Consider the following 57671-nt stretch of genomic DNA (forward strand, 5'->3'; position numbering starts at 1 on the left):
GTCCTGCCACCCGTGTCACGGCGGGCTGGCTGATAACGGATGCAATCCCTTGGATCTGGCGGCTGTTGACGGCAGAGTCGGTCAGGTTGTAGAGCGCCAGCATTTCCTGCAGCGCCTCGACTCCAGAGTCGACAATCGATAAGTAGTTGAGCGACAGATGCGAAATCAGACGCCACTGAACGGCACGGCCTAATGGACTGCGCTGCGTGGCGCCCGGTTTGCGTAACAGCCGAACCCGCTTGACTACCGAGTGTCCGGGAATAGTGAAATCAGAATGTGCCGACGATTGGCTACCACCGAATGGAATCTGCTCGGGCAAGTCGCGATTGCTACACAGCAGCTCCAGGCTCAGTACCTCCGCCGCCGGGCGCACTGGCTGGAAGGCCAGATCTACCAGATGAATTTCCGTGTCACTTCCCTTGTCGCCCTGGTATGGCGAATCCCGTCGGCTGGTATGCCAGTAAAAGCGTGGAGTATTGTCTTGTGCCGCATGGCGGATAGCATAGAAGGGTGGCACTTCCTCGCTGCGTTCTCCTTCAGCTGACTTCTCCACCCGTTGTACCCGGCGAATCTGTACCACCTCGTAAGCGTGAGGCTTACGTCCGTCCGGTATTACCGCATAAGATGATTTCTGATGGGTGACGCGAATGGGCTCGGCCGCGTGTCGGAACAGATTCACCACAGGTGAGCAGCCCAGCTTCAGGTGTTGCACGCCAAGTTGGGTCAGCAGGCGGTTGTAGCGCTCGCCGTCCGGATACTTGTCCAGCATCACCCGCAACACCAACCGCTCGCCATCCAGCCGAGCTGCTGCTTTGTCAAGTTGGCCGAAGTCAATAAACAGGAATTTATCTGGATAGCAGAAGTACTCGGTCAGCAGCCGGTAGCCCACGAAAGAACGCTCATCGTATTCAAGCATGCCCTCCGCGCGACCAAAGCCCACTGGCGTGATACTGGATGCGGGTAACTGGCGCGTGCGTGCAGGATCTTCGCTACCATCGCCCACCTGCACCTTCTGTACGTCGGACAGTAGCAGTTCGTACAACAGGTGCATTTGCGCTTCGCCGTCCAGGAAAAAGCGTAGCGACTCTAGTCCGATGGAGTTCACTGGTAAACCGCTCTGCGTTTGCAGTTCCAGTGTCAGTACCGCCGCTGCATCCGGCGCCAGCTGGCGCAGATAGGCCGAACTGCTGGTCAGTTCCAGCCGGGCTTCGCTCAACGCTAGCGGATAAAGATCCACGGGATAAGCACTGCGAAACTTGCACGTTACACCGTTAATAGCCGGTGCCTGCACCATTTGACCGCGTTCCACACGATAGCGGCGTGCAATCTCCGGCCGGGCTGGGTCACACTCCAGCTGGACAATGGTGGCGGCGGGAATGGGCTGCAGATAATGTGGATACAGCACATTCAGAAAGCTTTCCGCCACTTCCGGATAATCGTCATCCAGCTTTTTGTGGATGCGAGCTGCCAGCAGCGCAAACGACTCGATTAACCGTTCGGTGTGCGGATCGGCACACTGGTCGCCTTCTATCTGCAGCCTACCTGCGATCTTCGGGTAACGACGGGCGAATTCGCCGGACAGTTCTCGCAAATGGCCGAGCTCACGCTCGTAATAGGGGAGGATAGATTCAAGCATTTAATTTAAGAACTCAATTCACATTTGATGTGGTGGTTCGTTGGGTATTAGACATGATGCTGGATTTTTACGTGAAGAGTGTGCTGAAAAATTATTTTTCTTAATTAATTAATTTGCTAGGCGATATTGCACTCAAAATCATGTGGATTTTATTTTTTACAGGGGTCTTCTACTTTGTATTTTCCTTCCGAGCCATTGTTTTTTGTGTATTTAAATTCTAGTGAATCATCCTTGTTGAATTTTGCGTGAATAGTAGAAAAAATTACTGCGGATTTAGTGTAAAAATTAATTTTTTTATCGTTGTATTTGATATGCCAAAATGGATTTATTTGACTTGTTGCAAAAATTGGGAAGGTAGCAATGCCATCTTCGGTTGGAGTTAGTACACAGTCTTTACTGGTGTTAATTGCCAGTATGTCATGAATGTCCTTGGAGATGCCTTTTGTTTTTTTATAAAAAAAACTTACCGAGCATGGGCTTCCACATGAAAATGATATATGAGCCAGATCTGGTGAGGCCCATTTGGCAGTGATCGTAGCAGTTTTAACTTCCTTGAAGAAGAATAATTTCGAGTTTTCATCTTCTACCCAAGCTGAGCAAAATGAATTGCTACATTTATAAGTTATGGTCTCTTTTTTTGTGGGGGAAGCTATCTTGATTTCCTCCGCGCTGGCGATGGAGGATGTAATCAGTGGCACTAGTGAAACTATAATAATTCCCCTCATTTTCTTTCTCTCTTTAAGGCGCGCTGTTGTCTTCTAGATTTGCTTGTAAATATGTTTTATTTACTGTTGTTAAAATTGATATTTCTATATTTACACTGCTGTCGCTATTTATTTTAGTGTTCCATTCTATTTTGTTGTTTAATTTTTTTGTGTCATTTAGATTGTATCCTTTCCCATTTTTTGATCTAATTTTTTTAAAATTATTGAATATTGCTTTTCTGATGTAATTAGTCCGAAGTAATTGCTTATTATCTTTCCGTGTGAGTTTTCTTCATTTAGTCCTATTGTATGGTTTTCATTTTGTATTTTGCATTGATATATGTTTAGATAGCTTCTATTTGATGGAAAATCTTCGTTGCTTTTTTGTGCAATTATTTTTTATTTTCTTAATAAAGTTTGTGCTATTTTCACCTGCTAGGTTTTTGGGGTGGGTGATGGTTGAGTAAAAATCTTCCTTACTGAAATTTGTTGCGCTCGCAGTCGAAGCTATTGTTGAAGTAATTACTATTAGGTTAAATGTAATTTTCGTAGCCATCGGTAGTGTCAAGTCTGACCGTCTGATTAATTAAATATAATATTCGGCAAAATTTCTTTTATTTCTTTTTTGGTATGCCTGAAAAGCTTTGGCTTTACAGGAAATGTCTGCTGGAAAAATTTATCCTTTAGGCAATAACTAATTATTTTTTGTCGGATTGCTATGGCTTAGCTAGTGTCACAATCCCCTGTATTCCAATCTGACGTGAGATATCTGGCTAATCAGAATACAAGCGGGAAGTTGGACTGTTTAAGAATGACATGTAAAATATTATTGTTAATTAAATAGAGGTTGTTTATTAAAGCTATTATTAATGGATGATGGTTATATTTATAGACAACTGTTTTTTTCAATAATAAATTTTAGTGATTTAGATGTTTGTTTTCCTGATTTTTTCATTATATCTGTGATTTTGTCTATGTTTTTACAAATATGAAAGCTATTTTTTTTTATGCTCATGACAACGTAGTCATCAATTAATGATCCTCTGGTCTCTTCTTCGCTGTATTTATATGCTGCGTAAAACTCCCCTTTTATTTTTGTTATTATGGGTTGGTAAATTTTGCTGCAGTTAGAGTAGTCTTCAATGTCATTTTGTTCGAAGAATATAACTTTATATTCTTTTTGTTTGAGTATTATTGAACAGGACGGTGTTCTTTTCCCTGGTTGAATGTATTGTATAAATATTGGTGTAAATATTTCTGTGTCTATTTTTTTTTGTGCTATAATTTTTATCGGTTTTGGTTTTTCGGTGTCATTAATTTCTGTTGATTTTGCGATTGAACATATTGAAATTATCGCGAAAAAAAATAATAATTTTTTCATGATGGTTTCTAGTCTTTTTCCTGTGTTGCGGTTTTTGCGATTTTTTCCATTTGAGCAGGGGTTAGGCCAAATGCTTTTTTCTTGAATGGATCTTTCTCAATTAATTCTAGAAACCTTTGATAGCCTAAAACAGATTTATCTTTGTCTTTTTCTGTGCCGGATCGTTTGCTATCTGGATCGTGCCAGTATCCCCAAGCAAACGCACTTCTAGGACTCTTAAAAGCAAGGCTGTCCTTGAACTGGTATTCATCTGTGGAGAGCGATTTTTTTGCCTCATCAGGCATGCTGTCACGTAGCACAGCTAAGCTTTTGCACGAACTTAAATTCATAGATTCGTAAGAGTTTTTTAATAGAGATTTTCTATGTTCAAAACCATTTAGGCCACCATTTATTAAGATGGTTATTGCAATAAAATCATTTTTGTCAGCCAAAGTATTAATATTTAACGAACTTCCATTTGTCCAAAACCATCCAGCAGAATCTGCTGCGAAATTTGCGGCCTCAAGTTTGTACTTGTTTTTTCCTAGAAAATCTTCCCCTATAAAATCTCCATATTTCTCATAATTTTTCTTCCATGTTATTTGAATAAGTCCTCGTCCTTTATATCCATCATATACGTTACTCTCTGATACGCCTTTATTTAATATTTCTGCTGTATATTTTAGGCTGGCAGACTCATGGCCAATCTGTGCTAGAAAGTGCATGCGGCGCATGCAAGTATTGATTTCGTATTTTTTAAATGTATTATTAATGTGGGGCAAAAAATTTTCTAATATCGATATTTTTTGACTTGGGTAGCAGTCGATTAATTCATCTATGGTTATGTCTCGATTGCATGTGCAATCGATTTTTACTCTCTCATGGTGAGTGTGATCACTTTTGGGATTGGCTTTGTCTTTATTCTTCATCATCAAAAACCCTTTTGCTTGCCGGTTGCAGATCTTCTTGTGCAGTTTGGCTAATTATTTTCTTAGTAATAGTAAATATTTCTGTTGTTGCAGCATAGATACGTTGGGTGTATCCATTCTCATCAGTTATACCTTTGTACATTAATCCAGTTTTTGTTTGTAACTGGTATTGAAAATTGGGGACCGGGTTTCCAGAGGCGTCCAAAATTTTGTACTGGATACTACTGTCATGCGTTTCTTTAAACCATGGCATTGGTATGCCGAGAGAGGTCCCGCTGTCCATCACATGCTTTGCCCCCTTCACACTCACCGTGCCCGGGCAGTGAATCTCGATGTTCCCCCCCTTCAGCCGGATATAGCCACCGCCGCTGGTCAGCAGGATTTCCTGGCTGGCGGCAATCGTCACCTTGCCCTTACACGACGTAACGGTGACATCCTGGTCCGCCGTCAGCTCCATCTCCCCACTCTGTGCCTGCACCTGTACCTTGCCTTTGGCCGCAATCAGCTTCAGCGCCACCTTGTCCTTCACCCCCGCCACAAACAGGCTGATGTGCTGGCCGACGTTGTGCAGCCAGCGGCGACCGGTGGTGTGGTTGCTGTCGCGCTGGGCGATCAGGTTAAGGTTGGTGCTTAACGCTGAGGGTCTGGCTTTGTTCACTGGCACTGGCGATACCGGCCGGGCCGGACAGGATGAGTAACGGTTGCTGACCGCTTTGGTCTTTGGCGGTCTTGCCCTCTTTATCGGTGTTGCTGCTTACTTCCCGGGCTTTGAGGGCCGCGACGTGGTGTTGCAGGTGGCCGCTGTCTTTCTTTCCGGCGGCGCTGTTGTCCGGATTGATGGCCTCCGGCCCGGTTTCCATGCGGTCGGCCAACTGGGCGCTGGCGGTGTCGGCCGAGGCTTTGGCTCAGGTTGAGGGCGGCATCGAGCTGGCTTTGCACGTGTTCCCGTGCCAGCTGTGGGTAAGCGGCCCCGTTCTGTGCCTCGGTCGTGAGCAGCAGACCGTGGGCGGCGCGGATCGCGCCGTGCTGGTCGGTCCGCAGTTCGAAGCCGTTACCGCGCGGCTGGGCTTTGCCGTTCGTGCGCGGCTGGGTCAGAAAGCCCTGGTTGAGCTGGGTCTTGCCGGATTCGCTGCTGAGTTTGGCCCGCACTTCGCCGGGGTGTCGTCGAACAGCAGTTCGTTGTATTGCCCACCCTGATGTTCTTTCGACTTGATGCCGGACAGGGTCTTGTTGGCTTAAGCAGGGCACCGGCGCCGCTAAAGGCCGGGGTGGCATGACTACCGTTGTACAGCACGCCCACAATCACCGGGCGGTCGATGTCGCCTTCGATGAAGTCGACCAGCACTTCCTGACCGATGCGCGGAATGAACTGGTGCCCCCAGTAGCGCCAGCCGAGGGCATGGCCACCCGTAGCCAGCAGGAGGACTGGTCATCGAGATTGGCGCCGAGGGTCGGGTGTTCGTCTGGCCGCTGCCAGTGGAACTGCACCTTGATGCGCCCCGGGCATCGGTATACACCTCCTCACCGGCCGGGCCGACCACCGTGGCGGTCTGCACGCCCCGGGAGGTGGGTCGGGCCAGCTCGCTGTGCGCATACGCTGGCGTCAGCGGCAGACCGCGCCGCTGGGCGGTGAATTCGGTCTCGAACGGCGACTTGGCCGCATCCGCCTCGGGTTGGCCGATCAGGCCGGACAGCGCCCCCTGCAGGTCGACGGGCAGGTTGTTACGCGCCCGGAAGGTCTGCCGGGTAACCACGAATTCACGCTGCTCACGGCTGTCCCCCTCGTGCGCCGGATGATCATCCAGCCGGAACCATTGGCTTAAGCACACAGACCACGGACTGACCCGCTGCCGCTGAAGGTCTTGGCCCGGGCATCGTGTGCCTGCTGGCGCAGCTGGGCATACTGGCCAAGCTGATCGGCGTCATTGGCATAGTGGAGCGATTGCGGATCGTAGTCCTGCAAGGTGGATTGCAGCGTTTCGCCACGCGCCCCCTGATCAATACGGCTCTGGTCAAGGCTGTGCTGGGTCGCCACCGGCTGGTAGTCAAAGCTGGCCAACGCCACCTGACTGGCGACCACCTGACGGCTGGCCGACCAGTCGGTCAGCCCGTCTTCGTCCTCGGTGGCATCACGACGGTGATAGCGCACCCGCTCCAACGGCGCGGCGGGCAGGCTGTAAGGATCGTCGAACACCACCAGTTCCACCTGTGGCGTCTCCCCGTCGTGGTGCTCGAAACGCCGGGCATAGCCTTCTTCCTGCAACAGCCGCACGATGAAATCGAAATCGCTCTCGCGGTACTGCAGACAATACCGGCGGGGAGCGGCTGGCTGGGTGTGAAAGCTCAGCGTCTGCACCGGGCAAAGACGGCATTATTGGCCTGATGCTCGTGGAGGATCTGCGTCACGATCTCCGGGACGGTCAGATCCTGAAACACCCGTGAAGTCCGGCGGTGGCGCAACAGGGCAAACGGCGGCTCGAGGGTCAGCGCATACTTGGCGAAACCGCCATCGGCGCCCAACAACTCGGCGCGCGAGACGACGCCACAGCGGATACTCTCCCGGCCATCGGCCTCCTGTACCCCCAGCCGGGCGGTCAGGCCGAGCAGCGACTTGAGTTCAAGATGGGTATCGGGAGACAGACAGGTGAGCTGATAGAGATAGGCCTCGGAGACGCCCTCGCGGCCGTCCAGCGCGTGGGGCAACAACGATTCGGCGCTGAGCGATGGGGCCTCGAGCTGCAGGGTGAGCAGGCGCTGGTGCTGGGTGAAGGCGCTGGCGAAGCTGGCGAGAACACTGGTGAGGTCCATCCTGATTTCATCTCTTCTTTAATGTCGCCCCGCGACGGGGCAAAATGGAAAACGATGACTCATGGCGTACAGGGCGTTGTCTATCATTCAACTTTGTATACGTTGGACGACAGTTGCAGCGTGGCATCGAACGTGACTGGTGGACGGTGGGGGTGAATACGTAGTACAGCATCGACGCGAAAGCGCAGGTGGCGCTCCATCTCTCGTGGAGCGTCGAGATTGACCCGTACTCTAGACAGCCGTGGTTCGTGAGTTTCGATAGCTCGACGCAGTTGCTCTCGTAGTAATTCCCGGTCGTCAGGGTTGAGCAGGCTTATGCCGCTGAGGTCTGGAATCCCGTAGTTGAGCATGCTGGTGCGAGCGAGAGGGTAATCGTCGTCACGTACCTCAGCTGGCATTAGCCGAGTATTGAGCAAGGACTCGAGATCGCGAGCTAGCGACTGTTTGAACTGCGTTAGCTCGTACAGCGGTGCGTTATCCAGCAGGTTGTTGTCTGGATAGTCGTCCAGCAGACGGTCTAATACCGATGGCTGTAGCAGAGGCTGTCGGTTGAAAGTCGCCATGTCAGGAGCCAAACACTTTGCTTAGTTGCTGCGAAAGTAACCAGCGATAGGTAAAAAAGATGCCACTACCTACGACCGCGAGTAGTGCGAAGTAGAGCCACAGAGGTAGTTCGTGGCGAACAAAGGCTTGGAAGCGTTGTGGCAACTGCCAGTTGGGGGAGAACTCGGCTTTGCCTCCGCGCACCTGCTGAATTTCTTGTCCCAGTTTGTGTGTGAGGTAACCTAGCTTTTCTTCACCTTCTAGCAGATATTTCCCTTGAAAGCCCAGTAGTAAGCAGGTGTAGAACACTTCCAGTGCTTCGATGTTCTGGGCTGGCTCGAGGCGTAGTTGTTCCAGCCGATTGAAAAAGCCTTCTCCTGCGAGATGTTCGCCAAAAAGGCGTAACTGTAGTGGCATGCGTTCCCATTCATCTCGTAATGAGAAATTGGACGACAAGATGATTTCGTCCATCAATGCACAAAAGGCATATTTCGCGTGATTGATGTCGTTTATGTCTTTATTGAAATTGCGTGCGTTTTTCTCATATTGGGAGAGAAAGCTGTCAACGCGGCGGTTGAACTCAACGGCGCTGCCGGGCTCGTTGCCATCTTTCAGTAGAAATAATAAATAGATGCCATCTTCTAGCATTTCTCGAAGAGAGGGAGCTGCAGGGGCGGCGATGGCGATGGGGTGTTCTATTGCTGGAGATCTCGTGGCTTGACTCATGGTGTGCTCAGCGGAAAACGGCGATCAGCTCAAGGCTTAGATCTGACAGGGTTTGAGGAACGTAAATACAGATGCTGCGCGACTGCAACATGCGAACAAAAATATCCCCGTGTGGTTCGAAGGCAAAGTAGTGGTTGCCAACGCGCACCGGCACGGCAGAAGGTGTTTGCGTTGCATGGTGAATAGCGACGCCGCGCATAGCAGAGTTGAGGATTTTTTCCACGTCGTCCGGTGCGCCAATCTTCATTTTCAGCGGTACGTTGTCGATCACCTGAGTGGCCGGTAGCTCGCTCTGCACCGAGAGATAGAAGTCGACGTTTTCCAATAGACGGTCACTTTCCGGGCGTCCTATATAGAACGATGGCTTGGGTGAATGCAGGGGGATAACGGTATAGCGAGCGGAGATCACCGTATCTAGCAGTTCGCGAATCTGGTGATCAAGCTTCGGAAGTACTTGGTGTAACTGTTCGTGGTGGTAGGACGGTATATCTGCCGGGCTGTATAGCGTAGAAAAGGTTTGCAGTTCGCCACAAAATTCTGCTAGTGCCATGTATAGCTCTTCAGGATGTAGCGGTTCGCTAAGTGATAGATGTCGCAGCCCTGGCGAAGTTGCGGTTGACGGTGTGTAGTAGCCAAAAAGAACTAATATCTGTTGCACCATATTCCACAACACTTTTGGCGCGTTCCCGATGACTACCTGCTAGGGACTGGCTTTTTACCAGCAGGATATCTAGCAAGCGTCTCAGTATCTGCTGAACGCTTTCCGCGGCGCTAACCGTGGTCAGCGGAGGTATGAAGCCTTGCACTATTACCCATTGCCCTGTGGCATTCTTCTCCAGTTCACACAATGGAATAGCATCATAGCCATCACGATTTTCTTCTTCCAACATCAGTCTCACATCTAGTTCTAATGTACTGATATCAGCTTCTAATGCCTGTGTGTAGAGATCAGCCAGTTCGCTTTGCTGACTGATAAAGCGTGTAGGACGGGTTGCAGTCCCACCGTTGCGGGTGTTGCCGCCGTAAGGTTGCATCTGTGCTAGGCAGGCGTAGAGCTTAGTCTTGATACCGAGTTGAGGTAGAGATGTTAGGTCGCGCGATAGTGGGAGTGCCGAATGGGCCGGTGCTTGATAAAGAGTGCCGTCGCGGAACATTACCGCCAATAGATCAATGCGTACGACCCCCTCTTTCAGCGCCTGCTCGTCTAATTGAAGTTGGGTAACTCCCCACTGATGACGGTGTGATTGTTGCAATAGAGCGGTAGCTTTTTGCTCAAGAAACAATGATTGCTGCTGAAAGTGCTGGGGGCGTAGGAACATGCCTTCACCCCACAAAATTCGTTTCGCCTGTTGCATTGAACTTCAAACCTTCACTGTTCATTACTCGCAGTTGTCGACTTAATCGCCATCCCGTATCGCCCCGTTACTATTACGAGCACCATGATTCGTTCGAATTGGATAAGCAGGTTGGCCGAACACCTTAAAAGCCTAATGTAATAATTCATGTATTTTAGAAGCCATTTGTCATTTTTATGGGGCAGCAATTCCCTATAGATTTAAATTAAGTAAAAATTTAATTAGTCGTAACTATTGTTGTTAAATTGAGACAGTACTGAGGTACCTCTCCTCAGTGGTGTCTACCGGAGCAATCTGATGGCGGGCGTGTTGATTGTCCGGGTATGGCGATGTTCTTAGTCCGCGAAGGTAGCAGGTAGCAATCTGCCGCTTTGAAATTTAAACCATCACGTTTTACCGCGTCGGCGGTATACAGCAGACGCCAGTAGCCGGTGTCTGGTTGTCTGAAGAATCCGACGACTCCAATGTAGCGTGTTTCTTCTTCGATAGTGTCCGGTTCGGAGAATTTTCCTCCGGTATCAAGGTAATTTCTTTGCTTGAAATCAGTGTGTTACCAAGAAGCTCTGTCTCTGATTTTCCCCCTACCATAGCCTCCATAGTCAGGCGGTTAAAGGCTTCGGTGTTGCGCAAATGGTGTACGTGTACCACCACTGACAAAGGTTTGCCTTGCGCGTCCCGGTTCATGCTCTTGCTGCCTTCCCCTGTGATGTTTACCAGCTTTGGCCCTGCACAGGCTGCCAGTACCAGTATTGGCAAGGTCTTCAGCGCAACGATCAAACAATATCTTCTGAGTCTCGTCAGCATGGGATGAAATGTGATTCCTGATGGTTGCCAGTCAACTCATCGTAGTTTACTAGCAATTACAAATATTCAAAAGTCATGTTAAATTACAAATAAAAAGTGCTTTTGGGTATTGTTGGTCGTGCTGATTTCACTTTAAATTAAATAATTGGTTTAGGGAATTGTGGGTGGAATGATGTTTTTGTCTATCAGGCTCCCTTTGTTGATAGCTGGTTTGGTTTTGGCGGTGGCTTGGGTTGGATGGCGTTTTTTCTTGGCTAAGCGCGATGGTTGATGGTTGGGCTGAACGGAGGACAGCTGGAGTGGTTAGTCCGGTAGTCTCTTCGGGGCCCCCTGCGTCGACCCCCGTGATTTCCGACTTGGGCCGACTTAATCGGCGGCAACGCTATCGCTGGTTGACGTGGTTGTTGCTGTCCTTTGCCTTGGTCGGTGGGGGGTGTGGGGGGTTCTCAAAATGGGGCGTTATTACCAGCGCCCTGAGTATGTTGTACCGGATTACCAGCAGGCTGCTCGAATTAAGCAAACGCTGCTGGAGGAAAAACTGGTGCCACCGCCGCCTCTGCCGCCGCTGGCATTCACAGATGTGCAGGTGCAGATGCCCGGGCTGGATATTATTCACGCTAACCGGGACTGGAGCCGTATGAATCCTGTCTTTGTACAGACGGTGTTGCGCGTGATGGCGACGATGAAGGCCCGAGGATTTGCCATGGTACTCCTAGAGGGTTATCGCAGCCCTGCGCGGCAAGATGCGTTGGCTGCGCAAAGTAACCATGTGACACAGGCTAAGGGTGGGCAGAGTAAGCACCAGTATGGGCTTGCTGTGGATCTGGCTCCCATGCGCAATGGCAAGGTTGTGATTTCAGAGCGCGATGCGTGGGCGATGCAGGCTTATCAGGCTCTGGGTGAGGAGGCTCAAGCGGTCGGGCTCACTTGGGGTGGGAACTGGAGTTTCAAGGATTTTGGGCATATCGAGCAGCCTGGGTCTCTGAAGGTATTGCTGGGTAAAAAGTAACATTTCAATTATTCGATAAGTGGTGGTTATGCAAGCTTGGCTTCGACATGGGAAGGTCGCCTCTGCGATTGGCTTCCTGATTTTGATCGCGCTCATCTGGTTCGTTGGCCCTTGGCTTGGGCTGGCTGAGCTGGATGCTCGGCTTGGTTGGATCGTGGGCGTGATGCTGTTTTGGATACTCACTTTGCTGCTTGGTCAGTTATTTGCACGCAGAGCAGGTGGGCTGCTGGAAAAAATGCTGCGCAAGCAAGCGGATGATGCGGTGATTGGCGCAGATACCAGTAAGCGTGCAGAAGTGACGCAATTGCGGCAAAAGCTGCTAGCCGCAGTGGATACCCTAAAGAAATCAAAGCTAGGCGTTTCCAGTGGTAGTGCTGCTTTATATGAATTGCCTTGGTACATGATTATTGGCCACCCTGCGGCGGGTAAGAGTTCCGCTATCTTGCAATCCGGCTTGACCTTTCCTTTCAGTGATAAAAGCGGAATCCGTGGTGTTGGTGGCACCCGAAATTGCGACTGGTTCTTTTCTACCGAAGGTGTATTGCTCGATACCGCTGGTCGTTATGCCACCCAGAGCGAGGATAGAGTTGAGTGGCTGGAGTTTCTCAAGCTGCTGAAAAAGCACCGAGCTAAAGCACCGGTAAACGGCATTCTGGTCGCCATTAGCCTGCCAGAGTTGGCGCAGTATCACAGCGAAGGTTTTGTTACCTACGCCCGCCAAGTACGTGAGCGCATTCATGAAATGTGCAATACCTTTGGTGTACAGGTGCCTGTGTATTTGTTGTTTACCAAGTTAGATTTGTTGGGAGGCTTTTCCCAGTTCTTTCAGGATGCTGATGAGGGTGAGCGTTCCCAAGTTTGGGGTGTCACTCTGACTGCAGAGCAAGGCAAGGGTTTTGACATTTCCACCGTGGCGTCCCAGCAGTTTGAATTGCTCTATCGTGGGTTGGTCCAGATGGGGGAAGAGAAGCTTGTGCAGCATCGAGGTGACAAGTGTAGTCCGGCGCATTTTGCTTTTCCGATTGAGTTCCACGGCTTAAAAGAAGCTGTGGTGAAATTCATGCACCTTTTATATGAAGATGACCCTTACCACGCTCATCCTTTGCTGCGCGGTTTTTACTTCACCAGTGCTTTGCAGGAGGGGGTGCCTCGCATCGTAGCGGCGAATCGGGTACAAGGCCTGTTCAATCTCAGTGCTACTCATCGCGATGGCAAGCAAGCTCCGTCCTCCCATAGTTTTTTCCTGCGCGATTTCTTCCGTAATGTACTGTTTCCAGATCAGCACCTGATCTCTCGTCAGACATCTCCACGAGTTGGCTGGACTCGCTTGGCTACCATGGTTGTAGGCGTGTTGTTGCTCGCTGGTGTGGCTTAGCATATGGTCCTGGACTTACATTGGTAATCAGCGGCTGCTTGAGCAGGTGGCCACTGATAGAGTTCAGGCTGAGAAGCTGTCTGCTTCTGGTCAGTTGTACAACAAACTCCGGGGCTTACTGTTGCTCCAGCAGCGGCTGGAAGAGTTGCAGGCCTATCGCAAGAATGGTGAGCCATGGCAGCTGGGATGGGGGTTGTACCAAGGCCATGAGTTGGAGGCTCGTTTGCGTAAGGAGTATTTCGCCGGTCTGCGTCAAGTGATGTTGATGCCGGTGCAGCGCAATTTGGAAGAAACTCTCAAACAATACAAATCTCAACCCGCAGTAGAAAAGTCGGTTGAGACGAAGCCGGTTCCTGTGGCTGTCAAGCCTGCTCCAATTCTTGCCCCCAAGCCGCACCCACACCCAATCAAACCGCGCAGGAGTTTGCCGAACATTGTAATTGGTGCGCTTGACTATATGGTCGGAGCTCTTAATTGGCCACAGAAAGCAGTGGCTTCCGAAATGGTTAACTCTCCAACAGCTACGCAACACCATCCCCTCGCGGGCATACCCGCAGAGGGCAGTCAGCCAGTGAAACTGGAGGTTGGATACAACGCGCTCAAGACCCTACCTGATGTTGCACGATCAGAAGCGGATGGATGAGCCACAGCTGATCGATCAGATTCCTCGTTACTGGCGCCCATACCGGAAAGTCAGCGAGGCCAGTATTCGGTAGAAGAGGTCATGGGTGTAGCAGAGAAACTGGTGGCTTTCTATGTCAGTCAGATCAAGGCCAGTGACTTGCCGTTGATCAACAATGACCCGCGGCTGGTCAATGATGCTCGAGATACACTGCGCGGTTCTTATAAACATTTGTCTGCTGAGGAAAGGGTTTATAACGAAATCCGCGCTCGAGCCAATACCCGCTATGCACCTCTTACCGTTGCCCGCATTCTTAACAACCGTGACTTGGACATCATGGCGAGTAGCCAGATGATTGAAGGGGCTTTTACACGCGAGGCTTGGAATGGCTACGTGAAAAGAGCGATTGAGGAGGCAAGTAAGGGAGAGATTCGCAGTGATGACTGGGTATTGGCTTCATCCATTCAGGATAATCTGGGTAAAGATGGCAATGTTGAGAAGAACCGGGCGGTCCTGACCGCCTTGTACCGTGGGCAATATATCTCCGCCGGAAAAAATTCCTGCCGGGAGTGACCGTCCGTGACTTCAGTAATCCTGCGCAATCAGCCTCAGCGCTGACCCGGTTGTCTGACAAACAGAGTTCACCTATCAAGTTGATTCTTGCGCGCGCAGCAATGGAAACTTCTTGGGACAACCCTTCTGAATTGAATCGCTCACTTGAGAACGCCAAGCAGTCAGTCTTGCAGAAAACCACTGCATTCCTAAAAGGTAGTGATGATTCAGCAGATAAGCAGGTGAATAACAAGCAGTATGGTGAAGTCGGGCAAGTGTTCGCTGGGATTGCTCAATTGGTGAAGGGAGATAATCCTCCTCTCAATGGATACCTTGATCAACTGGCAAAGCTGAAGGCAAAACTGGCGGCCATTGCATCTACGGACGAACCTGGTCCGCAGGCTCGTGCAACCTTGCAGGCTACCCTGAATGGCTCTGGCTCGGAGTTGGCTGACACGGTCTCTTATGTCGACAATTCATTGCTCAACCAAGTATCTAGCGATACTGCCGCTATGGTGCGCCCTATGTTGGTACGCCCGTTGTCACAGTCTTACACCGCTATGCAAGGGCCTGTTCAACAAGACATTAACCGGGCATGGGCCAATGAGGTATTGCCTCAGTGGAAACAGCTGGCCAGCAAGTATCCGTTTACCAATTCTGGCACGGTGGCCTCTGTGGCGGAAATCAACCGCTTTGTTAAAGCTAATGATGGTGTGCTCGATAAGTTCATCAATAAATACCTGAATGGACTAGTGCAACGCAAGGGTGACATGTTGGTGCCCCGAACTTGGGGGGACAAGGGCATTCGCTTTAATCCTGAATTTCTTTCCGGTGCAGGTAAGTTGGGCGCGCTTGCCGCTACCCAACTGCAGGATGGCGAGAACAGTCGTTTCGAATTGCAGCCTCAGCCCACACCCGGGTTGTCGGAGATTTCCATCGTGGTTGACGGTCAGGAGCTACGCTACCGTAATGGTCCACAAACCCGGCAACCTTTCAACTGGCCTGGTACCGATAATGTTGAGCGGTACTCGTATCCAAGTGGTGTCTTACAGTGGTGCTCCCAGTGTCATTGCTAACCAGTCGGGACACATGGGCCTGATGCGCATTTTGGCCAGCGCCAAGGTCAGCCAGGAGCGCAGTGATTTGGTGCAACTTTCCGGCCAGCCGGTAAGGCGGCAGATGGGCAGATGGTGCGTTTCAATTTCCGTATGGTTGGTGGAGTCAATCCCTTGCAGCTTATCAAGCTTTACAAGCTAACCCTGCCCGAGCGCGTGACTTTGTAATAAGGACGACCAGAACATGGCCTTCAATTTCAAGCGCACACAAGACCTAGGCGGGCAGTTCTGCATCTTTGGAAAATTGCCTCGACGTGCGGATTTCATTCGCATCAATGCTACACATCCGGCTGCATCCCAGTTGGATCACGTGATTGCCGACAGCTTGGTACTGCTAGGGGATGATGCGGCGCGCCAGCGTTACCTACGGATGCCAGCAACGTCCTTACTTACCCGATCTCCAGACGGAGCTTGGCTGTCGCTAGGCGTAATTCAGCCCAGTCGTGATGAGAGCGGACGGTTGTATCCGCTAGTAGCGGCTTCTCTGTTGCCTTCTGATATACCCCACCCTTCCATAGGGGTAATGATGTTATCCAATGAGTTGTTCTTCAATGGCTTGCAGGAACAACTACGTAATGCGATCGACAATGCTGTTGAGATGGTGGCCTGTCGGCAGTATCTGGAGGCTCAGGCATTATTCGGTGCGGGTTCATTGGACGATATCAAGTTGGCCGAACAACTACTCGGGCGGCACTTGTCCATGACCCCGTGCAGTCACTTGTCTACGTTGCTTGCAGGTAGTGGTGATACCGATTTAGCGGCGCTGCTGCTTTCCTTTGTATTTCACAGCCAGTTACAGCGCAAGTTCCGAGGTAGTCTTTCCTCGCAGGCTTACCTTCTACCTCTTCCGGCTGGTGACGGAGAAGACATGTTGGCCGTAGTGACTTGGCTAACTTTATTTTCGGCCGCCACCACAGGACTTACCAATATGTCTGTGCAGTGCTTGGTTATTCGCCAGCCGGAGCAAAACTGTCTTGCCTTGGTGCCCGGAATGCTTACGGCACCTATGCTGGCACAGTGCTGGGGGATAACGCTGGACCCTCGATTTGTCATTGATGTCTCAGATAAACAAGCCCCTTGGCGTAGCCATCAGTCCTACGCTGAAGCACTGTATATCCTTAGTCGCCGTTTGGGCGATTCGCAGTTCTCACTGGCTCAGCTTTGTGACGTGATGGCCAGTCTCTCTCTCAGTATTGTTTAACGGGTTGATGATCATTTTCGGTTACATAGGGACTCATCATGGGTAATGAAAGTACGCAGAAAAAACTGTCACGGGTTCGTCCTCCACGTGTCCAGATCACCTACGACGTAGAAATCGGTGATGCGATTGAAACTAAGGAATTGCCCTTTGTAATGGGGGTGCTCGGAGATTATTCCGGACATCGCAAAGAGCCAGCTGCCAAGCTGAAGGATCCTGCTCGCAAGTTCGTGCAAATCGATCGCGACAACTTCGACGAAGTGCTCAAGGGCATGGCGCCGCGTCTGGCGATGAAGGTGGACAACAAGCTGGCCGACGACGACACCCAACTGGGCGTCGAACTTAACTTTGAATGCTTGGCTGACTTCGAACCTCAAAACGTGGCCAAGCAGGTAGACCCGCTGAAGAAGCTGGTGGATGCCCGCCAGCGCCTGTCCGAGCTGCGCAACAAGATGGCTGGTAACGACAAGCTGGAAGCTTTGCTGGACGATATCGTTCGCGACACGGAGAAACTGCGTCAGATCAGCTTATCCGGTAGTAACGATAAGGCAGGGGAGTGAGCATGAGCGCAGAACAGCAAACCGTCGCCGTGCCGCAGGCTGCTGAGCAACAGGCATCCAGCTTGCTGGACAGCATCATCGAACAAAGCCGCGTGGCCAGCAGCGACAGCGAACGCGGTCATGCCCGCGACCTGATCGCCGAGTTGGCCGAACAGGTGCTGGAAGGCAGCGTCACCGTCTCGCGCGACCTGAGCGCCAGCCTAGACGCCCGCATCGCTGAGATCGATGCGCTGATTTCTGATCAGCTGAACGCCATTATGCATCACCCAGACTTCCAGCAGCTGGAAGCTTCTTGGCGCGGTCTGAACTATCTGGTGAAAAGTTCGGAAACCAGCACGCAGCTGAAGCTGAAAGTGCTCAATGTTTCCAAGAAAGAACTGGTCAAAGATTTCAAGGCAGCTTCTGAGTTCGATCAGAGCGCACTATTCAAGAAGATCTACGAAGAAGAATACGGCACCTTCGGCGGCGCGCCTTATGCCGCGCTGGTGGGCGATTTCGAATTTACCCGCCATCCGGAAGACTTCTACCTGCTGGAAGAGCTGTCACACGTGGCCGCCGCCGCGCACGCGCCGCTAATCTCCGCCGCCGCGCCGGGCCTGTTCGGCCCGGAAACCTTCGCCGACATCGGCAAACCTCGCGATCTGGCCAAGATCTTCGACACCGTCGAGTACGCCAAGTGGAAATCCTTCCGCGAATCGGAAGACTCCCGCTATGTGGGCTTGGTGTTGCCGCACGTGCTGGGGCGCCTGCCTTACGGCCGAGATAACGTGCCTGTGGAAGAATTCAACTTCGAAGAAAACGTTGATGGTACCAACCACGACAAATACCTGTGGACCAATGCAGCCTACGCCTACGCGGCCCGCTTGACCGACGCCTTTGCCCAGTTCGGCTGGCTGGCGGCAATTCGTGGTGTGGAAGGCGGAGGCCTGGTAGAGGGCTTGCCCGCACATACCTTTAAGACGGACAGTGGCGAAGTGGCGCTCAAATGTCCTACCGAAGTTGCTATCACCGACCGAACGGAAAAGCTGCTGTCCGATCTGGGCATGATTGCCTTGGTGCACTGCAAGAACACCGACTATGCCGCTTTCTTTGCTAAGCCAGTCCGTGCAGAAAGCCAAGACCTACAACACCGACGCGGCCAACGCCAACGCCCGTCTGTCCACCCAGCTGCCCTATATCTTTGCCGTGTCCCGCATCGCACATTATATGAAGTCCATCATGCGCGACAAGATCGGTAGCTTTGCCTCCCGCCAGAACGTGCAGGACTACCTGAACACCTGGTTGGCGCAATACGTGCTGCTGGACGATTCTGCCAGCCGGAAGCCAAGGCCAAGTACCCGTTACGTGAGGCTCGTGTAGATGTTGTGGAGGTGCCGGGTAAGCCTGGTGTGTACCGTGCTGCCGCTTTCCTGCGGCCGCATTTTCAGCTAGATGAACTGACGATTTCGCTGCGACTCGTCGCAGAATTGCCCCAGCCTGCGGGTTGATTGTTGATGGTGGGTTAGTCCCACGTGTTGTTACTTTAGTAAAGAAAGGTAAATAAATGGCTTTTGATGCATTTCTGAAAATTGATGGCATTCCGGGTGAAAGTACCGACGACAAGCATAAGGACTGGATCGAAATCCTGTCTTTTGTTCATGGTCTTGAGCAACCGGCTCAGTCCACTGCTAGCTCTGCTGGTGGTGCTACTGCTGAACGAGTGAACCATGCCCCGCTAGAAATTATCCACTTTCTGGATAAGGCTAGTCCGAAGATCTATGAGGCTTGCTGCACTGGCAAACATATTAAGGATGTCACTATTGAGCTGTGCCGTGCAGGTGGTGACAAGGTGAAATACACGGAAATCAAAATGGAACAGGTGCTGATTTCCAAGGTGGTACCGAGTGGTGCAGCCAATGATGCAGGTTTCCCCAGTGAGAAAGTTAGCTTCTCTTACGGCAAGATCAAGTGGACCTATACCCAGCAGAAACGTGCGGACGGTACTGGTGGCGGCAATGTGAGCGCTGGCTGGGATCTGACTAGCAACAAGACTATCGCCTGATTCGATTGACCGGTGTGTTGCCCGCTCCGGTGCCCGGGGCGGGCTATTGAATGTTCATTTCTGGACGTTTGTCATGAAGCAATTAATGTTGTACGGCTTGGTTTGTGGTCTATTACTGGGGTGTGCTGGCAATCGTGCCCGGACGCTGGATCCAGCTGTTCAGGCCGCACAAGAGAAGGCCGCTGCAGAGAAAGCTGTGTTGGAGAAAAAAATTGAAACCAATATGGCGATCGACCCAAATTTCATCCCGTTCCAAAAGCTTAGTCCAAAGCTGGATGATATAGGTAAGGGGCAGTTATTGCGGTTGTTACCCAGACTAAAAGCAAGCAAGGCGATTGTCGTTCGGGGATATTGCTATCGTGGTGATATCGGTAATGCAAAGGCCGCATCACAAGCACGTGCGGTTGAAGTTAAAGACTTTATGACTAAGGCTGGTATACCGGAAAATCACATCACAGTTCGCTTCGATACCGGACGTAAATTACATGGTGTGCAGTTACACTACAAATAATATGCAGGGGTAATTGAATAGTTGCTAGAGGCAAGGACGAGTAACTTCTGATACGGAGTGCTTGTACCCTGCCTTATCGAAAGGCCGACTAGGTCTTATGGCCTTGATGTATAGACCTGCGGCACGGCAGAATACTTATATCAGTTGTAGTCAATTGTCCTGTCGATTTGTAGCGACGGACCAATATCGTTGCTCTTGGCCTGTTTTTTGGTAAAGGGATAGCCGACATGCTTTCCTAGCATTTGACAACGTTTAACACGTTAGGTTGGCCGAAAAATCGGGTTATTCTAAAATTATACCTACTAACTAGGCTTTAAACGTACCATCCGGTAAGGCGTATTCTTTTTGGCGTATCAGCCGTACCATCGCCTCTACTACCGATTTGTCATAGATTGTTCCCGTGCCTTTCTCTATTTCGGTTAATGCCTGCTCCAGCCCCAGTGCCGCCCGGTATGGGCGATGGCTAGCCATCGCTTCGATCACATCGGCAACGGCCAGTACGCGGGCTTCCGGGAGGATATCATCACCTTTCAGTCCTCGAGGATAGCCACTGCCATCCATGCGTTCGTGGTGCTGTCGTATGATTTCTGCAATGGGTTTACCAAACGGCACATCTTTAAGGATATCGTAGCTAAGCCTGAGCGTGTTCCTGAATCATCTTCATTTCCGTGGTGTTCAGGCGTGTTGGTTTTGCCAGAATCTCGGCTGGGACAGCGATTTTCCCGATGTCGTGCACCAGCCCAACCATGGCCAACATTTTGCAGCGTTCTTCCGTCCACCCCATTTCTTGCCCAATCGCGCTGGCAATTAATCCTACTCGTCGTTCATGGCTTAAGCGGTGTAAGGATCGCGTAGCTCTACCATGGTGGACACGGCATAGAGTGTCGCTTCCATGGAGGCTTCCAGTTGTTTGACGTAGGCGGCAATTTTATCTTCCGCCCGTTTGCGCTCGGTAATGTCTTGCGCCATGACTATGGTGGCTGGTAAGCCGTCGTCCCGGGTAATCAGGCTGGCGCTGACGCCAAGTTCAATCCATTTGCCATCGCGACGCCGTACTGGGGCGCTGTAAGAAACAGTGCGCTCGCTGAGCGCCTAATCGAGCCCACGCTTGCTGAATCTGTTCACTGCTCTCGGGATCCGTATCGGTAAAGTCCAGTACGTTTCGTCCCAGTAGCTCATCCGCAGACCAGCCGGTGATTTCACAATAGCGGGGGTTAACGTAGATAAAGCGGCCATCACGCCGCACGTACATGCCGCTGACAGTTTGCTCAACCATGTTGCGAAAGCGTTGTTCGCTATCGCGCAGTGCTTGCTCACCATGGCGGATTTCGGTGATATCCACCCGGGCCAGAATGATATCGTCACCCACCATGGTCATGGTGCCTTGGGCTATGCGGGTTGCGCCGTCCTTATTGTGCAACTGGCACTCTGGCAATTGTACGGTGAGTCCGTATTGGACGCGTTCGATCGCCTGATGCAAGAGGGTCTGAAACTGTGCTTAAGCGATTCGTTGACCGCATGAAGGTGGTCAAACCACCAATCGGGATCAGTGATCTCCGCTGGCAGATAGCCTAGCCAGTGTTGGTGAGCCCGGTTGATAGCCGTGAGATGCCAGTCAGCTTTTGCATGCACCTGCATGGGAACCGGGGTGGCTTCGAACACCTGTTGCAGGTGGTGTTCGGATTCCATCACGGTTGCTTGGAACGCTTTGGCGGTGGCTTCGGAGTCGAACTTGTCGAGCGCAAAGCTGATTTGCGTTGCCATGCTTTCAAACAGACTACGGGTTTCGTGGTCATACCAGCCAGTGTTGGCCGAATAAAACGTCAGGGCGCCGATAGGGTGACCGGCACGGTTAATCGGCAAGGCGGCTGACGAGGCTAAACCGTACTGGGCGGCGCGTTGTTTCCGGGGGGCGGCACGTGGATCGGTGTCGATTTCTGCGATCCATATTTGCTGGTTTTCGCGCACAGCGGTGCCGGTAGCGCCCGGCCGTGTGGATCATCCGCTCGCACGGATACCTGAATGTTCTCCAGATAGCTTTTGCTGTCGCCATATGAACTAACCGGGATGATGCTCCCGCTTGCCGCGTCGGTCAGGCCAATCCAGGGCTAACTTCATGCCGCCAAATTGCACGACAACTTCACAGATCCGGTTGAACAGCTGTTGTTCACTCGTACAGCGCAGGATAGCGGCGTTGCATTCACTCAAGGCAGCATAGAGTTTGGCCAGTTGCTGGATGCGCAGAAGACTGTATTTCTGTTCGGTAATGTCCTGATGTGAGCCGATCATCCGCAGCGGCTTGCCTGCTTCGTCGCGGAGGATGACCATGCCGCGATCCACTAGCCATTTGTAACTGCCTTGTTTGCTGCGCAGGCGATGCTCGCTTACATAATGCGGTATCTGGTTGTCGAGACAAGCCTGCACTTGTTTGCGAACCTGTGGCAGATCATCGGGATGAACGCGCTGTTCCCATTCGGCCAACCCATTGCCGATTTCTTGCTCCGTGTACCCCAGCATTTCTTTCCAGCGCCGGGAATAGAACACTGTTCCGGTCTCGATATCCCAGTCCCAAACCCCCAGTCCAGAGCCTTCCAGCGCAAAGTTCCAGCGCGCCTCGCTCTCCTTCAGCAACTGTTCTCGTTGTCGGATATCCTGCGTCAGCCGTTGGGCAATCAGATTGGCTCGGTGTCTGGTGTTGAGCAGAGACCAGAGCAACCAGGCCAGCAGGCCGCTGAGTACCGCTCCCCAGATAAACGCATGCCGGGCAATCGTGTAATCCAGATGGTCGGTTCCCTGATCGCGTTGCAGTACCAACAGCCAGCGGTGGCCGTTGAAGTCGATGATGCGTTGCTGGTAGAGCAGGGGATGGTTGGTCGTGCTCATGCGTGCCCGGCCACTAAAGAGCAGGGTTGATGGGGTGGGGTGCAACCCGTCGTAGACGAACAGGTTGAAATCTTTGCCTAGTTGCCGTTGCCAATCATGCAGGATGCCGACGATCAAATCGCTCATGCGGTACGGGCTGTTGGTCCAGCCGATCAACGCGTGTTGCCGTTGCGATACCGTATCCGTTGGAAGCCCGCGCCGGTAGATGGGCACATACATGATGACGCCAGCCTGCACGTCTTTCCCGTTCTCCTGTACCAACGCCAGTTTACCGGTCAGCGTCGCTTGGCCCGTGTCGCGCGCGGTGACCAGTGCAGCCCTGCGCACCGGCTCGGAAAACACATCATAGCCTAGTGCCCTGAGATTGCGGTCGTTGGAGGGTTCCAGATAGACGATAGGTGTGTAGAGGTCGCGTTTGCCAGCCGGGCGGACGGTGTAGTCGGGGATGCCCTCTTGGCGAATCGTCGCGATGTGTTGGTTGAGTTGTGAGGAGCGGACCAGTAGTGCCAGCCCGAAACCTTGCACGCCGGGCAGATTCTGCTCCAGTTTCAGCGTGCTCCAGTAGCGCTTCCAGTCGGTGTGATCCAGATGGTCCGATGCAACGAAAAAAGCATGGCGCCGCGCAGGATTAGTTCCTGGGCAGCCAGCCTGTCCCTGATCTTCAGGGTAATTTGATCGCTGGCATGTGCAAATTGCTTGACCGCATCGTTGTCGACCTGTTGTTTCATCTTGAGACTGAACAGGGCGGTTGCGATCAGGCCGATGGCAAGCACAAACCAAACCAAGTGATTTTTTTCAAAGCATGTCGAAAGCTAAACGGGTTGACAATATTTGTGCCGTAGACCATTGCAACACAGTTTTATGCCGTTGACACTAGTCAATGGCAATCGATTAACGATCTGCCCGGCATCAGGCAATTAGTGTTGATGGTGTAATGTCTGGGTTTGGCTGTCATAGCGAGTCTCGGCGTGTGTCATCAGGTTTGGCCAGTCTCTTGGACACCTGTTCGGCCAACTTGAGTCGAGAGAATGCTTGTTTTCTCTTGGCCGACTTGTCCGAGCCCGCTTTGATGTGCGGTTCCGGTATGTGTCCATGGCGCGTGATTGCTTAAGCATGAAGCGATTACGATCAATACCCTGCTGGTGCCAGTAGCGGTTTGTAACCCAGTTTCCGTAGTTTCTCGCTGGCCTCGTCGGCTTCGCTACGAGTTTTAAAGGGGCCGAGCTGTACGCGGGTTTCCGTGTGTGCCTCAATGCCGTGATTTTTCAATTCGCGCACCAGATTTTCGGCATTGGCGGTGGTGTTAAAAAGTCCCAGCTGCAGGGTGTACCCCACTGATGAGCCAGCCGGTTGTGTTTTGTTGGTGCTAACGGGCGGAACTGGCGCTATGGCTGGTTGACTAACCGCTTTAGCTGCTGGTGTTGTCGAGTGTGTGGCTGGTGCTTAAGCGCGGGAGCATGGCTCAGGTTGAGCTGCGCCGACTTGAGAATGTTCGCGTGATTGCCATTTGGCGGTGCGGCCGGTGGCGTCAGGGGCTTGGTTGCCGCCAGCGCAGGTGTCTTGCTCAGGTCTGGAGTTTGGGGCGATGTCGCTGTCGGTTTGATTGGTAGTGTGGCGGCAGGGGCGCTGGCTGTGCTGGCCGGTGCGCTGGCAATAGATTTGGGCGCTGAAGTCTCCGGTGCCGCTTCGGAAGCGATTTTTATGATCTTGCCGGAGCTGGCGTTATTGGCCGCCCGGGTCATTTCCGTCTTGTTGGCTAAGCTTCAGATTGTCCAGTATTGGTATGGATAGCAGCGCCACGACGACCAGTGCCGCCGCAATGGTCAGTCGTGCTTTCAGCTTGTGGTGAATCAGCTTTTCGTCTTCACTGGACGGGACGTCATTGTTTGAATGGTGTTCGGTCATGGCGCTTAAATTTTATACAGCGTTGACAGGCAAAGGCTGGTAAAATGCCCGGTTACTTAAAATTGTGTAACCCGGCACGGTTAAATTATGTCGCTTGAGTTTAGCCGCTTGTCGCCATTTTGTATTTGGATTGGAGATTTTATATGGCAATTGAACGCACCCTGTCTATCGTTAAGCCCGACGCTGTTGCTAAGAATGTAATCGGCAAGATCTATGACCGTTTCGAATCGGCTGGTCTGAAAATCGTTGCTGCCAAGATGAAGCAACTGTCCCGCGCCGAAGCCGAAGGTTTCTACGCCGTGCACAAAGAACGTCCGTTCTTCAAGGACTTGGTTGAGTTCATGATCTCCGGCCCGGTGATGATCCAGGCTCTGGAAGGCGAAGGCGCCATTGCCAAGAACCGTGAACTGATGGGCGCTACCGATCCGAAGAAAGCTGACGCCGGTACCATCCGTGCCGACTTTGCTGACTCCATCGACGCCAACGCCGTTCATGGCTCTGATAGTGCCGAAAACGCTGCCATCGAAATCGCCTATTTCTTTGCTGCGTCTGAAATCTGCGCTCGCTGATTTCATTTAAGTGCTGTATCAGGCGGCAGCTTAAGGCTGCCGCTGTTTTCTCGAGGATTGCATGAAAACTAACCTGCTCGACTTCAATCTGGACCAACTGACTCAGCATTTTGCCGAGATGGGCGAAAAACCGTTTCGCGCCAAACAGGTAATGCGCTGGATGCACCAGATGGGCGAAGCCGATTTTGATGCCATGACCGACCGGCCAAAAGCTTGCGTGCCAAACTGCACGAGAAAGCTGAGGTTCGTGTGCCGTCGCTCATGACCGGGCAGGCGTCCAGTGATGGTACCCGCAAGTGGCTGCTTGATGTTGGCACCGGTAATGGTGTCGAAACAGTCTTCATTCCTGAAGACGAACGCGGAACCTTGTGCGTGTCATCTCAGGTTGGTTGTGCGCTGGAATGTACGTTCTGCTCTACCGGCCGACAGGGGTTCAATCGCAATTTGTCGACGGCAGAAATCATTGGTCAGCTCTGGTGGGCCAATAAGGCGATGGGTGTTACCCCAAAAAATGAGCGCGTCATTTCTAATGTGGTGATGATGGGAATGGGGGAACCGCTAGCCAACTTTGATAACGTGGTCAGCGCCCTGCAGATCATGCTGGATGACCATGGTTACGGCCTCAGTCGCCGCCGGGTAACGTTGTCCACATCAGGGCTGGTGCCACAGATGGATCGGTTGCGTGAAGTGTGCCCGGTAGCGCTGGCTGTCAGCCTGCATGCGCCCAACGATGCGATTCGTGATCAAATCGTGCCGATCAACAAGAAGTACCCGCTGCGGGAACTGATGGCGGCCTGCTCCCGTTATTTGGAAAAGGCGCCGCGTGATTTTATTACCTTTGAATACGTCATGCTTGACGGTGTCAATGATAGGCCGGAACATGCTCGCCAGTTGATTGAGCTGGTGAGGGATATTCCTTGCAAGTTCAACCTGATTCCGTTTAATCCATTTCCCAACTCGGGTTATGACCGCTCCAGCAATAATGCGATCCGGATTTTCCGTGAGTTGCTGCAGGAGCAGGGCTATGTCGTTACCGTACGCAAAACCCGTGGTGATGACATTGATGCCGCGTGTGGACAGCTGGCGGGGCAAGTCCAAGACAAAACCCGGCGACAGGCCAAATGGATGCAGATCGTAGAGGATAATCAGTAATGAAAACATGGCGGATGTGGGGGGCTGGATGCCTGTTGGCGCTTGGTTGTACTGCATCGGTCATGGCGGCCTCGAAGGATCTGGCACAGATCCGCAGCCAATTGGCGATTGAATACGTCAAGGTCGGCAATTTGCGCGTGGCGCTGGATATGGCGAATGAAGCAGTCGATGCTGATAGTCGCTCGGCGCCAGCCTATCTCACGCGGGCATATATTTATTCCTTGTTACAGCAGGATGGTCAGGCTGAGCAGAATTATCGTCAGGCATTGCAGCTAGATCCGGCGAATCCGGAAGGGAATAACAATTACGGCCTGTTCCTGTGTGAGCATAATCGCCCGCGGGATGGCATGGGTTATTTCAGCAAGGCGCTGGCCAATCCGCTGTACGAATCGCCGCAGACCGCCTATCTGAACATGGGGCGCTGCAGTGCAAAATTGGGCGAAACCGACAAGGCCAATGATTCGCTGCTGATGGCATTGCGTGTCGCTCCTAATTTCCCATAAGCTCTTAAAGAGCTGGCATCGTTACATTTGGATCTGGGTAATGCCAAGTTGGCCGGATTCTATTTCGACCGACTGCGACAAAATAGTCAGGTTTTGGGGCCTGAAGAGTTGTGGCTGGGCATACGTATTGCGCGTCGTTCCGGCGACCGAAATCTGGAAAGTGATTGCGCGGCACAGCTACGAAACCGCTATCCCGATTCCAAAGAAACCCAGATGCTGTTGAGTGGAAGTTGATGATGGAACAACAACCTGACCAATCCAAACCGTCTGGCGAACCCGGAGTTGGTTTTCTGCTGAAGCAGGCGCGGGAAGCCGCCGGGGTGAGCTTGGCCGATGTCGCGGCCCGGCTGAAGTTGTCCATGCGTCAACTCGAAGCCATCGAGGCGGACGATTTTCAGTCATTGCCCGGTCCGATCTTTGTCCGCGGCTTCGTGCGTAACTATGCGCGTTTTCTGGCCTTGGATAGCGAGCCGCTGATGCGGCGGCTGGAACAGCAGATGCCTGTTGCCGCTCAAGAGACCGTGGCTGATGTACCGCAGCACGTGGGCAAGAACTTGCGGGCAAGGCGCCGCGGGTGGCTCGGTTGGCCTGGGGTCGACCGTTGGCTGTGCTGTTGTTGGTGCTGGTGATTATTGGCGTGGCCTGGTGGTGGCTGTCGCGAGAACATGTTGATTCGGCGGAGACGGCTCCGGGGCAGTTGGCGCCGATGCTGGTCCATCAGGAGGCGGCCTCGGCATCGTTGGGCACAAGTGCTGCTGCCAGTGCGCCAACTAAAACGGCTCATATGGTGGCGTCTGCCGCGTCGACGGTGCCAAGTAGTGGGATAAGCAAATCGCAGGCTAGTGTCGCCGTTGCTAGCACGCAACCAGATGCGGCGGGCAAGATCAGTTTGAAGGTGGGAAGCGGAGCTGCCCGGATTTCTGTCGTCGATGCCAACGGTAAAAAACTGGTTTTTGAAACGGTAGCGGCTGGCAGCGGGCGTGAAGTGAGTGGCACACCGCCGTTCCAGCTTAAAATTGGCAACGCGGCACAGGTCCAGTTGGCGTATAACGGCCAACCCGTTAATTTCTCAGACAAGATTCGTGGTACAACCGCCAGAATCGAGCTCAAGTAACAATTCAGGTTTTAAAAAATGGATAGCGGGATTATCGCTCGACGCCCTACTCGCCGGTACGAGTAGGGCATGTTGTTGTCGGGTCGGACGCTCCGGTGGTGGTTCAGTCAATGACCAACACTGATACGGCCGACGCAGTGGCGACGGCCAAGCAGGTTTATGAGTTGGCCGAAGCCGGTTCGGAACTGGTACGCATTACGGTGAATACGCCAGAGGCCGCGGCCAAGGTGGCCGAAATTCGCCAGCGCCCTGGATGATATGGGCTGTAATACCCCATTGGTTGGTGATTTCCATTTCAACGGAGACCGACTGCTCAAGGAGTATCCCGACTGCGCGCGTGCGTTGGCCAAATACCGTATCAATCCGGGTAATGTTGGCAAGGGCGCCAAAGGCGATGACAAGTTTGCCTTCATGATCCGTGCCGCGGCCGAATATGACAAGCCCGTGCGTATTGGTGTCAACTGGGGAAGTCTGGATCAGAGTCTGGCCACGCGGCTGATGGATGCCAACAATCGTTCGGCCAACCCTCTTGCTCCGGATGCCATCATGCGCGAGGCGTTGATTGTGTCAGCGCTGGAGTCTGCCCAAAAGGCCATTGATCTGGGGCTATCGCCTGACAAGATTTTGCTGTCCTGCAAGGTTAGCCACGTGCAGGACCTGATTAGCGTGTATCGTGATCTCGGCCGTCGCTGTGATTATCCGTTGCATTTGGGTCTGACCGAGGCTGGGATGGGGTCCAAGGGCATTGTGGCGTCCACCGCTGCGCTGGCTGTCCTGCTGCAAGAAGGTATCGGCGATACCATCCGTATTTCACTGACCCCGGCGCCCGGTGAAGCCCGTACCCGGGAGGTGGTCGTCGCGCAGGAAATCCTGCAAACGATGGGTTTGCGCAGCTTTACCCCGTTGGTCACGGCTTGCCCGGGTTGCGGGCGCACGACCAGTACCTTCTTTCAGGAGCTGGCTGACCGCATCCAGCAATATCTGCGCGCACAAATGCCGATCTGGCGCTTGCAGTACCCCGGCGTGGAAGATATGAAAGTCGCGGTAATGGGCTGCGTGGTAAATGGGCCGGGTGAATCGAAACTGGCCGATATTGGTATTTCTTTGCCCGGTACGGGTGAAGTGCCGGTGGCGCCGGTGTATATGGATGGACAAAAAGACGTTACGCTCAAGGGGGAGCATATCGCCGAAGAGTTCCAGACTATCGTTGAACATTATGTGCAAACTCGCTACGGCGAGGGTGGAGTCAAGCGGCGAGAGGTGGCAAATCGTACCATCCCGATCCAGGCTGTCCCTGCTGGCAAGTGAGCCAATTAATTTGAGTCGGCCGTTTCGGCCAACGTATTAGGCATAATTCCAGATAAACTGACATGGCACAAAAACTCCAAGCGATCAAAGGCATGAATGACGTTCTGCCTGCCGAATCGCACCAGTGGGAATATTTTGAAGGGGTATTGCGTGGGCTGCTGGCCGATTACGGTTACCAGAACATTCGTACGCCTATCGTGGAGACCACACCGCTGTTCGTGCGCTCCATCGGCGAAGTCACCGACATCGTCGAAAAGGAAATGTATACCTTTACCGATAGTCTCAACGGGGACAGCCTGACGCTCCGACCGGAGGGGACTGCCGGTACGCTGCGGGCCGTCGTCGAGCACAGCCTGCTGTACAACGCCACGCAAAAGCTGTGGTACATGGGGCCGATGTTCCGCCACGAGCGTCCGCAAAAAGGCCGTTATCGCCAGTTTCACCAGATGGGTATCGAGGCACTTGGCTTCGCCGGACCGGATATTGATGCAGAAATCATCCTGATGACGGCCGATCTGTGGCGCCGCCCGGGGATTGCGCAGTATGTCCGGCTGGAGATCAACACGCTGGGCAACAAGGATGAGCGTGCCGCTCACCGCGAAGCGCTGATTCGCCATCTGGAAGCCCATGCCGACGTACTGGATGAAGATGGCAAGCGCCGCCTGTACAGCAACCCGCTGCGCGTGCTGGATACCAAGAACCCAGCCATGCAGGACATGGCCAATAGTGCTCCGCGCCTGATTGATTATCTGGGCGAAGAGTCACGGGCCCATTACGAGGGTTGGAAAACCATGCTGGCCGGTTTGGGTATCGACTACGTCGAAAATCCACGGCTGGTACGTGGGCTCGATTATTACAATCACTCGGTATTCGAATGGGTGACGACCGAGCTTGGCGCGCAAGGAACGATCTGTGCTTAAGCGGCCGCTACGATGGGCTGATCGAACAGCTGGGTGGCAAACCGGCCCCCGGTATTGGCTTTGGTATGGGCCTAGAACGCGTGTTGCTGTTGTTGCAGGATAAGGGCTTGTTGCCTACCCAGCGTGGTGTGGATGTGTATCTGGTACAGCAAGGTGCGGGTGCCGCATTATATGGCATGCGATTGGCGGCCCGTCTGCGTACCGCCGGTTATGCCGTTGTGCAGCATCTGGGCGAGGGCAGTTTCAAGTCGCAGATGAAAAAGGCCGATGCCAGCGGTGCAGCCGTAGCGGTGATCGTAGGCGAAAACGAAATCCAGTCTGAACAAGCCGTGGTGAAGCCATTACGTGTCGATGGTGCGCAGGAAACTGTCGCGCTGGACGATGTACCGGCGGCCGTAGCTCGCTTCCAAGCTCAAACATTACAAGGGTGATGCCGTGGCACTTGATTCGCATGAACAGGAACAGATCGATTCACTGAAAGTCTTCTGGCAGCATTGGGGTAAATGGATCAGTGTGGTGGTCGCCACCGGGTTGGTCGGGTTCTTGGGTTACAAGGGCTTCCAGTACTACGAAGCCCAGCAGTCGGAAAAGGCTGCTGTGGTGTTTGACCGCGTAGCCAGTCTGGTTGATAGTCAGAACCTGCCTCAGCTCAAGTCGGCGGCCCAATTGCTGCAAGCGGACTATCCGTCTACCGTATATGCAGCACGCAGCGCGCTGGTAGTGTCCAAAGTGGCATTCGAAAAAAATGACTTGGCCTTGGCTCAGTCGCAATTAGAATGGCTGCTGAAGAATAGCAAAGACAGTACTGTGCTGGCTGTTGCCCATTTGCGTCTGGCCAGTATCCTGCTAGACCAGAAACGTTATGACGCGGCGGTATCGGAGCTGACACAGGAACACCCAACCACGTTTGATGCCTTGTTCCCTGGATCAGCGCGGTGACGTAGCGGTTGCCAAAGGCGATATTCCTGCTGCCCGCGATGCTTACAAGGCCGCCTTGGCCAAGCTGGTGGGTGAAGCACCGATCCGCCAGTTCATCCAGACCAAACTCGACGCGCTGGGAGGTTAACGCATGCGCCGCCAATTGCTGGTTGTTGCAGTCTTGTCATCTTTTACGCTGGCCGGTTGTGCCAGCTGGTTTTCTGGCTCGTCTCGTATCGAGCCAACCCCGTTAGTCGCTATCAAATCCCTGCAACCGCTGAATGTGAAGTGGTCGCTGAGTCAAGCTTCTGCCAATACCGGTTTTATGCCGGTATACAGCAACGGTAATGTCGTGACTGCCGATGCCGATGGGCGCATCCGCACGGTAGACGCGCTGTCTGGCCGGGTGGTATCGGAACTGAACATCAAGCGCGACTTATCGTCTGGTGTGGCGGTATCGGGGAATTTTGCTTATGTCGGGACGGTTGATGGCAAGTTGTTAGCCGTGGACCGTGCGAGTGGTAAGGTGCGCTGGGAGCAGGTGCTAACCAGCGTGGCACAAGAAGCCCCGCAAGCCAGCGATGGTGTTGTGGTGGTGCGAACCACTGATGGTCGCCTGACCAGCTTTGCTTTGGATGACGGCAAACAACTCTGGTCTGTGGCACAAAACCTGCCGCAACTGATTGTGCGCAATACCGGCTCGATGAAACTGGTTGGGCGTGATGCTTTGATGGTCGGCCGGCAGGTGGACGTCTTTCCATTCTTAGCCAAGCCAATGGCAACCCATTGTGGGAGGGTGTCGTTGCCAATCCGCGTGGTGCTACCGAACTGGAGCGGGTGACGGATATCACCAGCCGCCCGGTATATGATGGCGGCCAAGTGTGTGCCGTGGCCTATCAAGGGCGTGTTGCCTGCTTCGAAGCCAAGACAGGTAGCCTGATGTGGGCGCGCGAGTTGTCATCCAGCCGTGGCCTGACTGTGGATGGCCGCAATGTCTATGTTACGGCCGAAGATGGCTCGGTATGGGCTTTTGACCGTAGCACGGGTCGTAATGTCTGGAAGCTGGACGACCTCAAATACCGTAATGTATCCGGCCCTGCCATGCTCGGCCGTTTCGTGCTTGTCGTCGATGGTGAAGGCTATGCCCATCTGCTGTCGAACGAAAATGGCAGTATTGTCGGCCGTAGCAAGACCGGCACTGACGGTCTGACCGATCAACCTGTATCGCTAGGCGCGTCTGCACTGTTGCAAGGCAAAAATGGCCGCTTGGTGATGCTGTCCATAGAATAAAAAGCAGTACTACATGAAACCAACCGTCGCTCTGGTCGGCCGCCCCAATGTGGGTAAGTCGACCCTTTTTAACCGTCTGACCCGTAGTCGTGATGCCTTGGTTGCCGATCAACCTGGTCTGACGCGTGACCGCCATTATGGCCACGGCCGAGTGGGCGGCAAACCTTATCTGGTTGTGGACACCGGGGGTTTTGAACCCGTGGTGGACGAAGGCATCTTGTTTGAAATGGCCAAGCAGACTCTGCAGGCGGTTGACGAAGCCGATGCGGTGGTGTTTCTGGTGGATGGCCGTACTGGTATCACGCCACAAGACAAAATCATTGCTAACCGTTTGCGCCGGTGCAGCGGCCCGTTTATCTGGCCGTCAACAAGTCCGAGGGCATGAGTCATGCTATCGCCGCAGCAGAGTTCCACGAGCTGGCGCTGGGCGAACCGCTGGTCATATCTTCGGCGCATGGCGACGGCGTGCGTGAACTGATGGATCTGGTGCTGGAGGACTTTCCTGAGGAAGAAGAAGGCAATGGAGTCCATCATCCAAAGTTTGCTGTCATTGGCCGCCCCAATGTGGGTAAGTCCACGCTGGTGAATGCCATTTTGGGTGAGGACCGGGTAATTGCCTTTGACCATCCCGGCACTACGCGCGATAGCATTTATATTGATTTTGAACGGGATGCCCAAACCTATACCATCATTGATACGGCTGGCGTGCGTCGTCGCGGCAAGGTGACGGAAGCGATTGAAAAGTTTTCTGTGATCAAGACGATGAAAGCCATCGAAGACGCCAATGTAGCCGTGCTGGTGTTGGATGCGCAGCAGGATATCTCCGAGCAGGATGCTACCATTGCCGGTTTCGCCTTGGAGGCTGGCCGGGCTTTGGTGGTGGCGGTCAATAAGTGGGATAACCGGACGCCGAGCGAAAAGAGCACGTTCGACGTGAAATCGCGCGGAAAATCAATTTCCTCGACTTTGCCAAGTTTCACTATATCTCCGCCATAGAAGGGCGAGGTGTTGCGGATCTGTTCAAGTCGATTGATGAAGCATACCAGGCGGCGATGGCCAAACTGGCCACGCCGAAACTGACGCGAGTCCTGAATGTGGCGATAGAACGACAAGCACCGCCACGCTCTGGTCTAATTCGTCCCAAGATGCGCTATGCTCACCAAGGTGGCATGAATCCGCCGATCATTGTGGTGCATGGCAATGCGCTCGACAATATACCGGAAAGTTATACCCGTTATCTGGAACATACTTTCCGTAAGGTGTTCAAATTGCAAGGAACACCTCTGCGAGTGCAATATAAAACAGCGGAAAATCCTTTTGACACTGAGGCGGACAAAGAGAAATCACGGGCCAAACCCAAGCCGATGTCCAAGTTGAAAGGTCGGGAAAAGGAAACCCGTTGGGGTAAAAACGGCAAAAAATAGTACAACAGTATTTTTTCTGCTAAAACTTAAGCGTACCTGCCCAGCTTTAAAACGACTTTAATACAACAATCACCGATTCGGAGAAAAACGAATGAGCTCTAAAGGGCAAATGTTACAAGACCCGTTCCTGAATATCCTGCGCAAGGAGCATGTACCAGTGTCTATTTATCTGGTAAACGGCATCAAGCTGCAAGGTCAGGTAGAGTCTTTTGACCAGTATGTTGTGCTGCTGAAAAATACGGTTACCCAAATGGTTTACAAACATGCCATTTCTACCGTGGTTCCGGCCCGTCCGGTTAATATTCCGCACGACAATCCGGGGCAGAAGCCGGAGCAACAAGACGCTTGATTGCTGTCGTTGCTGGTTTTTGGGGGCCGATTGACCACATGATATGTGGGCTGTCGGCCTTTGTCTTTTTGTTGTCTTTCTTCATGGTCCTTTGTTGTGTTTGATCGTCCTGACGTAGGTGACCGAGGCCATCCTGGTGTGTCTTGATTTCGGCGAGGCCGATTATCAGGAAAACGTAGCCGAATGTGCTGAACTGGTACGCAGTGCTAAGCGTGTCCATTCTTGGGCATGATACAGGGGAAGCGTCAGCGTCCTGACGCGGCTCTCTTTGCTGGCAAGGGTAAGGTTGATGAAATTGGCGCCTTGGTACAGGCGACTTCGGCCAACGTTGTCATCTTCAACCACCAACTGTCACCGGCGCAGGAACGTAATATTGAGCGGGTTCTGCAGTGCCGGGTGATTGATCGTACCAGCCTGATCCTGGATATCTTTGCCCAGCGTGCGCGTAGCCATGAAGGCAAGTTGCAGGTTGAGTTGGCCCAGTTGTCCCACCTTGCCACGCGTCTGGTACGCGGCTGGACTCACTTGGAGCGTCAAAAGGGTGGGGTGGGCCTGCGGGGCCCTGGTGAAACTCAGCTGGAGACTGACCGTCGTCTGTTGGGTAACCGCGTGAAGGGATTGAAAGAGCGTTTGGCCCGGTGCAGCGCCAGCGTAAAACCCAGCGCCGTAGTCGTGGTCGGTCTGGCATTGCCTCGGTTTCCATTGTTGGCTATACCAATGCCGGTAAATCCACCTTGTTTAATTCGCTGACCAAAGCCCGAATCTATGCGGCAGATCAGCTGTTTGCCACCCCCGGATACGACGAGTCGCAAGCTATTTCTCAATCCGGAAGTCTCGGTGGTGATGTCGGATACGGTCGGATTCATCAAGGATTTGCCCCACTCACTGGTGGCTGCCTTCCGCGCAACACTGGAAGAAACGATTCAGGCCGATTTGCTGTTACATGTGGTGGATTCGGCCAACCCGATGCGCGATGTGCAAATTGATGAAGTCAATAAAGTACTGGCGGAAATTGGTGCTGACAAAGTGCCACAGTTATTGGTCTGGAACAAAACGGACTTGCGCGGCTTGCCTGCTGCACTTGAACGCGACGCCGATAATCTACCGGTAGCAGTGCGGGTGTCAGCGTTGACGGGTGAAGGTCTGGATTTGCTGCGTGAAGGATTGGCAGAACGCATTCAGGCATTGCAAGGGATGGATCGCACTGAGTCTGAAATTGATGTCCGCTGGACCGATAGCGACTAGGATGCAGGGTGGGAGCTAGCGACAGCAGGAGCCTTTTAGCAGGCACCGACTTGCCAGTGGAATCTATGCAAACGCTATCCGGTAAATTCCCATATGCATGACACAGTTAAATTCCCGATGGTTATAACCAGACGGCACTTATGTCGTGACTGGACAAGCACATTGGCGCAGATGAGCGTAAAATAGGGCACGAATTTCCCGATCAGGCTTAAAGCCTCCCGTCTTTCCGGTTAGAATCCATGTTTTGGTTTTGCCGCGCAGGGTGGAAAGTGCGTGCCGTAGGGATGGATGTTCGGCTCGTGGCATCGTGCGATGCGAAGTGTACAAGGTTGCCTTGGCGGCCTGTATGCTGGCTGTTCGATAAGGCCGAGCAACAATTTAGTAACTGACAACTGGTAAGCGATTCCGGCCAGTTTGCCGATAACAAGGCGGGGTGGCGAATCCCGCCTTTTATTCTGTGGCTGATCTGAATGATACGTAACTGGCTGTTACCGGAATACATCGCGGATATTCTTCCCGCTACCGCCCGTCAGGTGGAAACTGCCAAAACGGCAATGCTGGAATTGTTCCGTTGTGCAGGCTATGAATTGGTGCTGCCCCCGTTGATCGAATATGTAGATTCGTTGGTGGCGGAAGGGGATGCGGCGCTGGACCTGAAAACCTTCAAGCTCGATGATCAGTTATCTGGTCGTCAACTGGGTTTGCGTGCTGACATCACTCCTCAGGTAGCTCGGATCGACGCGCATCTGCTGGCTAATCGTAGCGGCGTAACCCGACTGTGCTATGCTTAAGCAGCGTGGTGCATACCCGTCCGAATGGCTTGATGAGTTCGCGCCAGCCAATGCAAGTCGGGGCAGAGCTATATGGCTATGCCGGTATTGAGGCGGATCTGGAAGTTATCCGTCTGATGCTGGCGGTGTTGCGGCAGGTGGGGGTAGAGAATCTGCGTCTGGATGTTGGGCACTACGCCATTTTCCGTGGATTGTCTCAAGCGGCTGGTATTAACGGTGATGCCGCCCGTGAGCTGTTCCGCGTCTTGCAAAGTAAAGATATTTCGACGCTGCGTGAGTTGGTCACCAATGTAGCCGAACCATACAAAAGTGCTTTCCTGCTGTTGCCAGAACTGTATGGCCCGGTTTCGGTGCTGGCTAAGGCACGCGCACGCTTGCCTGCTTTGCCTGAGGTTGAGTTGGGCCTGACCCAGTTGTCGTCCATTGCCCAATCGCTGGCCGGTGAGGTGGAATTGAGTTTTGACCTGACCGAATTGCGTGGCACGCATTATCACACCGGCTTGATGTTTGCCGCCTATGCCGAAGGCTGGGCGGAAGAGCTGGCGCGTGGTGGTCGTTACGATAACGTTGGCCGAAGATTTGGTCGTGCTCGTCCTGCTACTGGCTTCAGCCCGGATCTGCGCGATCTGATCCGTATTTTGCCGGAACGCGATAGTTCTATGGGTATCCGTGTGGCGGCAAGCCATTTGCCTGGCGCAGAGGATGAGGTGGCTCGTCTGCGTGCCCGGTGGTGAAATGGTGATCATTGATTACTTGGGCGAATCGGCCGAGTCCCTCAATTGCAATCGTGAACTGGTTCCGGTGGCGCAGGGTTGGCAGGTCGTTCCGTTTAACTGATTTTCTGTATTTGACTGAAGAAGAGGTTTTTTCCAATGTCCAAGAACGTTGTCGTGATCGGCACCCAGTGGGGTGACGAAGGCAAGGGCAAGATTGTTGACTGGCTGACCGACCACGCACGTGCCGTAGTGCGTTTTCAGGGGGGGCACAATGCTGGCCACACCACGGTGGTGAACGGCAAGAAAACCGTGCTGCGTTTGATTCCGTCCGGTATTTTGCGTGAAGGTGTCGAATGTTTTATTGGTAACGGTGTCGTGTTGTCGCCGGAAGCCCTGCTCAAGGAAATCGACGAGCTGGAAGCGGCCGGTGTCAATGTTGCTGCGCGTTTGCGTATTGCGGAAGCCTGCCCGTTGATTCTGCCGTACCACATCGCGCTGGATCAGGCGCGTGAAGCAGCCAAAGGCGCTGGCAAGATCGGTACTACTGGCCGTGGCATTGGCCCTTGCTATGAAGACAAGGTGGCCCGCCGGGCATTGCGCGTGATTGATCTGTTTGATCGCGAACGCTTCGCTGCCAAGCTGAAAGAAAACGTCGATTTCTATAATTTCCAGCTGACCCAGTATTTCAAGGTTGAGCCGGTAAGTTTCGACGTTATCCTGAACGACACCATGACGTTGGCCGAACGCATCAAGCCGATGGTGGCCGATGTTTCCCGTACGCTGTACGACATGAATCAGGCTGATATCCCGTTGTTGTTCGAAGGTGCGCAAGGTACCTTGCTGGATATCGACCATGGTACGTATCCGTTTGTGACCTCCTCCAATTGCGTGGCTGGTGCTGCCGCACCGGGTGCTTAACGTGGCTCCGCAGATGCTCAACTACGTGTTGGGTATCGTCAAAGGCTATACCACTCGCGTGGGTTCTGGTCCGTTCCCGACAGAGCAGGAAAATGAGATTGGCGCCTTCCTGGCTAAGCGCGGCAACGAATTCGGCTCGGTGACTGGCCGCCCGCGTCGCTGTGGCTGGTTTGATGCTGCTGCCCTCAAGCGTTCCATTCAGATCAACGGCGTTTCCGGTTTGTGCGTGACCAAGCTGGATGTGATGGACGGTCTGGAAAACATCCAGTTGTGCGTCGGTTATAAGCTGGATGGCAAGGAAGTCGATATTCTGCCATTTGGCTCGGATGCCGTATCCAAGTGTGAACCGATCTATGAAACCTTGCCGGGTTGGAGCGAGTCGACCTTTGGTACCAAACGCTGGGAAGACCTGCCTGCGAACGCACAAGCCTATCTGCAGCGTATTGCAGAGGTGTGTGGCGCTCCGGTAGCCATTGTTTCAACTGGTCCTGATCGCGAAGAAACCATCGTCTTGCGTCACCCGTTTGGCCTGTAAGACCGGTCTGTCACATCTAGTTTCCAGAAGCCCGCATCATGCGGGCTTTTTTCTTGTTGGTAGGTAGAGTGCGGTAGTGGGGCTATGGGACTGAAGCGATGGCAGAAATAGAAAGAGCCGTTGATTTCACAATCAACGGCTCTTTCTTGAATACGGTGGTGCCCCGGGAGAAGACTCGAACTTCCACGCCCTTGCGAGCGCTAGCACCTGAAGCTAGTGCGTCTACCAATTCCGCCACCCGGGCACATACAAAATTTACAACATCAACAGATAATGGTAGTTATCTGTTATAAAATCTGTTGGTGCCCGGGAGAAGACTCGAACTTCCACGCCCTTGCGAGCGCTAGCACCTGAAGCTAGTGCGTCTACCAATTCCGCCACCCGGGCCAACCAGATTTTTTTGTTACATCATTAACTCGAACACCACAGTTTTGAGTGGTGCCCGGGAGAAGACTCGAACTTCCACGCCCTTGCGAGCGCTAGCACCTGAAGCTAGTGCGTCTACCAATTCCGCCACCGGGCATCGCTTTGCTGTATCATCCGAACAACGCTGCAACGAGATGCGAATTATATTCAGCTTTCAGAGGAAGTCAATGGCCGACCCGCAAAAAAAACAAAAAAACTCTCTCTCCGCCTGCAAGATCCTTATCTGGAAAGGGAAAAAGTCAAATACAGCAATCCCTTACCTAGCCGAGAGTTTGTCTTGCAGATATTGGAGGAGCAGGGGGTTCCCTTGTTCCCGCATGAGTTGGCAAGCATGCTGTCCATCGATATGGACGAGCTGCAGTTCTTCGAGCGCCGGTTACGCGCCATGGAACGAGAAGGCCAAGTCATCATCAATCGCAAGGGTGCGGTGTGTGCGGCGCAGAAGCTGGATTTGCTCAAGTGCAAGGTGTCGGGCCATCGTGATGGCTACGGTTTTGCCGTGCCGCAGGAAGTGGTCGCTGAAGACGTTTTTTTGCCTGAGCGTGAAATGCGCAAGGTCATGCATGGTGACCTTGTCATGGTGCGTGTTGCCGGTACCGATCGTCGCGGTCGCCAAGAGGGCCGGATTGTCGAGGTGCTGGAACGGGCTGTTACGCAGCTGGTCGGGCGCATTCATCTGGAACGTGGCGTTTGGCGGGTGACTCCCGAAGATCGACGCATCAATCATGATGTCCTGATTGAGCCCGGCGCGCAGGGGGCTGCTCAGGATGGTCAGGTGGTGATGGTCGAGATTCTGGTGCAGCCGGAAGAATACCGTCAGCCGATTGGTCAGGTGATTGAGGTGTTGGGTAATTACGCTGACCCGGGTATGGAGATCGAAATCGCGCTGCGTAAACACGATCTACCGTATCAGTTTCCTGATGAGGTGAGCGCGCAAGCCAAGGCCACACCGAAGAAGGTGCGCAAGAAAGATATTAAAGATCGGGTTGATCTGCGCGACTTACCGTTGGTAACGATCGATGGCGAAACAGCGCGGGATTTTGATGATGCAGTCTTTGCCGAGAAACAGGGCAAGGGCTTTCGTTTGGTTGTAGCCATTGCGGATGTCAGCTATTACGTTCAGCCGAATGATGCGCTGGACAAGGAGGCGCTGAACCGTGGCACGTCGGTGTATTTCCCGCGTCGGGTGATTCCCATGTTGCCGGAAGCGTTGTCCAACGGGATCTGCTCACTCAATCCGGATGTTGAGCGCTTGTGCATGGTGTGTGACATGCAAATATCCGGTAAAGGCGAGGTGAAGCGTTACAAGTTTTACCCTGCTGTAATGCGCTCCAAGGCCCGTTTGACCTACAACCGGGTATGGGACTGGCTGCAACACGGTAGTGATAACGAACTGTTGCCGAACATCCAGACGCTGTATAGCTTGTTCAAGGTATTGCTGACGTCACGTAGCAATCGTGGTGCGATTGAATTTGAGTCCACTGAGACTCAGATGATTTTTGATGATAATGGCAAGATCAATACTATCGTGCCGGTGGTGCGCAACGATGCCCATCGCCTGATCGAAGAGTGCATGTTGGCGGCTAACGTATGTGCCGCTGATTTCTTGCTGAAAAATCAGCACAAGTGTCTGTATCGCGTGCATGAAGGTCCGACCCCGGAAAAACTGGAAAATCTGCGGGCCTATTTGCGTCTGGTGGGCCTGTCGCTCGGTGGCGAGGATAAGCCAACGGCCAAGGATTACGCCAAGTTGGCCGAACAGATTCAGGGTCGGCCGGATGTGCCGGTACTGCAAACCATGTTGTTACGCTCCATGCAGCAAGCGGTGTATACGCCAGATAACAACGGGCACTTTGGTCTGGCCTATGATGCGTATACCCATTTCACCTCGCCTATTCGCCGTTACCCTGATTTGCTGGTGCACCGCTCCATCAAGGCTGTATTGGCTGGGCAGAAGTACAAGCCCGGTAAGTGGGCGCAGCTGGGTGTGCATTGCTCCATGACTGAGCGTCGTGCCGATGACGCTAGTCGTGATGTTGAATCATGGCTGAAAACCTACTACATGCGCGACAAGATCGGAGACGTCTTCGTTGGTGAAATTAGCGCGGTCACCAGCTTTGGCGTGTTTGTCTTGCTGGATGGTATCTACGTGGAAGGGCTGGTGCATATTTCGGAACTGGGTAAAGACTACTTCCATTTCCGTAAAGAGTTGCAAGCCATTGTGGGTGAGAAGAGCGGCGTGCAGTATCGTTTGGGGGATCGACTCAAGGTCAAGGTGATGCGGGCGGATTTGGAAAGCGCACGGGTTGATTTTGCGCTGGTCAAGGAAGATCTTGTCGCTACGCCAAAGGATAAATCTGCATTGGTTGCGGCTAAGGAGGAAACGAACGCACCTCGCCGTCGTCGCGGCGGCCGTCGCCCATCGGTTGCAATTCAGAAAGATGCTGCCCCTCCGACTCCTGTGTCCAAGCCCACTGCAACTGGGCGGTCCGTGGCAAGGTCTGCTGATGCTCAGCCCCCAGCTTCACGTCGTCGTACCCGCAAGCCCAGATCGACGGGTAAGGATTGAACGATTCGGTTTATTCGTTACAAAAGGTTGGCTTCGGCCAACCTTTTTTGTTGTTCTGCGGGCGTGTAAGACGGTTAGCAGGGCATTAAAGCGGTAGCAGAAGCTGTTGGCGAGGATTGCGCGTCGAGCAGAGCGGTGACTCGAGAGGAAAAGTCTGCAAAAACCCGGCTGTAATAAGGCGTTCAGGAACAGCGGCTTGCGGTGGGTTTGGATGGAGCTAGGGCGAAAAGTGTCAGGGAATGGCACAAAAGGTGTTGACGGGTGTGGCCGGGGTGGGTATAGTTCGCCTCCTCAGCTGACGACGCAACGGAAACGAAGCGGTTGGCACCGATCTTTAACAGAAAGAATAACCGATAGGTGTGAGTGCTTGGTAGAAGCCAACACTTGCACTGCAAGAGACAGAAATACTTGTTTTATTTCTTTGATCTTGCGTGCCAGAAATTTGCTAAGAGATTGAACTGAAGAGTTTGATCCTGGCTCAGATTGAACGCTGGCGGCATGCTTTACACATGCAAGTCGAACGGCAGCACGGGAGCTTGCTCCTGGTGGCGAGTGGCGAACGGGTGAGTAATGCGTCGGAACGTGCCGAGTAATGGGGGATAACGCTTCGAAAGGAGTGCTAATACCGCATACGCTCTGAGGAGGAAAGCGGGGGACCTTCGGGCCTCGCGTTATTCGAGCGGCCGACGTCGGATTAGCTAGTTGGTGGGGTAAAGGCTTACCAAGGCGACGATCCGTAGCGGGTCTGAGAGGATGATCCGCCACACTGGGACTGAGACACGGCCCAGACTCCTACGGGAGGCAGCAGTGGGGAATTTTGGACAATGGGGGCAACCCTGATCCAGCCATGCCGCGTGTCTGAAGAAGGCCTTCGGGTTGTAAAGGACTTTTGTCAGGGAGGAAATCCTGAGCGTTAATAGCGTTTGGGGATGACAGTACCTGAAGAATAAGCACCGGCTAACTACGTGCCAGCAGCCGCGGTAATACGTAGGGTGCGAGCGTTAATCGGAATTACTGGGCGTAAAGCGTGCGCAGGCGGTTGTGCAAGTCTGATGTGAAAGCCCCGGGCTTAACCCGGGAACGGCATTGGAGACTGCACGACTAGAGTACGTCAGAGGGGGGTAGAATTCCACGTGTAGCAGTGAAATGCGTAGAGATGTGGAGGAATACCGATGGCGAAGGCAGCCCCCGGGATGATACTGACGCTCATGCACGAAAGCGTGGGGAGCAAACAGGATTAGATACCACGGTAGTCCACGCCCTAAACGATGTCAATTAGCTGTTGGGGGTTTGAATCCTTGGTAGCGTAGCTAACGCGTGAAATTGACCGCCCTGGGAGTACGGCCGCAAGGTTAAAACTCAAAGGAATTGACGGGGACCCGCACAAGCGGTGGATGATGTGGATTAATTCGATGCAACGCGAAAAACCTTACCTGCTCTTGACATGTACCGAACCTCTGAGAGATTAGAGGGTGCCCGAAAGGGAGCGGTAACACAGGTGCTGCATGGCTGTCGTCAGCTCGTGTCGTGAGATGTTGGGTTAAGTCCCGCAACGAGCGCAACCCTTGTCATTAGTTGCCATCATTAAGTTGGGCACTCTAATGAGACTGCCGGTGACAAACCGGAGGAAGGTGGGGATGACGTCAAGTCCTCATGGCCCTTATGAGCAGGGCTTCACACGTCATACAATGGTCGGTACAGAGGGTTGCCAAGCCGCGAGGTGGAGCTAATCTCAGAAAACCGATCGTAGTCCGGATCGCACTCTGCAACTCGAGTGCGTGAAGTCGGAATCGCTAGTAATCGCAGATCAGCATGCTGCGGTGAATACGTTCCCGGGTCTTGTACACACCGCCCGTCACACCATGGGAGTGGGGGATACCAGAAGTGGCTAGGATAACCTTCGGGGGTCCGGTTACCACGGTATGCTTCATGACTGGGGTGAAGTCGTAACAAGGTAGCCGTAGGGGAACCTGCGGCTGGATCACCTCCTTTCTAGAGAAAGGCGGAAGCCGAGTACTCACAACCTATCGGTTGTTCTGGAAGTTAAGGGCATGGAGTTTAGCCGGAAGGCGAGACGCCATCGTCAACTGGGTTTGTAGCTCAGCTGGTTAGAGCACCGTCTTGATAAGGCGGGGGTCGTTGGTTCGAGTCCAACCAGACCCACCATTTGACCTGTTGGGGGATTAGCTCAGTTGGGAGAGCACCTGCTTTGCAAGCAGGGGGTCGTCGGTTCGATCCCGTCATCCTCCACCACTCAGCCCAAACAAAAGCGCATCGTCGAGAGGCGGTGAATTTTTGTTTGCGTTGACAGACCGCAAGGTCGTACGCTCGATCTTTAACAAACTGAAGAAGCCGAATTAACAAGACGGCAAGAAGGAAAACGGAGTTAAGTCTTCGTTGGAAAGCTTGTCGACTTTGGGTAATTTGATTGTATCGATGTCATGTCGCCATATCAAAAGGGGCGGTGTGACATGTCGCACAAACACAGCCTGTTGTGGAAGTAACCAGGTTACTGAAATGATAGGGTCAAGCGACTAAGTGCATCTGGTGGATGCCTTGGCGATCACAGGCGATGAAGGACGTGTAAGCCTGCGAAAAGCGCGGGGGAGCTGGCAATAGAGCTTTGATCCCGCGATATCCGAATGGGGAAACCCACCTAGCAATAGGTATCCCTGACTGAATACATAGGTCAGTGGAAGCGAACCGAGTGAACTGAAACATCTAAGTAACTCGAGGAAAAGAAATCAACCGAGATTCCGTCAGTAGTGGCGAGCGAACGCGGAACAGCCTGTACTCTTTATGACTTGGCTTAGTCGAAGGCTCTGGAAAGTGCCACCGTAGTGGGTGATAGTCCCGTAGACGAAAAGCCATGGCAAGAACTAAGTGTACGAAAAGTAAGGCGGGACACGCGAAATCCTGTCCGAAGATGGGGGGACCATCCTCCAAGGCTAAATACTCGTGATCGACCGATAGTGAACCAGTACCGTGAGGGAAAGGCGAAAAGAACCCCGGGAGGGGAGTGAAATAGAACCTGAAACCGGATGCATACAAACAGTGGGAGCCTCGCAAGGGGTGACTGCGTACCTTTTGTATAATGGGTCAGCGACTTACATTCAGTGGCAAGCTTAACCGAATAGGGGAGGCGTAGGGAAACCGAGTCCGAATAGGGCGTCTTAGTCGCTGGGTGTAGACCCGAAACCGAGTGATCTATCCATGGCCGGGATGAAGGTGCGGTAACACGCACTGGAGGTCCGAACCCACTAATGTTGCAAAATTAGGGGATGAGCTGTGGATAGGGGTGAAAGGCTAAACAAACTCGGAGATAGCTGGTTCTCCCCGAAAACTATTTAGGTAGTGCCTCATGTATCACTTCCGGGGGTAAAGCACTGTTATGGCTAGGGGGTCATTGCGATTTACCAAACCATGGCAAACTCTGAATACCGGAAAGTGCAAGCATGGGAGACAGACGGTGGGTGCTAACGTCCATCGTCAAGAGGGAAACAACCCAGACCGCCAGCTAAGGTCCCAAATGATAAGCTAAGTGGTAAACGAGGTGGGAAGGCCTAGACAGCCGGGATGTTGGCTTAGAAGCAGCCATCATTTAAAGAAAGCGTAATAGCTCACTGGTCGAGTCGTCCTGCGCGGAAGATGTAACGGGGCTCAAGCTTATAACCGAAGCTGCGGATGCACAGTTTACTGTGCGTGGTAGGGGAGCGTTCTGTAGGTCTGTGAAGGTGTGTCGTAAGGCATGCTGGAGATATCAGAAGTGCGAATGCTGACATGAGTAGCGATAAAGCGGGTGAAAAGCCCGCTCGCCGAAAGCCCAAGGTTTCCTACGCAACGTTCATCGGCGTAGGGTGAGTCGGCCCCTAAGGCGAGGCTGAAAAGCGTAGTCGATGGGAAACGGGTTAAAATTCCCGTACTTTCGTATAGTGCGATGTGGGGACGGAGAAGGTTAGGTCAGCCGGTGTTGGATGCCCTGGTTCAAGCCGGTAGGCTGGAGAGGTAGGCAAATCCGCCTCTCCTTAAGGCCGAGACGTGATAACGAGGATCTACGGATCTGAAGTGACTGATACCACGCTTCCGGGAAAAGCCACTAAGCTTCAGCTATACGAGAACCGTACCGCAAACCGACACAGGTGGGCAGGATGAAAATTCTAAGGCGCTTGAGAGAACTCAGGAGAAGGAACTCGGCAAATTGATACCGTAACTTCGGGAGAAGGTATGCCTGTTGTGGTGTAAACCCTTGCGGTTGAAGCTACGACAGGTCGCAGAGAATCGGTGGCTGCGACTGTTTAACAAAAACACAGCACTCTGCCAACACGAAAGTGGACGTATAGGGTGTGACGCCTGCCCGGTGCCGGAAGGTTAAGTGATGGGGTGCAAGCTCTTGATCGAAGCCCCGGTAAACGGCGGCCGTAACTATAACGGTCCTAAGGTAGCGAAATTCCTTGTCGGGTAAGTTCCGACCCGCACGAATGGCGTAACGATGGCCACACTGTCTCCTCCTGAGACTCAGCGAAGTTGAAGTGTTTGTGAAGATGCAATCTACCCGCTGCTAGACGGAAAGACCCCGTGAACCTTTACTGTAGCTTTGCATTGGACTTTGAAGTGGTTTGTGTAGGATAGGTGGGAGGCTTAGAAGCCGGGACGCTAGTTCTGGTGGAGCCAACCTTGAAATACCACCCTGACCCCTTTGAGGTTCTAACTTTGGTCCGTTATCCGGATCGGGGACAGTGCATGGTAGGCAGTTTGACTGGGGCGGTCTCCTCCCAAAGTGTAACGGAGGAGTTCGAAGGTTACCTAGGTACGGTCGGAAATCGTGCTGATAGTGCAATGGCAAAAGGTAGCTTAACTGCGAGACCGACAAGTCGAGCAGGTGCGAAAGCAGGACATAGTGATCCGGTGGTTCTGAATGGAAGGGCCATCGCTCAACGGATAAAAGGTACTCCGGGGATAACAGGCTGATTCCGCCCAAGAGTTCACATCGACGGCGGAGTTTGGCACCTCGATGTCGGCTCATCACATCCCGGGGCTGTAGCCGGTCCCAAGGGTATGGCTGTTCGCCATTTAAAGTGGTACGTGAGCTGGGTTCAAAACGTCGTGAGACAGTTTGGTCCCTATCTGCAGTGGGCGTTGGAAGTTTGACGGGGGCTGCTCCTAGTACGAGAGGACCGGAGTGGACGAACCTCTGGTGTACCGGTTGTCACGCCAGTGGCATTGCCGGGTAGCTAAGTTCGGAAGAGATAACCGCTGAAAGCATCTAAGCGGGAAACTCGCCTGAAGATGAGACTTCCCTGAGGGCTTGACCCTCCTGAAGAGTCGTTCGAGACCGGGACGTTGATAGGTCGGGTGTGGAAGCGCTGTGAGGCGTGAAGCTAACCGATACTAATTGCTCGTGAGGCTTGATCCTATCATTTGAGTGGCTTGGGAAACCGAGCTGGCTGTAAATGTGCGACGTGCAATCAATTACCGAAATCATAAGTTAATTCAGGGTTGAGAGATCAACCCAAGGCTTCTTGCAGTTTGTTGACAGCTTATGTCTGGTGGCCATAGCGAGGTGGTCCCACGCCTTCCCATCCCGAACAGGACCGTGAAACGCCTTAGCGCCGATGATAGTGTGGCATTCGCCATGTGAAAGTAGGACACCGCCAGACTCCCCTTACGAAGCCCAGCTCAATCAGCTGGGCTTCTTGCTTTCACGCTCCGAAACCTGCGACTTTGCCCCACGCCCCTCCGGGGCGGGGCGTCTTGATACCGGTTAAACGCTCCGGATGGCCCATGTCAGTGGCCTTGCCTCTTCCCCCTCAGTGGCTCGTCCGCTTGCCTCATGCCGGGAAGCTGACCACAATGGCGGTTCTGGCTTTAATCTCCATGTTTAACCTACGTCAGCTAGTGCCATTTATCTAATAGGTAACAGGTTTTGATTGCTCCGTTGCGTAAGAAGAGTCATATCTTTCTGCTTGCTTGGCTATCCGCGGCTGTATTGGCCAGTGCGATATGGGGCGTCTTGGAATATCGCCGACTGCAGGGCGAGTTTGAGCGCTCGGCACGGCTGGCGCATGGGATGGTGGCGCGCAAGCTCGATCAGAATGAGTCGGTCTTGTCCGCGATTGATGCTTTTCAGAGCTCACGTCCTGATCTGAATTTGGGCGCATTGCGCACGTTTTCGCGCCAGATGATTGCCCATTATCCTCAGCTTTATACCGTCGAGTTTTTCCAGCATGTGACACGTCAGTCGCGGTAAGCTTTTTTGAAAGCCATGACGGCCCGATTGGGGGCTTCTTTTTTATTCGCGACTATGATCTTGATGGCCGACGCAGCTGGCAACCATCGCCGGATAATCGTGAGCAGTATCTGGTAGTGACCATGATGGAGCCGGACTTACCTTCGGCCAACCCGGTGTATGGTTTTGATGTGTTGAATGAAAGACATTTCTCGGCACCTATTCGGCAAGCGCTGTTAACTGGCAGAAAAACATCCACGCCTCCCTTTGAATTATATGAGGGGGGGAAAGCGTATATGTTGGTGAAGCCTCTCTATCTTGGCCACGCGGGTGAGGTTCGTGCTGGAGCGGCCGGGCGCGAACTGGCGGGGATGGCGGCCTTGCTGATTTATTGTGAGAAGTTGATGAAGCTTCCGGGTTCTGACCCGGATTTTTATCTGAAGCTGCGGCAGAACCATGCCGGTCGTCAGCCGTTCTATGCGTCGCACCATCATGCCAGTCATGCTGATTGGTGGCCGGTGTTGTTCCGACTGGAAATGGAGTTGCCGGTTGGCGGCGAAGCCCAACCGTTCCTGCTGGGGGTGGCCAAAGAGGTCAGAACGGCAGATTTGCATATTCTGAGCCTGCTGTTGGTCAATATCGCGATTCTGGTGCTGTTTGTCAGTGCCCTGGTGGAGTTACTTGCAGCGGCAGGCGTTGAAGGTTGCCCAGCAGCAAGCGGATGAGGCCATCTTCTTCCAGAGTGAACGTGCCGCCGTGACGCTTAATGCGATTCATGATGGTGTGATTACGTTGCGGCAGGACCAGACCATCGAAATGATCAACCCGATGGCGCTGGCCTTGGTGGGGCTGCTTAACCAGCGACGTGGTTGGGCGCGCTTATCAGGATGTGTTCCGCCTGTTGAATGAGCTGGCGGCAGAGTTGGCCGAAGATCCGATCAGCGAGTGTTTCCATACCGGGCGGAGTGTGGAGTTTCCGGACCGGATGCAACTGGCCTCAGCGAAAGGGCAGGTCCGTCTGGTGGAAGGGGCTGTCGCTCCGTTGTTTTCCCGCGATGGGCAACTGACCGGTGTGGTGTGTGCGTTGCGTGATATGGGGCCGATTCGCCAGCGCGCGGCCGAGGCGCTGGCGGCGAGTGAGCTGCGCGTGAAGGAGCATTTGGAAAAGCTGTCGCATGTGGCGCGGTTGCATACCATGGGCGAGATGGCCTCCGGCATTGCCCATGAGCTGAATCAGCCGTTGACCGCGATTTCCAATTATTGTCAGGCGTCGTTGCAATTGATGGAGATGGTGGAAGAACCAGTGCCGCAAGTGGAGTCGGCATTACGGTTGGCCGTGGCTCAGGCGAACCGTGCCGGTGAGATCATCAAACGATTGCGGGCGCTGGTGAGTAAGCGCGCCATGGAGACGCGTCTGGTTGACCTGAACCGGTGGTTGGGAACTGCATGTTTCTTGCCGAGTATGATTTCAAGGCACGGGGCATTGAGGTGGTGCAGTTGCTGTATACCTATTCTGTTCCGGTGATGGCTGACAGTATCCAGCTGGAACAGGTGTTGTTGAATCTGTTATCCAATGCTATGGACGCGCTAGCCGATGAGCCGAGCATGAAGCGGCATATCATCGTGCATACTCGTCGCGAGGGTGGCAAAGCGATTCTTGAGGTGCGTGATACCGGTCGCGGCATTACGCCTGAGATTCTGGAAGTGCTGTTCCATCCGTTCTTTTCGACCAAAGAACACGGAATGGGGCTGGGCTTGTCCATTTGCCAGACCATCGTCGAGCAGTATGGCGGCCTGATCAGTGCCGAGAATATTCTGGCGAGCGGTGCCTGTTTCCGTATTGAATTGCCCTTGTCGCTGAATGTGGAGCGGCGTCATCCGTCCTGAGCGGCAGCGGGTTAGTTAATCGGCTGACTGCGCTGGGCGCGTTCTTCGCGTGGTGTGATGCCAAAATAATTACGATAGGTGCTGGAAAAGTGCGGGCCGCTGGAAAAGCCGCAAGCCAGACCGATCTGAACGATGGATTTGCTGGTCTGCTGCAATAGCTGGCGTGCCTGATTCAAGCGTAGTTCCAGATAGTACTTGGACGGCACGGTATTGAGATACTGCTTGAACAGCCGTTCCAGCTGACGGCGTGAGACACCGACGTAATAGGCGATATCGTCGGTGCTGAGCGGCTCTTCGATATTGGCTTCCATCAGGCTCACCGCCTCGGTGAGTTTGGGCTGGCTGCCGCCAATGCGGGTGGCCAATGGTATGCGCTGGCGTTCGTGGCTGGGACGCAGCCGTTCCAGACTGAACAATTCGGACAGCCGGGCGGCGAACTCGTGGCTGTGCTGGGTGGAAACGAGTGCCAGCATGAAATCAAGTGTGGCGGCACCACCGGCACAGCTCATGCGATTGCCCTGATTTTCGTACAGGTTGGCCGAAACGATGATGTCCGGGAACTCTTCGGATAGCCGCGCCATTTCCCGCCAGTGGATGGTTGTTCGCTGGCCACCCAGCAATCCCGCCCGCGCCATCCAGTAGCTGCCACAGCCTAGCCCGACGATGAGCTGGCTATCCAGATGGTTGCTGAGAATGCCGCGCGACAATTCCTCCACGCTCACTTCGGCGCCAATATCGTCAGACAGAATGAACAGCCCATCCAGCTTGGGCGCGTACCCCAGCGGTAAATCTACCGGCTGCCGCAAGCCGTTACTTAGCCGTACCGGCTGACCATCCAGCGACAGCGGCAGAAACTCATACAGCTTTTTTTCGGCCAACTGATTGGCGCGCGTCAGTATCTCGGTTGCAATGGCAAAGTCGGCCATGGAACTCTGTGGCAACAGAAGAAAACCGTAGCGTAACGGCTTGGCAACATGCATCGGCTGAACCATGGTGAGAAGAAGTGGCGCGGTATTCCGTGTATTGTGGGACGAGGCAAGTTTTCCTCGCGCTGCATTGTACGATGATTCAAGGCCAAGACAACATCTAATCCGGTTTCGGGGGCTGTTGCCGATGACCGGTGTGGCGCGGGATGAAAGACTAGCGTTATTTCCGCCTGATTTATCGTTAGCGACCACGTGACTCTGCGGCTAAAAAGAAGAAACGCGGAGGTTCACTGTCAGGCAGGGCGAACCACCGCATCCGGGATTCTGTAACTCGACGTCGCATTCCGGAAATGCTGCTCAGGGGGTGGGTTACTACAATGCGCCCACGCACTTCGTGCTGACCAACAAGAGAAGCCTCATGTCGCTTACAAATAAGACCGAACTCGCTAGCCTGATCACGGATATTCAGGCAATAGCCGAGAACAAGCTTTCCCCTCAGGAGACACACCAACTTGCCGCGTTCTTCCCGATTTATTTCGAGGAAACCGAGCATGCCGATTTACGACGTTTTTCCTCGCTGGACCTGTTTGGCGCCGCGATGGCGCATTTTGAATTTGCCCGCAAGCGCCTGCCCGGTGTGCAGAAAGCGCGAATTTATAACCCGGACTTTGAGCGTGATGGCTGGCAAAGCACGCATTCGGTGATTGAGATTGTCGCCGATGACATGCCGTTCCTGATTGATTCCATCGCCATGCTGCTGTCCCGCCATAACATCAACCTGCATCTGCTGGTGCATCCGGTGTTGTCGGTGGCGCGTAACGAGCAGGGTGAATTACTCAGCGTGAAGCGCACGGAAGACCGTCATCTGCCGCTGGAGTCCTTCATCCATGTGCAGATTGACCGTGTCAGTGATGCGGCCATGCTGCACACGCTGGAAGCTGAGCTCAATCGCATCATCGCGGATATTCGTCTGGTGGTGAGCGACGAGCCGCGCATGCGTGAGCAACTGGTGGTGATCAGCAAGGATCTGGCCAAGCTCAAGGGGGCGCGGGCAGATGAGGCGCGCGAGGCGGTGGCCTTCTTGCACTGGATGGCCGACAACCATTTCTTGTTCATGGGCTACTGTGATTACGATCTGGTTGAGCGCGAGGGCAAGGACAGCCTGCGCATCGTCAAGGATTCGGGGCTGGGTATCCTGCGGCATCAGGGCGACAAGGAGTATTCCACCAGTTTTGAACAGTTACCCCAATCCTTGCGTGAACTGGCGCACCAGCCGCAGCTGATCATCCTCAACAAGTCGCAGACACGCTCGACGATTCACCGTTCAGCCTATATCGATTTTGTCGGCATCAAACGCCTCAATGACAAGGGTGAAGTGATCGGGGAGCGGCGCTATCTTGGCCTTTACACCGCGCGCACTTACCATGCGTCGCCCAAAGACATCCCCATCCTGCGCAACAAGGTGATGTCGGTGATCCACAACTGTGATTTTGTCGACGATAGCTACAAAGCCAAAACCTTGAGCTTTGTGCTGGAAAGCTATCCGCGTGACGAGTTGTTTGAGATTCCGGCCGAGGTGCTGGGACCGATTGCCGAGGGCATTGTCAGCTTGCAGGAGCGGCCACGCGTGCGCCTGTTTGTGCGTACCGATCGCTATCATCGTTACGTCAGCTGTCTGGTGTATGTGCCACGTGACAGCTTCAGTACCGAGGTGCGCCTAAAGATCGAACAGGTGCTGCTACATGCCTTCAATGGTTCGGCGGCGGAGTTCAGCGTGCAGATCGGCGATGGCATGTTGGCGCGGGTGCATTACATCATCCGCACCCAGTCGGCCAAGCTGCCCACCTTCCGCGACAGCGAGATTGAGGCGGAGATTGCCCGTGTGGTGCGCGGCTGGCTGGAGGAACTGCATCAGCTGCTGGTGGAAGCGCATGGCGAAGAAGTGGGTAACGCCTTGTTCAAGCGTTACAAGGGGGCGTTCCCGGTGGCGTACCGGGATGATTTTGCTGCCCGTAATGCGCTGCTGGATATTCAGCACCGGAAGCGGTTTCGGCCAACCTTCCGTTGACGATGAAGCTGTATCGCCCATTCCAGCATGGTGCCCGGGCGTTCAATCTGAAGCTGTTTCATGACCGCGAGCCGATGAATTTGTCGGCCAGCCTGCCCATTCTGGAGAACATGGGCGTCCGGGTGCGCGATGAGCATCCGTATTGCGTTGAGCGCGACGATGGCTCGGTGGTGTGGATCAGCGATTTTGGTCTGGATCTGGGGGCTGCGTTCGAGCAAATGGGCCGTGATGACGTGCAGCAGAATTTCCGGGATCTGCTGACACAGGTTTTTGCCAAGCGTTGCGAGAATGACGGTTTTAACCGGCTGGCGTTGCTGGCGGGCATGAACTGGCGCGAGATTTCGCTGATCCGTGCCTGGTCCAAGTATCTGCGTCAGGCTGGCCTGACCTTTAGCCAGAGCTACATCGAACAATGCGTGGCCAATTATCCGGAGATTACGCGTCTGGCTGGTGGCGTTGTTTGTGGCACGGCTGCATCCGCTTGACGCCGATGCCACGTTGGCCGAAACCCTGCTGGCAGAACTGCGTGAGCGGCTGGATAACGTGGCCAATCTGGACGAAGACCGTATCCTCAATGGTTTCCTGGCCGTCATTCTGGCGATCCGGCGCAGCAATTTCTGGCAACAGACCGCCGCATGCGAGAGCAAGCCTTACCTTTCGTTCAAGCTCGAGTCGGCGGCGATTCCATTCCTGCCACAACCGCGGCCGCTGTTTGAAATATGGGTGTACAGCCCCCGTGTGGAAGGTGTGCATCTGCGTGGCGCCAAGGTGGCGCGTGGCGGTTTGCGCTGGTCTGACCGCATGGAAGATTTCCGCACCGAAGTGCTGGGTCTGGTCAAGGCGCAGATGGTGAAGAACTCGGTCATCGTGCCGATGGGCTCAAAGGGCGGTTTTGTCTGCAAGCAATTGCCGTTAACCAGTGAGCGCGAGGCGTTCATGGCCGAAGGCATTGCCTGCTACAAGATTTTCATTTCCGGGCTATTGGATCTGACCGACAACCTGGTGGCCGGACAGGTGGTGCCGCCGCCGCACGTGCGTCGTCTGGATGCGGATGATCCGTATCTGGTGGTGGCTGCCGACAAAGGCACGGCGACCTTCTCGGACATCGCCAACGGCGTTTCCGCTGATTACGACTTCTGGCTGGGTGACGCGTTTGCGTCCGGTGGCTCGGCGGGTTACGACCACAAGGGCATGGGTATTACCGCTCGCGGTGCCCGGGAGGCGGTGAAACGCCATTTCCGCCATCTGGGTAAAGATATCCAGAACGAAGACTTTACCGTGATCGGTATTGGCGATATGGCAGGCGATGTGTTTGGCAACGGCATGCTGCTGTCGAAGCACATCCGCCTGAAGGCCGCCTTCAATCACCAGCACATCTTTATCGATCCCAACCCGGATGCGGCCATTAGCTATGCCGAACGGTGCCGCCTGTTCCAGCTGCCGCGTTCCAGTTGGGCGGATTACAACCGGGAGTGCATCTCTGCCGGGGGCGGTATCTTTGAGCGTTCGGCCAAGTCGATTCCGCTGTCGGCCGAGGTCAAGGCCTGGCTGAATACCGACAAGGACAGCATGGCGCCGCTGGAGCTGATCAACAACTTGCTCAAGGCCGAAGCCGACCTCCTCTACAACGGTGGCATTGGCACTTACGTCAAGGCTTCCACCGAAAGCCATGCCGATGCCCGTGACCGCGCCAACGACGGCCTGCGCGTCAACGGCAACGAGTTGCGCGTCAAGGTGGTGGGCGAGGGCGGCAACCCTGGGCTGCACGCAGAAAGGTCGTATCGAGTTTGCCCTCAAGGGCGGGCTGATCTGTTCCGATGCGATTGATAATTCGGCTAAGCGTCGATTGCTCCGATCACGAGGTCAACATCAAGATCTTGCTGGGCGCGGTGATGCAGGCAGTTACGACATGACGCTGAAGCAGCGCAATGAACTGCTGGCCGAGATGACGGATGAAGTGGGGCAGCTGGTATTGCGCAACAATTACCTGCAAACCCAGACGCTGGCGAGCAAGCGGCTGGATTCGGCCAACATGCTGTCGTCGCATGCACGCCTGATTGCGCACATGGAAAAAACCGGTGAGTTGAATCGCGAGCTGGAATTCCTGCCTTCGGACAGCCAGATCAATGAACGCCGTCTGGCTCGGCAGGGGTTGACCACGCCGGAAGTGGCGGTTCTGTTGGCGTACAGCAAAATCTCGCTGGATCAGGCCATTTTGCACACGGATGTGCCGGATGATGCGGATTTTCTGCCAGTGCTGGTGAATTACTTCCCGCACCCGCTGCAGCAGCGTTTCCGCGAGCAGATGGCGCAGCATCACCTCAAGCGCGAGATCATTGCCAATCAGCTGGCCAACCAGATCATCAACCGCATGGGCACCACTTTTGTGTTCCGCCTGCAAGAGGAGTCGCCGTTCTCGGCGGCGGACATTGCACGCGCTTGGTGGATTGCCTGCCGGGTGTTTGACGCCGAGCAATTATGGCAGCGGATCGAGGCGCTGGACGCCGGGATTCCAGCCGATCTGCAGATGCAGCTGATGGGCATGGTGCGCACGTTGGTGGAACGCGTGACGCGCTGGGTCTTGCGCAACAAGCGGCCATTTGGCTCGGTCAATGGCGTGATAGAGCAATACGCCGCCAAGGTTCAGGTGCTGTTGACCACCCTGCCGGCACTGATCCATGCCGACGACTATCCGGCTGTTGCCGCACTGGAGCAACGTTTGGCAGTGCCCAATTTGCTTAAGCAGAGCTGGCGCAGGTGCTGGCGCGGCTGGAGTTTGCCGTACCGCTGATGGACATCATCGAAATTGCGGAAGGTGGAGAATTGGCGCTGGATGAAGTGGCTCGCCACTATTACCAGCTGGGACATCAGTTGCAGCTGGACTGGCTGCGTGAGGCCATCACCCGCTTGCCGCGTGATAACCGTTGGCAGTCGCTGGCGCGTTCGGCCTTGCGCGATGATCTGTATCGCCTGCATCGCAAGTTGCTGCGTCTGGTGTTGCAGGATGGCTCGGCCGGGACGTCGGCCGTCACCAACTGGCTTGCCACCCGGCAACATGATGTGGAGATCTGCAACCAGATGTTTGCCGAGTTGCAGTCCTTCGAGTCGTTGGACCCGGCGATGCTGTCGGCTTAAGCATGCGCGAGCTCAACAACCATCTGTTGGCCGGATGAGTTAGCTCTTGCCTGACGCGGAAAACCGTCAAGCCAGCCCTTTCGGGCTGGCTTTTTTGTTGTTCCATTGCCACACCTTATTGTTTGATGTCTTAAACGCATCAATTATTTCTTTGCTGTAAATCAGTGCAGGATTGCTCGCTTATTGTGCTGACGTACGCCATTTTTGCGCATTTATTACTCGTTTTCAGTAGGTTGTGGCGATATCCAAAGTAAATGTTGCAATGCGATGCACCTTGTTCTGTTTGACTTTTTACTGCGGGTGATCGATTTTTTAAACGACTTTGGCCAGCTGGCACAGTTATGGCTAAGGTGTTCCGTAACGATAGGCAGGCCGGTTCGAGTGAGAAAAATAATCAGAGTTTTTACTCTTTACATGCCTGGTGTTGCTCAGTAATCTGACTGTAAAAGTAAAACTAAATTCCGCTTGGCGGAACAATGCAGAGGAGTTGCCTTGATGGGACCGGAGAAATCCAACAACGATGTGCTGGTCAGCTTTCGTGGTGTGCAAAAGAGTTACGACGGCGAAAGTCTGATCGTCAAACACCGGACCTCGACATTCAACGAGGTGAATTCCTGACGCTGCTGGGGCCTTCCGGTTCGGGCAAGACCACCTGCCTGATGATGCTGGCCGGTTTTGAAACCCCGACCCACGGTGAGATTCGTCTGGACGGCCAGTTGCTCAACATGGTGCCGCCGCACAAGCGCAACATCGGCATGGTGTTTCAGAACTACGCGCTGTTTCCCCACATGACGGTGGCCGAGAACCGGCTTACCCGTTGACCATTCGCAAGCTGTCCAAATCCGACGTGGCTGACAAGGTCAAGAAAGCGCTGGACATGGTGCAGCTCGGCCACTTGGGCCATCGCTATCCGGCCCAGCTGTCCGGTGGCCAGCAGCAGCGTGTGGCCTTGGCCCGTGCGCTGGTGTTTGAACCGAAGCTGGTACTGATGGATGAGCCGCTGGGCGCGCTGGATAAACAACTGCGTGAACACATGCAGATGGAGATCAAGCATATCCATCAAACCCTCGGGGTCACGGTGGTGTACGTTACCCACGATCAGGGCGAGGCGCTGACCATGTCCACCCGCGTGGCGGTGTTCAAGGACGGCATCATTCAGCAGATTGATGCGGCCGATACCCTGTACGAATCGCCTTCCAACTCGTTTGTGGCCAATTTCATCGGCGAGAACAACACCCTGAAGGGTGAAGTGGTGGAGGTGTCGGGCGGTACCTGTCTGGTGCGCTTGCCGGATGGCGCGGCGATCAAGGCACGCCCGGTGTGTGTCAGCCGTCCGGGCGAGACGACTTCCATGTCCATCCGTCCGGAGCGGATCCGTCTGAACGGTGCCGCCGAGTCCTGCGACAACCGTCTGACCGGCAAGTTGGCCGAATTCATCTATTTTGGCGATCACGTTCGCCTGCGCCTCGAAATTGCTTACCAGCCCGGTTTTATGGTCAAGGTGCCAGTGGGCGAACTGGATGGCCGCTGGAAAGTCGGCGACAGCCTGAACGTTGGCTGGATGTCTGGCGATATCCGTGCGCTTGACCCGCAGTCTCATTAAAACTTTCCCAACGCAGTACCCGCAGAGAGCACAGAGGAGAAAAACTGATGAACAAGATCCAGTACGCCGTATCCTTGGCGGTAACTGCCGCTTTTGCCATGCCTTGGCTTTGGCTGCCAAAGACGTTACCGTCGTGTCGTTTGGGGGCGCCAACAAACAGGCGCAAGTGGCGGCTTATTACCAGCCGTTCCAGAAAGCCACCGGTATTGCGGTCAAGGGAACCGATTACAACGGTGAAATGGCCAAAGTGAAAGCCATGGTGCAAACCGGCCATCCGACCGGGATGTGGTCGAAGTCGAATCGCCGGAACTGTTGCGTGGCTGTGAAGAAGGTCTGTTCGAAAAGATCAACTGGGCCAAGGTTGGCAACAAGGCCGACTTTGTTGCACCGGCCAAGGCATCGGAATGTGGCGTCGGTATCTTTGTCTGGTCGACGGCCATTGC

General features: G+C 53.7%; 53 protein-coding genes, 5 tRNA genes, 3 rRNA genes and 11 pseudogenes (2 of these 72 only partly in view). 47 read left to right on the top strand and 25 right to left on the bottom strand.

Translation table 11 applies throughout. The features are described 5' to 3' along the window. The 11 genes and pseudogenes from tssF to tssJ form a co-directional block, all read right to left on the bottom strand. Window positions 1-1636 carry the 5' portion of a type VI secretion system baseplate subunit TssF gene (gene tssF / locus GKE73_RS15065; protein ID WP_230370603.1) on the bottom strand. It extends 221 nt beyond the left edge of the window, so only the first 1636 of its 1857 coding nucleotides appear in the window; it begins with the start codon at window positions 1634-1636; its stop codon lies off the left edge, out of view. Window positions 1637-1785: 149 nt separating this feature from the next. Beyond that, entirely contained in the window at window positions 1786-2361 is a 576-nt protein-coding gene (locus tag GKE73_RS15070; protein ID WP_230370604.1) for a hypothetical protein, read from the bottom strand. An 865-nt stretch (window positions 2362-3226) separates the two neighbouring features. After that, window positions 3227-3721: a hypothetical protein gene (locus tag GKE73_RS15075; protein WP_230370605.1), complete on the bottom strand. Its 495-nt coding sequence runs from the start codon at window positions 3719-3721 to the stop codon at window positions 3227-3229. Window positions 3722-3729: 8 nt separating this feature from the next. After that, a complete protein-coding gene (locus GKE73_RS15080) occupies window positions 3730-4632 on the bottom strand; it encodes a glycoside hydrolase family 19 protein (RefSeq protein WP_230370606.1) in 903 nt (300 codons plus the stop codon). Next, window positions 4619-7437 (bottom strand): annotated as a pseudogene (locus tag GKE73_RS26000) (type VI secretion system Vgr family protein). The gene GKE73_RS15080 and the pseudogene GKE73_RS26000 overlap by 14 nt, the downstream one beginning before the upstream one ends. 83 nt (window positions 7438-7520) lie before the next feature. Next, the gene (gene tssE, locus GKE73_RS15090; RefSeq protein WP_230370607.1) at window positions 7521-8000 is read right to left on the bottom strand and encodes a type VI secretion system baseplate subunit TssE; all 480 of its coding nucleotides are present in this window, start codon (window positions 7998-8000) and stop codon (window positions 7521-7523) included. Between the two features lies 1 nt (window position 8001). Then, window positions 8002-8706, bottom strand: coding sequence for a type IVB secretion system protein IcmH/DotU (icmH, locus tag GKE73_RS15095; protein ID WP_230370608.1), 705 nt, complete (start codon window positions 8704-8706; stop codon window positions 8002-8004). Window positions 8707-8713: 7 nt separating this feature from the next. After that, window positions 8714-9256, bottom strand: coding sequence for a type VI secretion system baseplate subunit TssK (gene tssK, locus GKE73_RS15100; protein ID WP_230370609.1), 543 nt, complete (start codon window positions 9254-9256; stop codon window positions 8714-8716). A gap of 28 nt (window positions 9257-9284) precedes the next feature. Further along, window positions 9285-10061 carry a type VI secretion system baseplate subunit TssK gene (tssK, locus tag GKE73_RS15105; RefSeq protein WP_230370610.1) on the bottom strand — a complete coding sequence of 259 codons (777 nt, stop codon included), beginning with the start codon at window positions 10059-10061 and terminating at the stop codon, window positions 9285-9287. A gap of 271 nt (window positions 10062-10332) precedes the next feature. After that, complete coding sequence (locus GKE73_RS26005) at window positions 10333-10548, bottom strand: type VI secretion lipoprotein TssJ (RefSeq protein ID WP_376767438.1); 216 nt, start codon at window positions 10546-10548, stop codon at window positions 10333-10335. Next, window positions 10455-10865: a type VI secretion system lipoprotein TssJ gene (tssJ, locus tag GKE73_RS15110; protein WP_512698928.1), complete on the bottom strand. Its 411-nt coding sequence runs from the start codon at window positions 10863-10865 to the stop codon at window positions 10455-10457. Before tssJ ends, GKE73_RS26005 begins: the two co-directional genes overlap by 94 nt. A 433-nt stretch (window positions 10866-11298) precedes the next feature. Between tssJ and GKE73_RS15115 the strand changes: the two genes are divergently transcribed. From GKE73_RS15115 to GKE73_RS15160, 11 genes and pseudogenes are all read left to right on the top strand, one after another. Further along, window positions 11299-11874 (top strand): M15 family metallopeptidase, encoded by a 576-nt coding sequence (locus GKE73_RS15115; protein WP_230370612.1) that lies wholly within the window; start codon window positions 11299-11301, stop codon window positions 11872-11874. A gap of 82 nt (window positions 11875-11956) precedes the next feature. Then, window positions 11957-13249 (top strand): type VI secretion system membrane subunit TssM, encoded by a 1293-nt coding sequence (gene tssM, locus GKE73_RS15120; protein ID WP_230370613.1) that lies wholly within the window; start codon window positions 11957-11959, stop codon window positions 13247-13249. After that, window positions 13239-13892: an ImcF-related family protein gene (locus GKE73_RS26010; RefSeq protein ID WP_376767363.1), complete on the top strand. Its 654-nt coding sequence runs from the start codon at window positions 13239-13241 to the stop codon at window positions 13890-13892. The genes tssM and GKE73_RS26010 overlap by 11 nt, the downstream gene beginning before the upstream one ends. Before the next feature lie 81 nt (window positions 13893-13973). Beyond that, window positions 13974-14444, top strand: a complete 471-nt coding sequence (locus tag GKE73_RS26015; RefSeq protein ID WP_376767364.1) for an ImcF-related family protein — start codon at window positions 13974-13976, stop codon at window positions 14442-14444. Next, a complete protein-coding gene (locus tag GKE73_RS24975) occupies window positions 14441-15499 on the top strand; it encodes a type VI secretion IcmF C-terminal domain-containing protein (protein ID WP_230370614.1) in 1059 nt (352 codons plus the stop codon). The genes GKE73_RS26015 and GKE73_RS24975 overlap by 4 nt, the downstream gene beginning before the upstream one ends. A gap of 223 nt (window positions 15500-15722) precedes the next feature. Next, complete coding sequence (gene tagF, locus GKE73_RS15135) at window positions 15723-16739, top strand: type VI secretion system-associated protein TagF (protein ID WP_230370615.1); 1017 nt, start codon at window positions 15723-15725, stop codon at window positions 16737-16739. Window positions 16740-16777: 38 nt separating this feature from the next. After that, complete coding sequence (gene tssB / locus GKE73_RS15140) at window positions 16778-17296, top strand: type VI secretion system contractile sheath small subunit (protein ID WP_230370616.1); 519 nt, start codon at window positions 16778-16780, stop codon at window positions 17294-17296. Between the two features lie 2 nt (window positions 17297-17298). After that, complete coding sequence (tssC, locus tag GKE73_RS15145; RefSeq protein WP_230370617.1) at window positions 17299-18534, top strand: type VI secretion system contractile sheath large subunit; 1236 nt, start codon at window positions 17299-17301, stop codon at window positions 18532-18534. Continuing rightward, a pseudogene (locus tag GKE73_RS26690) lies at window positions 18482-18783 on the top strand (hypothetical protein). Before tssC ends, GKE73_RS26690 begins: the two are co-directional and overlap by 53 nt. Before the next feature lie 56 nt (window positions 18784-18839). Further along, complete coding sequence (locus GKE73_RS15155) at window positions 18840-19337, top strand: Hcp family type VI secretion system effector (protein WP_230370618.1); 498 nt, start codon at window positions 18840-18842, stop codon at window positions 19335-19337. A gap of 73 nt (window positions 19338-19410) precedes the next feature. Next, window positions 19411-19848: an OmpA family protein gene (locus tag GKE73_RS15160; RefSeq protein ID WP_230370619.1), complete on the top strand. Its 438-nt coding sequence runs from the start codon at window positions 19411-19413 to the stop codon at window positions 19846-19848. Between the two features lie 306 nt (window positions 19849-20154). Here GKE73_RS15160 and GKE73_RS23885 read toward each other — a convergent pair whose 3' ends face one another. The 10 genes and pseudogenes from GKE73_RS23885 to GKE73_RS15200 form a co-directional block, all read right to left on the bottom strand. Beyond that, window positions 20155-20460, bottom strand: coding sequence for an HD-GYP domain-containing protein (locus GKE73_RS23885; RefSeq protein WP_312854478.1), 306 nt, complete (start codon window positions 20458-20460; stop codon window positions 20155-20157). 19 nt (window positions 20461-20479) lie between these two features. Further along, on the bottom strand, window positions 20480-20632 hold the full coding sequence (locus GKE73_RS23890; RefSeq protein ID WP_280954969.1) for an HD-GYP domain-containing protein: 153 nt from the start codon (window positions 20630-20632) through the stop codon (window positions 20480-20482). A 47-nt stretch (window positions 20633-20679) separates the two neighbouring features. After that, a complete protein-coding gene (locus tag GKE73_RS15170; RefSeq protein WP_230370620.1) occupies window positions 20680-20817 on the bottom strand; it encodes a hypothetical protein in 138 nt (45 codons plus the stop codon). An 18-nt stretch (window positions 20818-20835) separates the two neighbouring features. Continuing rightward, a pseudogene (locus GKE73_RS26020) lies at window positions 20836-20880 on the bottom strand (hypothetical protein); the annotation flags it as partial. Further along, window positions 20876-21220: a PAS domain-containing protein gene (locus GKE73_RS15175; RefSeq protein WP_230370621.1), complete on the bottom strand. Its 345-nt coding sequence runs from the start codon at window positions 21218-21220 to the stop codon at window positions 20876-20878. The gene GKE73_RS15175 and the pseudogene GKE73_RS26020, both read right to left, overlap by 5 nt. A 17-nt stretch (window positions 21221-21237) precedes the next feature. After that, window positions 21238-21822: pseudogene (locus GKE73_RS15180) on the bottom strand (GAF domain-containing protein); the annotation flags it as partial. An 84-nt stretch (window positions 21823-21906) separates the two neighbouring features. Continuing rightward, the gene (locus tag GKE73_RS15185; protein ID WP_230371497.1) at window positions 21907-23319 is read right to left on the bottom strand and encodes a CHASE domain-containing protein; all 1413 of its coding nucleotides are present in this window, start codon (window positions 23317-23319) and stop codon (window positions 21907-21909) included. Continuing rightward, window positions 23280-23504, bottom strand: coding sequence for a hypothetical protein (locus GKE73_RS24980; RefSeq protein ID WP_230371563.1), 225 nt, complete (start codon window positions 23502-23504; stop codon window positions 23280-23282). The genes GKE73_RS15185 and GKE73_RS24980 overlap by 40 nt, the downstream gene beginning before the upstream one ends. A 355-nt stretch (window positions 23505-23859) precedes the next feature. Beyond that, window positions 23860-24066 carry an SPOR domain-containing protein gene (locus GKE73_RS15195; protein WP_230370623.1) on the bottom strand — a complete coding sequence of 69 codons (207 nt, stop codon included), beginning with the start codon at window positions 24064-24066 and terminating at the stop codon, window positions 23860-23862. A gap of 387 nt (window positions 24067-24453) precedes the next feature. Then, window positions 24454-24636, bottom strand: a complete 183-nt coding sequence (locus GKE73_RS15200; RefSeq protein ID WP_230370624.1) for a hypothetical protein — start codon at window positions 24634-24636, stop codon at window positions 24454-24456. Between the two features lie 143 nt (window positions 24637-24779). Between GKE73_RS15200 and ndk the strand changes: the two genes are divergently transcribed. The 16 genes and pseudogenes from ndk (at window position 24780) to GKE73_RS15275 (ending at window position 38388) form a co-directional block, all read left to right on the top strand. Further along, window positions 24780-25205 (top strand): nucleoside-diphosphate kinase, encoded by a 426-nt coding sequence (ndk, locus tag GKE73_RS15205; RefSeq protein WP_230370625.1) that lies wholly within the window; start codon window positions 24780-24782, stop codon window positions 25203-25205. Window positions 25206-25266: 61 nt separating this feature from the next. Further along, a pseudogene (rlmN, locus tag GKE73_RS15210) lies at window positions 25267-26357 on the top strand (dual-specificity RNA methyltransferase RlmN). 62 nt (window positions 26358-26419) lie between these two features. Then, window positions 26420-26860, top strand: a complete 441-nt coding sequence (locus GKE73_RS15215; protein ID WP_230370626.1) for a hypothetical protein — start codon at window positions 26420-26422, stop codon at window positions 26858-26860. A 233-nt stretch (window positions 26861-27093) separates the two neighbouring features. Further along, on the top strand, window positions 27094-27489 hold the full coding sequence (locus GKE73_RS15220) for a helix-turn-helix domain-containing protein (protein ID WP_230370627.1): 396 nt from the start codon (window positions 27094-27096) through the stop codon (window positions 27487-27489). Window positions 27490-27566: 77 nt separating this feature from the next. Beyond that, window positions 27567-27974, top strand: coding sequence for a RodZ domain-containing protein (locus GKE73_RS15225; protein WP_230371498.1), 408 nt, complete (start codon window positions 27567-27569; stop codon window positions 27972-27974). Window positions 27975-27992: 18 nt separating this feature from the next. Next, window positions 27993-29282, top strand: a pseudogene (ispG, locus tag GKE73_RS15230) (flavodoxin-dependent (E)-4-hydroxy-3-methylbut-2-enyl-diphosphate synthase). Between the two features lie 62 nt (window positions 29283-29344). Then, window positions 29345-30633, top strand: a pseudogene (hisS, locus tag GKE73_RS15235) (histidine--tRNA ligase). A gap of 4 nt (window positions 30634-30637) precedes the next feature. Further along, window positions 30638-31141 (top strand): YfgM family protein, encoded by a 504-nt coding sequence (locus GKE73_RS15240; RefSeq protein WP_312854479.1) that lies wholly within the window; start codon window positions 30638-30640, stop codon window positions 31139-31141. Further along, window positions 31113-31268, top strand: a complete 156-nt coding sequence (locus tag GKE73_RS23895) for a tetratricopeptide repeat protein (RefSeq protein WP_280954970.1) — start codon at window positions 31113-31115, stop codon at window positions 31266-31268. Before GKE73_RS15240 ends, GKE73_RS23895 begins: the two co-directional genes overlap by 29 nt. 3 nt (window positions 31269-31271) lie before the next feature. Then, window positions 31272-31961 carry an outer membrane protein assembly factor BamB family protein gene (locus GKE73_RS23900; protein WP_280954971.1) on the top strand — a complete coding sequence of 230 codons (690 nt, stop codon included), beginning with the start codon at window positions 31272-31274 and terminating at the stop codon, window positions 31959-31961. Next, a complete protein-coding gene (locus GKE73_RS23905) occupies window positions 31907-32410 on the top strand; it encodes an outer membrane protein assembly factor BamB family protein (protein WP_280954972.1) in 504 nt (167 codons plus the stop codon). The genes GKE73_RS23900 and GKE73_RS23905 overlap by 55 nt, the downstream gene beginning before the upstream one ends. A 13-nt stretch (window positions 32411-32423) precedes the next feature. Then, window positions 32424-33834, top strand: a pseudogene (gene der / locus GKE73_RS15255) (ribosome biogenesis GTPase Der). 91 nt (window positions 33835-33925) lie between these two features. Continuing rightward, complete coding sequence (gene hfq, locus GKE73_RS15260) at window positions 33926-34183, top strand: RNA chaperone Hfq (protein WP_230370628.1); 258 nt, start codon at window positions 33926-33928, stop codon at window positions 34181-34183. A gap of 96 nt (window positions 34184-34279) precedes the next feature. Beyond that, window positions 34280-35428, top strand: a pseudogene (hflX, locus tag GKE73_RS15265) (ribosome rescue GTPase HflX). A 473-nt stretch (window positions 35429-35901) separates the two neighbouring features. Next, window positions 35902-37056: pseudogene (locus tag GKE73_RS15270) on the top strand (ATP phosphoribosyltransferase regulatory subunit). Between the two features lie 35 nt (window positions 37057-37091). Continuing rightward, window positions 37092-38388 (top strand): annotated as a pseudogene (locus tag GKE73_RS15275) (adenylosuccinate synthase). 156 nt (window positions 38389-38544) lie between these two features. Here the strand turns inward: GKE73_RS15275 and GKE73_RS15280 are convergent. The 3 genes from GKE73_RS15280 to GKE73_RS15290 form a co-directional block, all read right to left on the bottom strand. Beyond that, window positions 38545-38632 (bottom strand) — tRNA-Leu (locus GKE73_RS15280). Between the two features lie 56 nt (window positions 38633-38688). Next, window positions 38689-38775: transfer RNA gene (locus GKE73_RS15285), tRNA-Leu, on the bottom strand. 49 nt (window positions 38776-38824) lie between these two features. After that, window positions 38825-38910: transfer RNA gene (locus GKE73_RS15290), tRNA-Leu, on the bottom strand. Window positions 38911-38959: 49 nt separating this feature from the next. On the opposite strand from GKE73_RS15290, the gene rnr reads away from it, so the two are divergent. From rnr to GKE73_RS15345, 11 genes are all read left to right on the top strand, one after another. Further along, window positions 38960-41383, top strand: a complete 2424-nt coding sequence (rnr, locus tag GKE73_RS15295) for a ribonuclease R (RefSeq protein WP_230371500.1) — start codon at window positions 38960-38962, stop codon at window positions 41381-41383. A 455-nt stretch (window positions 41384-41838) separates the two neighbouring features. Next, a 16S ribosomal RNA gene (locus tag GKE73_RS15300) occupies window positions 41839-43375 on the top strand. Between the two features lie 97 nt (window positions 43376-43472). Further along, window positions 43473-43549, top strand: a tRNA-Ile gene (locus tag GKE73_RS15305). A gap of 11 nt (window positions 43550-43560) precedes the next feature. Further along, window positions 43561-43636: transfer RNA gene (locus GKE73_RS15310), tRNA-Ala, on the top strand. A 271-nt stretch (window positions 43637-43907) separates the two neighbouring features. Beyond that, a 23S ribosomal RNA gene (locus tag GKE73_RS15315) occupies window positions 43908-46796 on the top strand. A 129-nt stretch (window positions 46797-46925) separates the two neighbouring features. After that, window positions 46926-47040, top strand: a 5S ribosomal RNA gene (gene rrf, locus GKE73_RS15320). The 16S, 23S and 5S rRNA genes sit together here with 2 tRNA genes alongside, the layout of an rRNA operon. A 266-nt stretch (window positions 47041-47306) precedes the next feature. After that, entirely contained in the window at window positions 47307-47630 is a 324-nt protein-coding gene (locus tag GKE73_RS15325) for a hypothetical protein (protein ID WP_230370629.1), read from the top strand. A 44-nt stretch (window positions 47631-47674) separates the two neighbouring features. Beyond that, window positions 47675-48334 carry a CHASE domain-containing protein gene (locus GKE73_RS15330; RefSeq protein WP_312854580.1) on the top strand — a complete coding sequence of 220 codons (660 nt, stop codon included), beginning with the start codon at window positions 47675-47677 and terminating at the stop codon, window positions 48332-48334. Beyond that, on the top strand, window positions 48306-48518 hold the full coding sequence (locus tag GKE73_RS15335; protein WP_230370630.1) for a hypothetical protein: 213 nt from the start codon (window positions 48306-48308) through the stop codon (window positions 48516-48518). Before GKE73_RS15330 ends, GKE73_RS15335 begins: the two co-directional genes overlap by 29 nt. Next, window positions 48475-49134 (top strand): histidine kinase dimerization/phospho-acceptor domain-containing protein, encoded by a 660-nt coding sequence (locus GKE73_RS15340; protein WP_230370631.1) that lies wholly within the window; start codon window positions 48475-48477, stop codon window positions 49132-49134. Before GKE73_RS15335 ends, GKE73_RS15340 begins: the two co-directional genes overlap by 44 nt. Then, window positions 49098-49496 (top strand): sensor histidine kinase, encoded by a 399-nt coding sequence (locus GKE73_RS15345; protein WP_230370632.1) that lies wholly within the window; start codon window positions 49098-49100, stop codon window positions 49494-49496. The genes GKE73_RS15340 and GKE73_RS15345 overlap by 37 nt, the downstream gene beginning before the upstream one ends. A gap of 11 nt (window positions 49497-49507) precedes the next feature. Here GKE73_RS15345 and GKE73_RS15350 read toward each other — a convergent pair whose 3' ends face one another. Beyond that, entirely contained in the window at window positions 49508-50476 is a 969-nt protein-coding gene (locus tag GKE73_RS15350) for a GlxA family transcriptional regulator (RefSeq protein ID WP_230370633.1), read from the bottom strand. Between the two features lie 364 nt (window positions 50477-50840). Here GKE73_RS15350 and GKE73_RS23910 point away from each other — a divergent pair, with 364 nt between their 5' ends. The 9 genes from GKE73_RS23910 to GKE73_RS15370 all read left to right on the top strand — a co-directional run. Then, window positions 50841-52490: a hypothetical protein gene (locus GKE73_RS23910; protein ID WP_376767365.1), complete on the top strand. Its 1650-nt coding sequence runs from the start codon at window positions 50841-50843 to the stop codon at window positions 52488-52490. Window positions 52491-52492: 2 nt separating this feature from the next. Beyond that, a complete protein-coding gene (locus GKE73_RS26025) occupies window positions 52493-52975 on the top strand; it encodes a hypothetical protein (protein ID WP_376767439.1) in 483 nt (160 codons plus the stop codon). After that, the gene (locus tag GKE73_RS23915; RefSeq protein ID WP_312854480.1) at window positions 52941-54317 is read left to right on the top strand and encodes an NAD-glutamate dehydrogenase domain-containing protein; all 1377 of its coding nucleotides are present in this window, start codon (window positions 52941-52943) and stop codon (window positions 54315-54317) included. Before GKE73_RS26025 ends, GKE73_RS23915 begins: the two co-directional genes overlap by 35 nt. Then, the gene (locus GKE73_RS23920; RefSeq protein ID WP_376767440.1) at window positions 54271-55281 is read left to right on the top strand and encodes an NAD-glutamate dehydrogenase domain-containing protein; all 1011 of its coding nucleotides are present in this window, start codon (window positions 54271-54273) and stop codon (window positions 55279-55281) included. Before GKE73_RS23915 ends, GKE73_RS23920 begins: the two co-directional genes overlap by 47 nt. Then, window positions 55248-55625 (top strand): NAD-glutamate dehydrogenase domain-containing protein, encoded by a 378-nt coding sequence (locus GKE73_RS23925; RefSeq protein WP_312854481.1) that lies wholly within the window; start codon window positions 55248-55250, stop codon window positions 55623-55625. The genes GKE73_RS23920 and GKE73_RS23925 overlap by 34 nt, the downstream gene beginning before the upstream one ends. 492 nt (window positions 55626-56117) lie before the next feature. Next, entirely contained in the window at window positions 56118-56243 is a 126-nt protein-coding gene (locus tag GKE73_RS23930; protein WP_280955263.1) for a hypothetical protein, read from the top strand. 5 nt (window positions 56244-56248) lie between these two features. Continuing rightward, window positions 56249-56446, top strand: coding sequence for an ATP-binding cassette domain-containing protein (locus GKE73_RS23935; RefSeq protein ID WP_280955226.1), 198 nt, complete (start codon window positions 56249-56251; stop codon window positions 56444-56446). Continuing rightward, entirely contained in the window at window positions 56443-57228 is a 786-nt protein-coding gene (locus GKE73_RS23940; RefSeq protein ID WP_280954973.1) for an ABC transporter ATP-binding protein, read from the top strand. Before GKE73_RS23935 ends, GKE73_RS23940 begins: the two co-directional genes overlap by 4 nt. Window positions 57229-57513: 285 nt before the next feature. Further along, a protein-coding gene (locus GKE73_RS15370) for an ABC transporter substrate-binding protein (RefSeq protein WP_230370634.1) crosses the window boundary here: on the top strand, window positions 57514-57671 show its 5' end (the start). Its footprint extends 532 nt past the window's final position; 158 of the gene's 690 nt are visible here — the first part of the coding sequence; its start codon is at window positions 57514-57516; the stop codon falls past the right edge of the window.

The sequence above is a fragment of the Paludibacterium denitrificans genome (assembly GCF_009707705.1).
GTDB lineage: Bacteria > Pseudomonadota > Gammaproteobacteria > Burkholderiales > Chromobacteriaceae > Paludibacterium_A > Paludibacterium_A denitrificans.

What these genes read in the sequence shown, in the direction of transcription:
- GKE73_RS15070 (WP_230370604.1), bottom strand. Translation starts at nt 2,361, where the DNA reads ATGAGGGGAATTATTATAGTTTCACTAGTGCCACTGATTACATCCTCC.
- GKE73_RS15075 (WP_230370605.1), bottom strand. Translation starts at nt 3,721, where the DNA reads ATGAAAAAATTATTATTTTTTTTCGCGATAATTTCAATATGTTCAATC.
- GKE73_RS15080 (WP_230370606.1), bottom strand. Translation starts at nt 4,632, where the DNA reads ATGATGAAGAATAAAGACAAAGCCAATCCCAAAAGTGATCACACTCAC.
- tssE (WP_230370607.1), bottom strand. Translation starts at nt 8,000, where the DNA reads ATGGCGACTTTCAACCGACAGCCTCTGCTACAGCCATCGGTATTAGAC.
- icmH (WP_230370608.1), bottom strand. Translation starts at nt 8,706, where the DNA reads ATGAGTCAAGCCACGAGATCTCCAGCAATAGAACACCCCATCGCCATC.
- tssK (WP_230370609.1), bottom strand. Translation starts at nt 9,256, where the DNA reads ATGGCACTAGCAGAATTTTGTGGCGAACTGCAAACCTTTTCTACGCTA.
- tssK (WP_230370610.1), bottom strand. Translation starts at nt 10,061, where the DNA reads ATGCAACAGGCGAAACGAATTTTGTGGGGTGAAGGCATGTTCCTACGC.
- tssJ (WP_512698928.1), bottom strand. Translation starts at nt 10,865, where the DNA reads ATGCTGACGAGACTCAGAAGATATTGTTTGATCGTTGCGCTGAAGACC.
- GKE73_RS26015 (WP_376767364.1), top strand. Translation starts at nt 13,974, where the DNA reads ATGGGTGTAGCAGAGAAACTGGTGGCTTTCTATGTCAGTCAGATCAAG.
- tagF (WP_230370615.1), top strand. Translation starts at nt 15,723, where the DNA reads ATGGCCTTCAATTTCAAGCGCACACAAGACCTAGGCGGGCAGTTCTGC.
- tssB (WP_230370616.1), top strand. Translation starts at nt 16,778, where the DNA reads ATGGGTAATGAAAGTACGCAGAAAAAACTGTCACGGGTTCGTCCTCCA.
- tssC (WP_230370617.1), top strand. Translation starts at nt 17,299, where the DNA reads ATGAGCGCAGAACAGCAAACCGTCGCCGTGCCGCAGGCTGCTGAGCAA.
- GKE73_RS15155 (WP_230370618.1), top strand. Translation starts at nt 18,840, where the DNA reads ATGGCTTTTGATGCATTTCTGAAAATTGATGGCATTCCGGGTGAAAGT.
- GKE73_RS15160 (WP_230370619.1), top strand. Translation starts at nt 19,411, where the DNA reads ATGAAGCAATTAATGTTGTACGGCTTGGTTTGTGGTCTATTACTGGGG.
- GKE73_RS23890 (WP_280954969.1), bottom strand. Translation starts at nt 20,632, where the DNA reads ATGGGGTGGACGGAAGAACGCTGCAAAATGTTGGCCATGGTTGGGCTG.
- GKE73_RS15170 (WP_230370620.1), bottom strand. Translation starts at nt 20,817, where the DNA reads ATGGCGCAAGACATTACCGAGCGCAAACGGGCGGAAGATAAAATTGCC.
- GKE73_RS15175 (WP_230370621.1), bottom strand. Translation starts at nt 21,220, where the DNA reads ATGGTGGGTGACGATATCATTCTGGCCCGGGTGGATATCACCGAAATC.
- GKE73_RS15200 (WP_230370624.1), bottom strand. Translation starts at nt 24,636, where the DNA reads ATGACCGAACACCATTCAAACAATGACGTCCCGTCCAGTGAAGACGAA.
- ndk (WP_230370625.1), top strand. Translation starts at nt 24,780, where the DNA reads ATGGCAATTGAACGCACCCTGTCTATCGTTAAGCCCGACGCTGTTGCT.
- GKE73_RS15215 (WP_230370626.1), top strand. Translation starts at nt 26,420, where the DNA reads ATGGCGGCCTCGAAGGATCTGGCACAGATCCGCAGCCAATTGGCGATT.
- GKE73_RS15220 (WP_230370627.1), top strand. Translation starts at nt 27,094, where the DNA reads ATGATGGAACAACAACCTGACCAATCCAAACCGTCTGGCGAACCCGGA.
- GKE73_RS15225 (WP_230371498.1), top strand. Translation starts at nt 27,567, where the DNA reads ATGCTGGTCCATCAGGAGGCGGCCTCGGCATCGTTGGGCACAAGTGCT.
- GKE73_RS23895 (WP_280954970.1), top strand. Translation starts at nt 31,113, where the DNA reads ATGCCTTGTTCCCTGGATCAGCGCGGTGACGTAGCGGTTGCCAAAGGC.
- GKE73_RS23900 (WP_280954971.1), top strand. Translation starts at nt 31,272, where the DNA reads ATGCGCCGCCAATTGCTGGTTGTTGCAGTCTTGTCATCTTTTACGCTG.
- hfq (WP_230370628.1), top strand. Translation starts at nt 33,926, where the DNA reads ATGAGCTCTAAAGGGCAAATGTTACAAGACCCGTTCCTGAATATCCTG.
- GKE73_RS15350 (WP_230370633.1), bottom strand. Translation starts at nt 50,476, where the DNA reads ATGCATGTTGCCAAGCCGTTACGCTACGGTTTTCTTCTGTTGCCACAG.
- GKE73_RS23910 (WP_376767365.1), top strand. Translation starts at nt 50,841, where the DNA reads ATGTCGCTTACAAATAAGACCGAACTCGCTAGCCTGATCACGGATATT.
- GKE73_RS26025 (WP_376767439.1), top strand. Translation starts at nt 52,493, where the DNA reads ATGAAGCTGTATCGCCCATTCCAGCATGGTGCCCGGGCGTTCAATCTG.